The organism is Streptomyces sp. YJ-C3, from assembly GCF_053891275.1.
On the sequence record NZ_CM132685.1, the window covers coordinates 7197841 to 7249800 of the forward strand.

The following is a 51960-nucleotide window of genomic DNA, read 5'->3' on the forward strand; positions in this document are numbered from 1 at the left end:
TTGTCATCCGGTGACAAGAGCCGGGTTCTCTCCTGTCGGAAGATGAGTGAAAACACTGAGTCCTGGGAGTTGCCCCGTAGTTCGTGGCGGGGCCGCACCTCACCGGGGGTGCGGTGAAAGATGGGGCCCCGCCACGGAGATGCCGGTCAGGAAGGAGGGTTCCGGCCGGTATCTCTTGCACCTCCTGGCCAACGGGGGGCGCCGACCAGGAGAGGAGGAACTTTTCCCGACGTTACGGCCGAGTAACCTCGGCTAGCAATAGCGGTTCGGCAATTTTGCGCTACACAGTCAAGGCCGTCCGGTTTTTTATCACCGGGCTATAAGGCGGTCAGGCGGGTGGGGTGATTACCTGCTTCGGGCTGAGGGTGTAGGTGGACTTGACCGTCAGCGCATCGCCGGGCTTGACGAGCCCTAGGCATGAGGCACTGGCGCCGGCCACGACTTGGCCGGCGGGCACTCCGTTGAGTCCGGTTGTCAGCTTGCCGGTGGCGTTGTCGTACTGCCCGTAAAGGGTTCCGGTCCACTTCACGGCACAGCCGGTCGCGGACCAGTTGAGCGTGATCCCGCTGATGGACACGTCGATTGCGCAGCGCGGCGACGAGCGCGAACCCAGCCGTCACCGCCCTGCGCAGCAGCGGCCGCATCACTTGACCGCCGAGTGCCAGTACTGGGAGAAGGTCTTGCCCTGGTTCGGGGCGGTGGCGCCCGGGTCGTTCAGGGTGCCCAGGTAGGTCGAGGTGTTGTTGAGCTTGACGCTGTTGACGCCCGAGGCGGCCGGGAGGCCGGACTTGAGGTTGACGGCCCAGTTGAAGGCGCCGAGCCCGAGGGGGCCGCAGCCGCTGGCGCCGGGGGCCGCGAAGGTGAGGTCCTGCTGGGTCGAGCCGGTCAGCGCGAGCCGGCCGAACGGTCCCTCCGGATTGGGCGTGCCGTTGGACGTGGCGTTGTCCGCGGCGATGCTCGGCGCCGCCGCGTTCCCCGGGCGCAGGACGACCGGCGCGGACTTGGTGCCGATGTAGCAGTTGCCGCCGATGAGCGGGTTGCTGAGGTGGATGCGGACCGGGATCGAGATGATCGGCACGCCCTCGGAGACACCCGCGAGCAGCTGGAAGTCGGAGGGGGTGCCCACGGACTCGACCGTCGCGACGACCCGGTTGAGCGTGCTGTTGGTGATCTGTCCGCAGACGGCGCTGACGACGGGTACGGAGCTGGGGCACATCAGTCCGAGCAGGCCGCCGGGCAGGTCGGCGGGGTCGGCGATGAGCGCGCCGTCCGACGGCGCGACCACCGAGTTGGTGCCGTCGGAGTGGGTGACGATGCCCACCTGGAGGTCGGTCTTGCCGGTCGGGACGACCGAGCTGCCGATCTTGATGACGCCGCTGGCCGAGCTGGAGGAGACGCAGGTCGCCTGGTTGTCGATGCCGTCGGCGCCCAGCATGGCGGCGTTGTCGACCGGGCAGCGGTTGAACGGCGCCCAGTTGCCGTTCAGCTGGCCGGCGGCCGAGGCCGGGGCCACCGCCGCCAGGGTCGCGATCGTGGTGGCGGCGGCCACCGCGGCCACGCGTGCGGTGCGGGCGGCGGACACACGTCTGACTACGGACATGAGGTGTTTCCCTTCGGAGGCGAGGGGTGCCGGCGGGGCGAAAGGCCGCGAGCAGAGAGAGGCCGGAACCGGGACGTTACTCACGAGGAAACCAAGACGGCAATGGACTTGCTGACAGATTTTTTACTACCGGCGCGTTTATCGCGGAGTGAGTAAATCGCGCACAGTGGTGCGCACTTACTGAGCATTTCGCGGCCCCGCCGGAAAAGTACTCACCCACCGACAAACCTCCGAAGCTCAACTGAGCGCCCCCGGACAAGAAACGGACGTGAATAAATCTGTCGGAGGGAATCCGGGCATTCCCCATTGCGGGGCGAGGTTACTTGCTCGTAACGTCCATCGGCAGGCGACGGACAAGCCATCCCCGCAATCTTGGCCAGGACGTCCGCGTGGAGTGTGCACCGCAGTTCTCCCCCGACCGGTGGACCGCCGGACGGGATTCCGTACCGCTCGCACTCAACCCTCTGGAAGGATCCACCGTGCGCAGATTCACCAGAAACACCGCGATCGCCGCAGCGTCCCTCGGCGCGGCTCTCGGGCTCTCCGTCTCCTCGGCCTCGGCCACCGCGCTGGCCACGTTCACCGTGACCGGCGGCGGCGCCTACACGGCCACGGCCACCAACCCGACCCTGTCCGTGCCCTCCGCCCTGCTCCAGTGCGCGTCGTCGACGGCCACGGGCAGCGTCCCGAACGGCACGGGCCTCTCCGGCACCCCCATCGGCACCATCGGCACCATCGGCTTCTCCAGCTGCACCGTGGCGGGCATCCCCTTCACCGTGACGGCCAGTGCGCTGCCGTGGAACATCAACGTGTCCAGCATGACCGGGACCGACCAGGCCAACGGCACCATCACCGGCATCAGCGCCACCATCACCGGTGTCGGCTGTAACGCGAAGTTCGCGGGCAGCGTCAACGGCTACTACAAGAACAGCACGCACACCCTGTACGTCACGGGTGGCGGTACGCTCGCCGCCCAGACCGGTGCCAGCTGCCTCGGTCTGATCAAGGCCGGCGACAAGGCGAACTTCCTCGGCAACTACGTCCTGAACACCTCCCCGGTCATCAAGTCCCCGTGATGCTCTGACCCCTTCTTGATCCAGCCCGCCGCCGGTCGCGCACCGGCGGCGGGCCGACCGCGTCCGGGGCACGGCGCGGCCGTTCGCAGCAGTGCCCGTACCGATCGAGCAGTGCCCGTACCCACGGAGGTCAGCGGATGACAGCGGCAAGATGGCGGAGCGGACGGTCGGGCGGCACACGGACGGTGCGCATGGCGCGCGTGGTGCCGATCGCCTCGGTCGCGCTCGCCGCCGGCCTGCTGTCGGGTCCCGGCTCGCACGCGGACGAGGGACAGGGCTCGGTGGAGATCGCATACGACTGCGCGGTACCGCCTCCGGCGGCGGACCAGCAGACGGACGGAGCGACGGACAAGCAAGGGGATGCCGACACGTCGGCCACCCCGAGCACACCCGGCTCGCCCACCACCGTGCGCGCGTCGGTACGGATCTCCAGCGGGCTCCCGCGATCCGCCGCGCCCGGCACCCCGATCGACCCCGGCACCGTGGCCGTGGAAGCCGCCCTGCCGTACGCCCAGCTCGCCCCCCTGCTGCCGGACGACGTCAGCGGCGTCACCAGTGACGCGACGCTCGGCGTCCAGGTGCAGCAGGGCAAGTCGTCGGCGGACGCCTCCTGGTCATCGCTGACGGCAAGCGCCTCGACCCCGCCGTCCGACGGCACGCTGCGCCTGGGCCACAGAGGCGGCGCTCCCACGATCACGGTGAGCGAACCGGGGGACGTCGATCTCTACGCGGGTGAACTCGGCCTGAAAATAAGCCCGTTACCCACTGACGCGGACAAGGGGATCGCCGCCGCCCCCTTCACCCTCACCTGCACCCCCGCGAGCACGGATTCGGCCGGACGACGGCTCGCCCACATCGGCGTGCCGGACGGCGAGGAACCGGGAGCGTCCTCACCGGACGCCTCCGACGGTCCGTCGGACTCCGCTCGGGACGGGATAGCCGTCGAGCCGAAGGACGGTGCCGACGGCCCGGTCGGCGCATCCACCTGCGCGGCGGAAATGCCGTCGGGGGACATGGACCTCAGTCAGATACCGGACCCCCTGCCCGGGACAACCCTGACACCGATATTCCCTCTCGACGGAATCCGGGCATGCGCCTACGCGGTCGGCATGACCACCATACGGAAGCCGAACGGCACCGTGATCATCAATGACCCGGCCAAGGGACCGGGCCTGATGAACATCCGGGCCAACGCGCAGACCCAGTACGCATCGCCTCCCGTACCCTTCTACTTCCGCTCCGACTCCCTGGGCGAACTCACCCTGCCGGACGCCGACTCGACGATCCTCAACTTCGGCTTCGTCCCCGTCACCGCCAAGGTCTCGTTCGACAACGGCCCGATCACCATCTCCACCGGTTCCAGGGGCATACTCCCCGACCTCGAGAACTTCGCCGTCGCGACGTTCTTCCAGTCACTGCGCGTCCACGACGTGAAGGTCAACGGCACGCCCATGGACGTCGGCTCCTCCTGCCGCACGTCGAAGAAGTACCGGGTCACGCTGCGCGGTGACTTCACCTCGCCCACCGACGCCTACACCAACGTCCTGACCGGCGGCATCCTCAAGGGCAAGGTGGACATTCCGTCGTTCTCCGGCTGCGGAGCGAAGGGCGAGGATCTCGACCCCCTGCTCACGGCCTCACTCAGCGGCCCCGGCAACAGCATCATCATGAACCAGGCCCCGACCTGCCTTCCCGACCTGCCGGAGCCCAACCAGTGCCCCCCGGTGATCCCCCCGCTGCCCGGAGCGAAGACTCCGTGACCACCTCACCGACTCATCACTTCTCAGCCACATCCCCCACACCACGATCAATCTCTGCGCAACAGATGTACAACACACAGTAGTTGTTCTAATTTTCATTGACCCAGTTGGTACGCACCTGGCGGGTGGGACAGCTGCGCACCCGTGCGTCATCCCGCCCGGCCCCCCACCCGGCGCTCGGACAAGCGAGGAAAGTGGCCATGCCCCTGCCCGCGCACACGAAGGATGTCGACGACCCCCTGGGGCCCCTGCCCCGGGAGTTCGCGCGCATCATGCGGCCCGAACTCCCGGGTCTCATCAAGGAGATCGGGGTCGAGGTGACGCGCGCGTTCCCCGAGTACGCGGCGCTGCTGAGCGGGCCGAGCGGCGCGGCGATCCGGCAGGGTGTCGAGCAGAGCCTCATGGCCTTCGTGGACCGGGTCGCCGATCCGAACGCCTCCACGGCGACCCGCGACGAACTGCTCCGCAAGTTCGGCCGGGTCGAGGCGTACGAGGGCCGGGACCTGGCCACCCTCCAGGGCGCCTACCGGCTCGGCGCGCGGGTCGCCCTGCGCCGCGCCAAGGACCTGGGTCGCCGCTTCGACCTCTCCCCCACCCTCCTGCTCACCTTCGCGGAGGCCGTCTTCGCCTACATCGGCGAACTCGAAGCGCTCTCCCACGAGGGGTACATGGAGGTGCAGTCGAGAGCGGGCGCGGCCGACGAGATCGTGCGAAGACGGTTACTGCATCTGCTGCTCGCCGGAACACCGTTGGGGCACACCACCATCCACAACCTGTGCGAGCAGACCGGGTGGCAGCTCCCCGCCGAAGTGACCATGATCGCGATGCGGACGCCGGCCGAACACATCCAGCCAGGTCTGGCCGTCGACATCCTCGCCGATCTCGGCGCCCCGCAGCCGCACTTGCTGATCCCCGGCCCGCTTACGCGAGAGCGCCGCGCGATGCTGGAGGCGGCCGCCCCCGGAAGCTCGTACACGATCGGGCTGACCCTGCCGACCGAGCAGGCCGCCGACTCGCTGCGCTGGGCGCGGCAGGTGCTTCAGCTCGTCGATGATGACATCGTTGCCGATGAGCAAGTCATCGACTGCGCCGACCACTTGGTGACACTGTGGCTGCTGGCCGACCCGGCGCTGGTCACGGAGATCGCCACCCGCGAACTGGCCCCGCTCGACAACTCCTCCGGTACCCGCCGCGCCCGTCTCGTGGAGACCCTGCACGCCTGGCTGACCACGCGGGGCACCGCCGAGCAGGTCGGCGACGCGCTCGGCGTCCACGCCCAGACCGTCCGCTACCGGCTCCGCAAGCTCGACGCCCACTTCGGCGACCGCCTCGAAGCCCCGACGCACCGCTTCGCCCTGGAGGCCGCGCTGCGCGCCCTGCACCTGCGGGACAAGAACGCCTACGACGCGGAGTAGCCCGCCACGAACGCGCCGAACGCCTCCGGCGAGAACGTGACGTGCGGGCCCGCCGGGTCCTTCGAGTCGCGGACGGCGACGGCGGCGCAGGGGGTGCCAGCGACCTCGACGCACTCGCCGCCCTGATCACTGCTGTACGAGGACTTGGCCCAGGCGAGGGCTCCGAGCGGCGCGCACTCGACGCACGATCCGCCCTGGTCGCCGCTATAGCTCGACTTACGCCACTGGATGCTCGCCATAGTCTTCCTCCATCACGCGCCGGATCAGCTGAGCCGAGTCCGCGATGGACAGGGCGGCCGCCTGCAAGTGATCGTAACGGAGCGAACAGTCCTTGACGGTGGTCGGGTTGGCGGTCGGATGTCCTTGCCCATAGCCCTCGGTGTAGACGATGGCCGGGTCGCTCGGGAAGCGGAAGAGATCGTACGGACCCTGTAGCCCGGCGTGCGCCCCGACGCCAAAAGGCAGAACCTGAATGTTCACCGTCGGCTCGTCCTCGTAAGCCAACAAGTGCGCGAGTTGGCCACGCATGACATCCCGCCCACCGATCTCCTGACGTAGCGCCGCCTCACCGAGGATGAACCACGTCTGCGGGGGCTCCTCCTTCTCCAGGATCCTCTGGCGGGCCAGCCTGACCTCGGTGCGGTCGTCCAGCTTCGTGCGGTCCAGCGTGCCGAGCACTGCCCGTGCGTACGCCCTGGACTGCAACAGGCCGTGAACCATGCCGGGGTGGAACGAACAGATCTCCTCGGCCCGCGCCTCCAACTCCGCAACCTGCTGGAACCACAAGGGCAGTTGGGAACGCAGCACAAGCCCCACCAGCCGCGACAACAACCCGTCGGTCCCCAGCGCGGCATCGCACCGCTCGCTGAACTCGGGCGTCGGCAGCTTCCGGGCGGTCTCGATCTGTCCCACCAGGGAGCCGGTGTAATTGACGATCTGCCCGAGCTGCTTCTGGGTCAGCCCCGCGGCCTCCCGGTGACGGCGCAGCTCGAAGCCGTAGTAGTCGAGCGGCGAGGCGCCCGGGTCGAGGACGTTGATATGGACCATGCACAGCCCCCTCAACTCGGCCCACACTCGGGCCTGTTGCATCCAGTCGATTGCTCAGCGTAGTCACGCTTCGCCACGCTCGTACCGTGAACAAGCAAACCGAGCAGCCGCACGTCTACACACTGCGGCTCACCGTCGGCACCCACTCGGCCCGCCATGTGCGCCGCATCGTCCACCGCCTGTGCGCCGACTGGTCGACGCCGCCGGAGGTGGCCGACGACCTGGCCCTGGGCGTCACGGAACTGCTGTCCAACGTCGTACGGCACGTGCCCGGCGCCCGCGCCGAGGTGCGGCTGCTGCACGACGTGGAGGCCGGTCACGTCCGCGCGGAGGTGACCGACGACGGGCCGCAACTTCCGCAAACGGCGCCCGAGTTGCGTGACCCGTTCGCCGAACACGGCCGGGGAATCGCCATCGTCGCGGCGGTGGCGGCGAAGTGGGGAGTCGAACCCCTGACGCCGCCACACGGCAAGACAGTGTGGTTCGAGTGCGCGCTCACCAGTTCCCCGCGCCCTTGAAGCGACGGTGGTGCGCACGCACGACCGGCGGAACCGGGCGAGCCCGAGTCCCCCTCAGCCTGACCCCGCGCCCCGCTGTGCAACAGCCCCGCCGGCCACCTCGGCGGGGACGTCGCCCTTGGCCGCCTCGCCGGTCACGGTCCGCGCCCGTGGCCCCTGAAGCGCGTACGTCAGGAAGAACCCGAGGCCGACCACCGTCGCCCCGCCCACCGCGTCGAGGATCCAGTGGTTGCCGGTCGCGACGATCGCGGAGACCGTGCACAGCGGGTGGACGAGACCGAACGCCTTCATCCACCAGCGGCGGGACAGGACCACGATCACGACGCCGCACCACAGCGACCAGCCGAAGTGCAGCGACGGCATCGCCGCGTACTGGTTGGTGAGCTGGGTCAGCGTGCCGTAGTTCGGCTTCGAGAAGTCCTGGGCGCCGTGGACGGTGTCGATGAAGCCGAGGCCCGGCATCAGGCGCGGCGGCGCGAGCGGGTACGCCCAGAAGCCGATGAGGGCGAGCAAGGTGGCGAAGCCGAGGGCCGAGCGGGCCCAGCGGTAGTCGGCGGGGCGGCGCACGTAGAGGACGGCGAGAACGCTCAGCGGGACCACGAAGTGGAACGACGTGTAGTAGAAGTTGAAGAAGTCCTTGAGCCAGGTGGCGTGCTGGACGACGGCGTGGTTGACCCAGTGCTCGACGTCGATGTGCAGGAACTGCTCGATCGAGTGGATCTGCCGGCCGTGGGCCTCCGCCGTGGCCCGGCCGCCGGAGATGGTGCCGCCCGTCGCGGCGAGGCGGACCTGCTGGTAGGCGGAGTAGCCGACGCGGATGAGGAGCAGTTCCAGGACCAGGTTGGGCCGGGTGAGGACCCGGCGCCAGACCGGGACGAGCGGCACCCACGACCAGCGGGCGGGCACCGGCGTCGCGTGGTCCGTCGGGAGCGGATTGCGGTACAGCGGCGAGGTGCGGGAGAGGAAGGGGACGGCGCACGCGGCGGCGAGCGCGGCGATCAGCACGACGTTGTCCCTGATCGGCTCCAGGAACGTCATGTTCGGCAGCATCATCTTCGACGGCAGCGTCAGCGCGAGGACGACGAGCACCGGCCACATGTAACGGTCCGAGGCCCGCTTGCCGACCTGCCCGACGACCGCGAGCAGCACCCACAGCAGCTGGTGCTGCCAGGTCGTCGGGGAGACGGCGACCGCCACGCAGCCGGTGATCGCGACGGCGAGCAGAAGCTGTCCGTCGCGGGCGTACCGGACCGCACGGCGCAGACCGAGCGCCGCGACGGCGACGGACAGCAGCACGAACAGGGAGATCTCCAGCGGCCCTTCGAGACCGAAGCGGAGCAGCATGCCGTGCAGCGACTGGTTGGCGTTGGCCGCCGGGTCGGTGCTCAGCCCCGCGCCCGCCAGGTGGTGCACCCAGTACGTCCACGAGTCGTGCGGCATCGCGGCCCAGGCGAGGCCGGTCGCGGCGGCGAAGGTGACGCCGCAGGAGAGGGCCGCGCGTCTGCGGCCGGTGAACCACAGCAGCGGCGCGAACAGCAGCACGGTCGGCTGGAGGGCGGCGCCGACACCGATGAGCACGCCGGACGCCTTCTCCCCGCGTACGGCGAAGCAGCCGAGCAGGACGAGGAGGACCGGGAGGATGCTGGTCTGGCCGAGCGTGAACGCATTGCGCACGGGCAGCGACAGCATGAGCAGACTGATCGCGACCGGCGCCGCGAACAGCGAGGTGCGGCGGGAGACGGGCCGGGGCAGGGCGCGCGCGGCGACCAGTCCGAGCACCACGACGAGGGCGAGCGAGCCGAACGTCCAGCCCCAGCCGAGGGCCTGCTCGGCGGCGCGGGAGAACGGTTTGAGGACGAGTCCGGAGAAGGGGGTGCCGGTGAACCGGTCGGGTGCGTCGTACAGGGAGCCCTTCACATGGAGCACGCCCTCCGGGCCGATCCAGGTCTCCAGGTCGGTGAGGCGCTCACCGCGCGGGGTGCTCAGCACGGCGACGAGCTGACGCACCGCGAGCACCGCGGCGATGAGCCAGAGGCCCACGCGCACGGCGCTCATCCGCCCGGTCACCGAACCCGCCGCCGCTCCCGTCACCGGTCCTCCGTGCTCAGCATTCGCCACGCGCTGTCCGTCCTCCCGCCCTGTCGGCTCCCACGGGGATGCCCCCGTACCGCCCCGGCCCGCACCCCGAGATTCGCACCGCCCCCGGGTGTGAGACGCAGGCAACCCCGTCTTTACCTGCCTGTCCACCCGGATTTGTCCGGAAGACGGTGCCGCGGGGCCACTTCGTTGCGCACTGCACGGACCCGGTTCCGCGACAAAGATCACAGAACGACCCATGTACGGCCCGCGTGAGACCTGGCGTTTTACCAGGCCGGAGGCGGTTTCCGAGCGGAGCGCAGTGGGACGAACACTACCCGTAACGATCGCAGACGCACCTATGGTCCCTTTAAGGCCGTCCCGCGTGGACGGCCTTTGCCCTTGTCCCCCACGAAAGGCAGGCGAGCGGACCCTTGGCCAGTGCCACGTCCATCGCAGTCAGTCCCGGCAAGGTCTCCGCCCCCGTGCGGGACCTCACCACCTCCGACGTCACCGTCACGAACCCATCGCTGGTCAAGCGAGCGGTCAAGGCGGCGGCACTCGGCAACGCGATGGAGTGGTTCGACTTCGGCGTCTACGGCTACCTGACCGCGACGCTCGGCCACGTCTTCTTCCCGACGGCGTCCAGCACGGCGCAGGTCCTGTCCACGCTCGGCACGTTCGCCGCCGCCTTCCTCGTGCGCCCCATCGGCGGCGCCTTCTTCGGCCCGCTCGGCGACCGCATCGGCCGTCAGCGCGTCCTCGCCATCACCATGATCATGATGGCGGCGGGCACGTTCGCGATCGGCCTGATCCCGTCCTACAACGCCATCGGCGTGTGGGCGCCGGTCCTGCTGATCGTGGCCCGCATGCTGCAGGGCTTCTCGACCGGTGGTGAGTACGGCGGCGCGTGCACGTTCATCGCCGAGTACGCCCCGGACAAGAAGCGCGGCTTCTTCGGCTCGTTCCTGGAGTTCGGCACGCTCATCGGCTACGTGGCGGGCGCGGGCCTGGCCACGGCGCTGACCACGATGCTCTCCTCCGGCGACCTGTACGGCTGGGGCTGGCGCGTCCCGTTCCTGATCGCCGGTCCGATCGGCCTGGTCGGCATGTACGTGCGGATGAAGCTGGAGGAGACCCCGGCGTTCCAGAAGCTGACGGAGGAGGCCGAGAGCAAGCAGAAGGCGCGGCCCAAGCCGAAGCTGCGGGACATGTTCGTCGGCAACGGCAACGCGATGGCCATCTGCATCGCCCTCGTCCTCGTCTTCAACGTCACCGACTACATGCTCCTCTCCTACATGCCCACCTTCCTGAGCGAGGAGCTCGGCTACGACGCCACGCACGGCACGCTGATCCTCATCGGCGTGATGGTGCTGATGATGTGCGTGCAGATCCCGATGGGCCGGGCCAACGACCGCTACGGCCACCGCGCCGTGATCGGCGCGGCCTGCGCCGGCTTCGTCGTCCTGTCCGTCCCGGCGGTGCTGCTGATCCGCGCGGGCTCGACCTGGGCGATCGCGCTGGGCCTCGCCGCCCTCGGCCTGCTCCTGGTCGGCTTCACGTCGTCGATGCCGTCGACGCTGCCGGCCCTGTTCCCGACGAAGGTCCGCTACGGCTCGCTGTCGGTCGGCTTCAACCTCTCGGTGTCCCTGTTCGGCGGCACCACCCCGCTCGTCGCGGCGGCCCTCATCGCCGCCACGGGCAACCTGATGATCCCGGCGTACTACATGATGGCGGCGGCCGTGATCGGCGGCGTCGCGGCCTGGCGCATGCGCGAGTCGGCGGGCCGCCCGCTCCCGGGTTCGCCGCCGGCCGTCTAGTACGCGGGGAACCGCGCGACAGGTCACGCGAAAGCCGCGGTCGCGTCCGCTCACGCACTGAGCGGACGCGACCGCGGCTTTCGCGTGGCCCGGCGGCGTCCCCGCGGACCGCAACAGCCCGGTAACGCCGGGAACCGGCCCCGCGTCCGCCCCCGTCGCTACGCGCATGACCACAGCAGCGAGATCGTCCGCGGGCGGGCCGGCGGCATCCCTCACCACCCGGGCCAGGGTCCTTCTGATCGTCCTGGCCCTGCTCGCGGTCCAGGCCGCCTGGATCGCCGCCCCCGCCTACGCGTGCGGCTGCGGCGCGATGGTTCCGCACCAGGGGCAGCAGGTCGTGGTCGACGACGAGACGTCGGCGGTGCGCTGGGACGGCCGTACCGAGCAGATCGTGATGCGGCTGTCGGTGAGCGGCGACGGGCGCGACGTCGCCTGGGTGATGCCGGTCCCGCACCGCGCCGGGGTACGGCTCGGCGATCCGGAGCTGTTCACCGAGCTGGACCGGGCGACCGGGCCCGAGTGGCGCACCCGGCACTACTTCTGGCCGCGCGACGGCGACTGGCCGTTCGACGGCGGCGACAGCGCGGACGGCGCACGGGCGCCGAGCGCGGGCGCACCCGGCGGTGTGGACGTCGTGGGCCGCGAGCACCTCGGCCCCTTCGACGTGGCCCGCCTCACCGCCACCGACCCCGACGCCCTGGCCGACTGGCTGAAGGAGCACGGCTTCCGGCTGCCCGACCGCCTCGATGCGGCCCTGCGCCCGTACGTCGACCAGGGCTGGGAGTACGTCGCGGTCCGTCTCGCCCCCGAGGACCGCGACTCCCGGTCCGTCCTGCGCGGACGGCTCGACCCGCTGCACCTCACCTTCGCCAGCGACCGCCTCGTCTACCCGATGCGGCTGTCCCGGCTGGCCCGCACCGCCCAGCACGTGAACCTGTACGTGCTCGCCGCGCACCGCATGGAGACCCGCTCGGCCATCGGCGGGGAGCGGCCGAAGGTGACGTACGCGGGCGAGGTCACCACCAGCGCTCCCGGCCCGCTCGCCCAACTGGCCGATGGCGCACCGTACTTGACGGCGCTGGAGCAGGACTTCCCGGCACCGTCCCGGATCGACGGCGACCACGAACTGCGGCGCGCGCCGAGCGACACCCCGTACCGCACGGTGCGTTACACCGATGAGCTGGCCACGGTGGGGCCGGGCATTCCGGTCTGGGTCGTGACGCTGCTCGGGGCCGCGGCCGTCGCGGTGGCCGCGGCGCTCCTGATCGTGCGTACGCAGCGGCGCCGTCCGGTGCTTCCGCCTCCGCCCGTGCAGGTACCGCCGCGCCTAGGCTGACGGCCATGACCTCTCATCCCGAGTCCCAGCAGCCCGGCCTCGCGGCCGCCGTCGACGTGTATCTCAGCGGTCTGCTCGCTCCTGCCGACGAGGCGCTGGCCGCGGCCCTCACGGACAGCGAGGCGGCGGGCCTGCCCAGCATCAGCGTCTCCGCCACGAACGGGAAACTGCTGCACCTGATCGCCCGGATCCAGGGCGCCCGCCGCATCCTGGAGATCGGCACCCTCGGCGGCTACAGCACGATCTGGCTGGCCCGCGCGCTGCCCGCCGACGGGACGCTGGTCACCCTGGAGTACAGCCCGCGGCACGCCGAGGTCGCCCGCGCCAACATCGCGCGGGCGGGCCTGGACAAGGTGGTCGAGGTGCGGGTGGGCGCCGCGCTCGACTCGCTGCCGCAACTGGCCGAAGAGGGCGGGGAGGGCGGGCAGTTCGACCTCGTCTTCATCGACGCGGACAAGGTGAACAACCCGAACTACCTCGACTGGGCGGTGCGGTTGACCCGGCCGGGCAGTGTGATCGTCGTCGACAACGTGGTGCGCCAGGGCCGCGTCGCCGACCCCGGCGCCACCGAGCCGGACGTCACGGGCACCCGCGACGCGCTCCAGTTCCTCGCCGACCACCCGAAGTTGGAGGCGACGGCGATCCAGACGGTGGGCGCCAAGGGGTACGACGGCTTCGCCCTGGCCTACGTACGGGCCTGAACCGGACGGCCGCGGCCCCGGCGCTCAACCCTCCTGGTAGAAGCCGACGTTGACGCTGCGCGGCCCGCCCCGGTCGAGGACGACGACCTCGCCGGAGCCGCCGCGCGGCAGCCGCAGCGTCCCGCCGTACGCGAGCGGTTGGCCGGGGCCCTGCCCGGTCCCGATCCGCACCCGCACCTCGGAGGCCGGATCGTCCTGCGAGCCCCGCAGCCAGAAGACGTTCCACTCCCCTTCGGGCCCGCACCGGAACTCCAGATGCACCCGCGACACGAACAGCCAGTCCTCCGGCGTCACGAGCCGGCACACGGTGCCGTCGCGTCCCACCCGCAGCACGGCCCCCGGTTCACTGGCCGCCTCGGCCATCACCATCCCGGCCGTGGCCCCCGCGTCGCCGCCGGCCACCGTGGCCATGGTCAGTTCGAGCACCGCATTCCCCCCAGCGTTCGGTTCCGTAGCGGCCGCATCCTAGAGCCTGTCCGCACCTTCACGGCGGCCTGCGCGACAATGTCCCCATGACCGAACGCAAACCACCCGGCGTCAGCTTCGAGTCATTCGTCGACAAGCAGATCCGCGAGGCCGAGCGCCGCGGCGACTTCGCCTCCCTGCCCGGCGCCGGCAAGCCCCTGGATCCCACGAGCGACTCCACGTACGACGAGAACTGGTGGATCAAACGGAAGATGGCCCGCGAGGGCTTCTCCGTGCTGCCGCCCACCCTGGCCCTGCGCAAGGAGGCCGAGGACGCCCTGGAGGCGGCCTCGAAGGCCCCTTCCGAAGCGGCGGTGCGCCGGATCGTCACCGACATCAACGCCAAGATCAGCGACATGATGTTCAAGCCGCCACCGGGCCCGCCCCTCGGCCTGAAACCGTACGACGTCGAGGAGATCGTCCGCCGCTGGCGGGACGCCCGGACGGCGCCGGACGACCGTGCGGCAGGATGACCTCATGAGCATCGTCAAGATCAATGTCCTGACCGTCCCGGCCGAGCAGCGCGAGGTCCTGGAGAAGCGCTTCGCGTCCCGCGCCGGCGCCGTGGAGAACTCCGACGGCTTCGAGTGGTTCGAGCTGCTCCGTCCCGTCGAGGGCACCGACGACTACCTGGTGTACACGCGCTGGCGGGACGAGGAGTCCTTCCAGGCGTGGATGGAGGGCCCGATGAAGTCGGCCCACCAGGGCGGCGGCGACCGCCCGAAGCCCGCCGCGAGCGGGTCGTCGGTGTGGTCGTTCGAGGTCGTGCAGCAGGCGTCGCCCAAAGGCGCCTGAACCGGTCGGGAAGAACCGGCCGGGAACAACCGGTCAGGAATGAAGAAGCGTCGGCGGCCGGGGCGTACCTAGCGTGGTCGGCATGACCTCCATCGACTCCGTCACCCTCGAGGTGGCCGACCCCACGGCCGCCGACCGCTTCTACACCGACGCCTTCGGGCTGGGCTCCCGGGTGCGCCTGCGGGCCTGTGAGGAGGCGACGACCGGCTTCCGCGGGTTCACGCTGTCGCTCACGGTCTCCCAGCCGGCCACCGTCGACAGCCTCGTCGGCTCCGCGCTCGCCGCCGGCGCCACCGCGCTGAAGCCCGCCGCGAAATCGCTGTGGGGCTACGGCGGCGTCGTCCAGGCCCCGGACGGCACGATCTGGAAGGTCGCGACCTCCGCACGCCGCAACAGCGGCCCGGCCACCCGCGACATCGACGAGATGGTGCTCCTGCTCGGCGTCGAGGACGTGAAGGCGAGCAAGCAGTTCTACGTCGAGCGGGGCCTGACCGTGGCGAAGAGCTTCGGCGGCAAGTACGTGGAGTTCGCCGGCGGGGCGGGCCCCGTCAAGCTGGCGCTCTACAAGCGCCAGGCCCTCGCCAAGGACGCCGGGGTGCCCGCCGACGGCACCGGATCGCACCGGATCGTGCTCGGCAGCGGCGCCGGGCCGTTCACCGACCCCGACGGGTTCGCCTGGGAGGCCGCGTCGCTGACCGCCAGTTCCTGACAGCGGCCGGTTCTTGACCGCCGGTTCCCGACAGCGAGACGGCCCCGCTCCGTTCGGAGCGGGGCCGTCGGGGACGGGGGTGCGGCCGGGGTCACAGCTTCAGCAGCCGCTCCGCCGTCTCCCGGTAGTCGCGCAGGGCGAGACGGAGGTGCTCGGTGTCCTCCTTGGAGTCCTGCCAGGACGTGCGCAGGGTGCTGCGGCGCCCCGCGAGGGCCTCGGTGAGGCGGGTCGTCAGCTCCTCCAGGACGTGATCGGCCTCCTCCACGGCGGCCCGGGGCTCGTCCACGAAGCCGTGCACCGCGTGCTTGAGGCGTCCCTCCAGGTCGTCGCGGGCGGCCGTGGGGACGAGTTCGGCGGAGGTGCCGGCCGGGTCGGATGTGCCGGCCGTGCCGGTCCTGGCGGCCTTGGCGGCATGCGGCTCGGCCGGGGCCGCGGGCGCGGCCGCCGGGGCCTTGGGTGCGCCGAGGGCCGGGTCCGTCCTGCCGGGACGGGCCTCCTCGGCATCACGCCCGGTACCGCGCTCGGCACCGAGGGCACCCGGGCCCGGGCCCCGCTCCCCGGAGTCGCCCAGCGGCGTGCGGGTGCGCTCGTCGTTCCCCGGGTTCCCCGGCTCACGTACGCGGTCGTCGTTCACCGGCTCGCGTACGCGGTCCTCGTTGTCCGGCGTGCGTCGTGCGCGGTCCTCGTTCTCAGGTGTGCGTGCTCGGTCGATACCGGCCATGGTTAATCAACTCCCCTTCACCAGACGCGCCTTGGGTGCATGTGAACGTTTGTCGGCCGACCGCGAGCTGTCCGGACCGATCAGGTCGTCGAAGAGGGCCCGCGCCTCGACCATCGCCGTCCGCAGCTCTTCCGTGCCGCTCCGGCTCTCCTCGGCGTCGCCGGGGCGGGCGTGCGCCGCTCCGTGGACGCGTCGCAGGCCGTGCACCCGGGAGCCGTGGTGGACGGAGATCGCGGCGAGCTGCTCCTCGTGGTCGCCGCCGTCCGGGAAGCCGCGGTCGTGCGCGAGTTCGGCCAGCACCCGGTCGGCCTCGGTGACCGCCTCCGCGGGCGACTCCACGAACCGCTCCTGGGCCTCGGCCCAGCGCGTCAGGTACCGCGCACGGGCGGCGGGGTCGAGCGGGCGGAGCTCCAGCGAACCGTGCCGCCGCACCCGCTCGGCCAGCTCCTGCTCGGCGGCCTTGGTGTCGCCGTCGTGACGCGCCACGGCCCGGTCGTACTCGGGACCGAAGCGGCGCCGGAGACCGCGTCCGCCGCGGGGCGCGGTGCGTGCGGCGAAGAACCCGGCCGCGACGACGACCACGATCCCCACCACGATCAGAGCGATGATCACGCCTGTGGACATGGGTGCTCAGGACCTTCCCGGTAGCCGTGCAGTGACGTTGTGCACCATCGAGTAGCCGCTGAACTCCGGAGCAAACAGTCCGAGTTGAGCCACCTGGCGAAATCGGTTTGCGCGGCCGCCGCACACTGCCCCCACAATGCGCCATGCGCCCCTCCTGGACCGTCTCCCCCGAGCCGTACGACTCCCCGGTCGCCGCCGCCCTGTGGCGGGCGTACTACACGGAGGTCAGCGACCGCTGGTATCTGCTGCACGAGGGGCGCGCCACGGACCCGGCGGAGCTGGAGCGCGGGATCGCCGCGGGGGCGGGCGAGCGGCTGGCGCCGCCGGACGGGCTGCTGCTGGTCGGCCGGTACGACGCGGAGCCGGCCGGGACCGCCGGGGTGCGGCTGGTCGACCCGGGCACGGCCGAGCTGACCCGCGTCTTCGTGCGCGAGGAACTGCGCGGCAAGGGCGGGGCGCCGCTGCTGGTGGCGGCGGCCGAGGACACGGCCCGGGAGCTGGGCGCCGGGCTGATCCGCCTCGATACCCGCGCCGACCTGGTCGAGGCCCGCGCCCTGTACGCGCGACTCGGCTACGAGGAGACCGGTCCGCACAACGACGACATCTACGCCGAGCACTGGTTCAGCAAGCGGCTCGGGCGCCCGTAGGTCCGGTCGAGCCGGTCCGGCCCTGTTCGGTCCGGTCCGGTCGGGCGGTCAGGCCGCGAGGCCCGGCCGCCCGGTGCCGTCGTGCGGCCGCTCCGCGTCCGATCCGCACATCTCCGCGTTCAGCTCGGACACCAGCTGGAAGAGGTCCGTGGGGCGGTCGGGGCCCCACCAGTCGCCGAGCAGTTCCGCGAGCGAGTCCTCCCGGGCCTTGGCGAGGCGGGCCGCGACCGCCCGGCCCTCGTCGGTGAGGACGAGGTCGAGCCCCTCGCGGACGGCGAGATGCCGCTCCTCGACCTGCCGGGCCGCCTCGATGATGACCGGCAGCGGCACGGCGCTGCGCTCGGCGAGGACGGCGGGTTCGGCCCACCCGTACCGCTTGATGCGCAGGACGAGCCAGCTGGCCGCCGGGAGCAGGTCGTAGCCCGCCCGCGCGGTGATCTTCTCGTAGATCTCGCGCCGCCCCTCGCGCGTCCCGAGCGTCGACAGGGCCCGCGCCACCTCGTCGTACGAGGAGCGCTCCACGGGGTTGGAGGCGAGCGTCTGGGTCGGGTCGGGCGCGGTGACGGAGCCGCGCAGCTTGTCCTCGCGCAGGAACCAGGACAGGACGAAGGCGATCAGGGCGACCGGGACCGCGTAGAGGAACACGTCCGTGATGGAGGTGGCGTACGCGTGCAGCACCGGCTCGCGCAGCGCGGGCGGGAGGTCGCCGATGCCGCGCGGGTCGGCCTTGAGCGAGTCCGGGCCGACGCCGGGCGGCACCTGCTGTCCGGCCAGCGCCGAACTCAGCTTCGTGGACAGCCGGTTGGCGAAGATCGTGCCGAAGATCGCGACGCCGAAGGAGGCGCCGATGGAGCGGAAGAAGGTGGCACCCGAGGTGGCGACGCCCAGGTCCTCGTACGGCACGGCGTTCTGCACGATGAGCACGAGCACCTGCATGACGAGGCCGAGTCCGAGGCCGAAGACGAAGAAGTAGGCGCTCATCTCGCCGGTGGAGCTGTTCTCGTCGAGGTTGTGCAGCAGGAGCAGGCCGAGCGTGGTGACGGCGGTGCCCGCGACGGGGAAGACCTTCCAGCGGCCGGTGCGGCTGACGATCTGCCCGGAGACGGTGGACGAGAGCAGCAGGCCGATCACCATCGGCAGCATGTGCACGCCGGACATGGTCGGCGACACTCCCTGCACGACCTGCAGGAACGTCGGCAGGTAGGTCATCGCGCCGAACATCGCGAAGCCGACGACGAAGCTGATCACGGCGGAGAGGGTGAAGGTCCGCACCCGGAACAGTTTCATCGGCAGCACCGGCTCGGCCGCCCGGAACTCCACGAACACGAACACCACGGCGAGCGCCACGCCCAGCACGGCGAGCCCGATGATCTGCGGCGAGCCCCAGCCCCAGGTCGTGCCGCCGAGCGAGGCGACGAGGACGAGGCAGGTGGCGACGGACGCGATGAGGAAGGTGCCGAGGTAGTCGATGCGGTGCTTCTTCGCGCGGACCGGGATGTGCAGCGCGGCGGCGATGACGAGGAGCGCGACGACACCGATCGGCAGGTTGATGTAGAAGACCCAGCGCCAGCTCAGGTGCTCGGTGAACAGCCCGCCGAGCAGCGGCCCGAGCACGCTCGTCGCGCCGAAGACGGCGCCGAACAGCCCCTGGTACTTGCCGCGTTCGCGCGGCGAGACGATGTCGCCGACGATCGCCATGGACAGCACCATCAGCCCGCCGCCGCCGAGTCCCTGCAGGGCGCGGAAGCCGATGAGCTGCGGCATGTTCTGCGCGAGTCCGCACAGCGCCGAGCCGACCAGGAAGATCGCGATCGCGAGCTGGAAGAGCTTCTTGCGCCCGTACTGGTCGCCGAGCTTGCCCCACAGCGGGGTCGCGGCCGTCGCGGCGAGCATGTACGCGGTGACGACCCAGGACAGGTGCTCCAGGCCGCCCAGGTCGCTGACGATGGTCGGGAGCGCCGTGGACACGATGGTCTGGTCGAGCGCGGCGAGCAGCATGCCGAGCAGCAGCGCTCCGATGGAGACGAGGACGCCGCCGCTCTTGGCCGCGTCGTCGGGCAGGGCCCGGTGCGCACGACCGCCGCCACCGGCTCCTGTCGTGCCGATGTCCTGGCTGCTCATGGCCACCTCCAGAGGCACCCCGGGCCGGTGCGGCGGGGGCTTGGTACCTCCCATCCTGGTAGGTGTGACCGGGTTTGGCCTGTTGAGTCCTGCCGGAGCGGCTCTTTTGCCCGGGACCGGCGCTGCGGAGGGGCCCCTGGGGTCTGCATAATGCGCTGCAGTTCTCGGGGAGGGGGACCAGAAGTGAGCGATGCGCTGCGTACGTGTCCGGAGTGCGGGGCCGAGAAGGGGGCGGACGGGGCCCTGTCGTGCTCCTGCGAGGCGGAGGGCTTCAGTCCGCTCCGTGTCCGTCCCTATGTGACGCTCCCGGAACCGTCCCACCCGGCGCCGCCGCGCGCGCCCGACCCGTACGCGCATCCCCCGCTGCCGCCCGAGCAGCCGGCGGCCGGGGACGACGACCACGGGCACGGCGAGCCCGTCGACGAGCCGCGCCGCGCCCCGCTGCTGCTCATGGCCGCGGTCGCGGGCGTCCTGAGCGTGGCCGCGCTGGTGACGGTGCTGATCTCGTCGGGCGACGGCGACACGGGTGCCTCCGCACAGGAGGGGCGTGGACCGGTGGCGGTCGCCTCGTCGAGCCGCCCGGATCCGATCCCGACGCCGAGCGCGTCCGCCTCCACGCACCGTGCGACACCGAGCACCTCGGCGCCCGCGGCTCCCTCGGTATCCGCGCCGGCCTCCCCCACGCCGACCCCGAGCCGCACGCCGAGCGCGACGCCCTCGACGCGGCCCCCGAGCCCGTCCTCGACGCCGTCGAGCAAGCCGCCCGCCCCGGCCGTCGGATCGGTGCTGCGCCGCGGCGACCGCGGCCCGGAAGTGACCGAACTCCAGTCACGTCTCGCGCAGTTGCACCTCTACACCAGGGAGCCGAGCGGCCGCTTCGACGAGCGGACCGAGTACGGCCTCGCCACCTACCAGTACGCACGCGGCATCCAGGGCGACACCCCGGGCACGTACGGCCCGGCGACCCGCCGCGCCCTGGAGGCGGAGACCCACTAGGTCGTGTCCGCAAAGTCGTTGGCTCGTTGGTCTGTTCATGGTGCGTCGTCATGAACTGACCGATGAATCCTGGGCGGTGATCGAGCCGTTACTGGCTCCGCCCCGGATGGGCCGTCCGGTGCGGGACCGACGTCAGGTCGTCAACGGAATCCTGTGGAAGCTGTCGACCGGGGCGGCCTGGCGGGACCTGCCGGAACGCTATGGCCCGTGGAAGACGGTCTACGAACGCTTCCGCCGCTGGTCGGCCGATGGAACCTGGGACCGCCTGCTGGCCCACGTCCAGCAGCATTCCGACGCCGTGGGCGCTGTCGACTGGTCGATCGTGTGTGTCGACTCCACGACGGTGCGAGCCCATCAGCATGCGGCCGGGGCACGAAAAGGGGGCTCTGGCCGGGCGAGGCGATCGGCCGCTCCCGCGGCGGACTGACCACGAAGATCCACCTTGCCTGCGACGGACTCGGCCGGCCCCTGGCCTTCACCCTGACCGCTGGGAACGTCAACGACTGCACCCAGTTCGAGGCGGTGATGGCCCGCATCCGGGTCGCCCGATGCGGTCCGGGCCGCCCACGCACCAGACCGGAGCGGGTGGCCGCAGACAAGGGTTACTCGTCCGTCAAGATCCGCGCCTACCTGCGCGGACGCGGCATCAAAGCAGCGATCCCGGAACGAATCGACCAGATCAACGGCCGCATCCGCAGAGGCCAGAGCCGATGCAGACTCAACCGGGCCGCCTACCGGCGCCGCAACCTCGTCGAACGCTGCTTCAACAAGCTCAAGCACCACAAGGCCCTGGCCACCCGCTACGACAAACGAGCCCGCCACTACCAAGCCATGGTCACCCTCGCCTGCCTACAACTCTGGCTCCCATGACTTTGCGGACACGACCTAGGTGTATTGACTCGCAGCGTTGTTGACGCGGCTGATGGGTGGGTGGCCGCCGAGTGCGGTGTGGCAGCGGTGGTGGTTGTAGGTGTGCAGGAAGTCTGCCAGGGCTGCTGTTCGTTCGTCGTTTGAGGTGTAGGGCCGCAGATAGGCCCATTCGTCGAGCAGGGTCCGGTTGAAGCGTTCGACCTTGCCGTTGGTCTGCGGCCGGTAGGCGCGGGTGAGTTTGCCGGCCGCCCCCAGGTCGGCCAGAGCCTCGCGCCAGGCGAAGCTTTTGCGGTAGGGCCAGGCGTTGTCGGTCAGGACCCGTTCGACGTGGTCGATGCCGTGTGCGGTGAAGAAGGCTGCCGCCCGCCGGAGGAAGGCTGCGCAGGTGGCGGCTTTCTCGTCGGGGTGGATCTCGCTGTAGGCGAGGCGGGTGTGGTCGTCGACGGCGGAGTGGATGTAGTCGAAGCCCATGTTGTTGCGGGTGACGCGGCCGGCCTGACGGCCCAGGACCTTGTGGCCGCCGCCGTCGGGGATCCGGCCGAGCTTCTTGACATCGACGTGGATCAGTTCGCCGGGCCGGTCTCGTTCGTAGCGGCGGATGACCTGCCCGGTGGGCCGGTCCAGGAAGGCCAGGCGGTTCAGCCCGTGGCGGGCCAGAATCCGGTGTGTGGTCGAGGCGGGCAGGCCCAGGATCGGGCCGATGCGGGCGGGTCCGAGCTTGCGGTCCTGGCGCAGCCGACACACCAGTTCCTCGGTCGTCGCCGCAGTGCGGTGCGGTGTGGTGAGGGGACGGCTGGAACGGTCATGCAGTCCTTGCTCGCCCTCGGTCCGCCAGCGGCGAACCCACTTGTGGGCCGTGACGCGCGAGATGCCCATCTCGGCCGCGACGTGCGCGACCGGACGGCCTGCGCGGACACGCTCGATGAGAAGCCGCCTGCCGAGAACGGTCAGCCGGGCATTACGGTGGGACACGAAGACCTCCGTGCGGTGCAGTCCTAGACAGCTCCACCACACCGGAGGTCTTCGCCATGATCAAGCCCAGTCGGTGTTAACAACGCTCGTGATCAATACACCTAGGGCCTGTCCGGCGGGTGAGGTCGCGTCCGGGTGGCCCGGGTCAGCCGATGTGCAGCAGGATCTCTCCGCCGGGCGCGGCCTCGACCCGTACGGCCGTCAGATCCGGCACGTGGACGGTGGGCCCGTGCTCGCCCGCGCGCGGCCCGACCCCGACCACCCGCATCCCGGCGGAGCGCCCGGCCGCGATCCCGGCCCCGGAGTCCTCGAACACGACGCAGTCGGCCGGGTCGATGCCCAGCTCGGCGGCGCCCTTCAGGAATCCCTCGGGGTCCGGCTTGCTGGCCCCCACGTTCTCGGCCGTCACCCGGACCGCCGGGTAGGGCAGGCCGGCCGCGGCCATCCGCCCGGTGGACAGCGCCACGTCGGCCGACGTGACCAGGGCGTGCGGCAGCCCCGCGGAGAGCAGGGCGTCCAGGAAGTCCGCCGCACCGGGCACGGGCACGACCCCGTCCATGTCGGCGGTCTCCGCGGCGAGCATGCGGGCGTTGTCCGCGTAGTTCTCCTCCATGGAGCGCCCGGGCAGCAGCTCGGCCATCGTGGCGTGCCCCTGCCGCCCGTGCGCCACGTGCATGACCTGGTCGCCGTCGAGCCCCTGCGCGGCGGCCCAGCGCCGCCAGATCCGCTCGACGACGGCGTCGGAGTTGACGAGCGTGCCGTCCATGTCGAGCAGGAGGGCGCGCGCGGAGAGGACGGTGGGCGTGGCCGGCATCGGCGGGCTCCAGACACGGAGACGAGAAAAGACGAGAACAGACGAGAAAAGGGACAAGGCGGCCCCGCCCGCCGGTCAGGGTACGCGGACGGGAACCACTTTGTTCCCCCACGATACAAAACGAGCACCACTGATCGCCAGCCGACCCCGTTCAAGCCCCTCCGGCGATTGAGGAGCGGGGTCGGGGGCGGAGCCTCGAATTCAAGCCCCTCCGGCGATTGAGGAGCGGGGCCCGGGGCGGAGCCCCGAGACCAGGCACCCAGCCCCCTGACCAGCCACGCCCCAGTCCACCACCCTCCCCCGGAACGCACCACCCGCCCCACCCAATCCCCCGCACAACCAACGGAGTTACCCGCACGACTCTTGCCCCGCGCACTAACTTGACGCGACCCTGTCACCCAACGCACACCTGCCCGAAACCCCCCACCCCCACCATGACCGGACGGCACCCCACCGTCCAACATCCCCCCACATCAAGGGAGTTCACATGCCCCGCACCCCTGGCACAGCCCCTCGCACGCCCCGTTTCTACGCGCGTCGACCCCTCACCGTCACGGCCGCCGCCGCAACGGCAACCCTCACCGCCGCCCTCACCCTCCTCACCGGCCCGACGGCGAGCGCCGCCCCGCCCACCCCGGTCACCGCCGCCACCGCCCGCACCTACCTCTCCGAACTGACCGTCAAGACCGAGGGCTCCTCCGACGGTTACAGCCGCGACAAGTTCCCGCACTGGATCACCCAGTCCGGCTCCTGCGACACCCGCGAGACCGTCCTCAAGCGTGACGGCACGAACGTGCAGACCGGCTCCGACTGCTCCGCCTCGTCCGGCAGTTGGTACTCCGCGTACGACGGCGCCACCTGGACCGCCTCCGGCGACGTCGACATCGACCACGTCGTCCCGCTCTCCGAGGCGTGGAAGTCGGGCGCCAGTTCCTGGACGACGGCCCAGCGCCAGGCCCTCGCCAACGACCTCACCCGGCCTCAGCTGATCGCGGTCACCGACAACGTCAACCAGTCCAAGGGCGACAAGGACCCGGCCGAGTGGATGCCGCCGCGCACCGCGTACGCCTGCACCTACCTGCGGATGTACGTCCAGGTGAAGCACTACTACGACCTCAGCGTCGACTCGGCGGAGAAGTCGGCGATCCAGTCGAAGCTCAGCGGCTGCTGAGCAAGGGCCGACCTACCCGGACAAACCGTGCGGCGGGCGAAATCCGGCCCGCAGGAACCACCCCACCCTCCTCCGGCGTTCCGTACCGTACGGACCGACTGCGGACCGACGGTCCGGAGCGCCGGAGAGCGGAGGAGATCACGTGGCGAGGCTGCGCCTGGGACCACTGCTGAGGTATGTGGACGAGGAGGCGGCGACGGTCTGGGTCGAGGCGAGCCGGCCCTGCGTCGCCGAAGTGCGCTGCGCGGACGGCGCGTCCGGCAGCGCGCACACCTTCCAGATCGACGGCCACCACTACGCGCTGGTCCCGGTCACCGGCCTCACCCCGGGCACCGAGACGGCGTACGAGGTCACCCTGGACGGCGGCACGGTCTGGCCCGAGCCGGACTCCCGCTTCCCGGACAGCACCATCCGTACCCCGGCGTACACGGAGACCGCGCCCGTCCGCGTCACCTTCGGCTCCTGCCGCTGGGCCGCCCCGCCCGCCGACGAGCACGACCCGGTGGGCCCGGACGCCCTCGACACGCTCGCCGCCCGGCTCGCCGCCGACCCGGCGGCCGAGCGGCCCGACGTCCTCGTCCTGCTGGGCGACCAGGTGTACGCGGACGAGACGTCACCGGCGACGCAAGCGTGGCTGGCCCGCCGCCGCGACCTGACGGACGACCCCGGCACCCAGGTCGCGGACTATCAGGAGTACACGCACCTCTACTACGAGTCCTGGCTCGACCCGGAGATCCGCTGGCTGCTCTCCACGGTCCCCAGCTGCATGATCTTCGACGACCACGACGTCATAGACGACTGGAACACGAGTGCCGCCTGGCTCCGCGACATGCGCGCGGTCCCCTGGTGGCGCGAGCGCATCCTGAGCGGCCTCATGTCGTACTGGGTGCACCAGCACATAGGGAACCTGACGCCGGCCGAGCTCGACGCCGATCCCGTGTACGCGGCGGTGCGCGCGACCCCCGACGGCACCGACGCCCTGCGCGAGTTCGCCGCCCGGGCCGACGCCGACCCGGGCGTCGTGCGCTGGAGCTACCGCCGGGACTTCGGCCGCGTACGCCTGCTGATGGTCGACACCCGCGCCGCCCGCGTCCTCGACGAGCAGAACAGGGCGATGCTCGACCCGGAGGAGGAGCGGTGGGTCCGGGCCCAGGCCCTCGACGGGCAGGACACCGCCCCCGGCGCCTACGACCACCTCGTCATCGGTTCGTCGCTGCCGTGGCTGCTCCCCCACCTCATCCACGAGCTGGAGGGGTGGAACGCGGCACTGTGCCGGGGCGAGCGCGGGGCCCGCTGGGCACGGTTCGGCGAGAAGCTGCGCAGACGGGCCGACCTGGAGCACTGGGCGGCGTTCCCGGCGTCGTTCGACGCGCTCACGGACCTGGTCGCCGAGGCCGGGGCGGGACCCGCGGCGCCCGCGACGGTCTCGGTCCTCGGCGGCGACGTGCACCACGCCTACGTCGCCGAACCGTCCTGGCCGGCGGGCACCCCTGCGCCCACCGCCCGTGTCCTGCAACTGACCTGCTCCCCCGTGCACAACTCCATCCCGGCGTCGATGCGCGTCGGCTTCCGCTTCGGCTGGAGCCGCACCGGGCGGGCCATCGGGCGCGGCTTCGCCCGGCACGCCCGCGCCGCGGCACCCCGTATCAACTGGCGCAAATCGGGCGGTCCCTGGTTCGGGAACCATCTGATGACGCTGACGCTGCGCGGGCGTTCGGCGGACCTCGCCCTCGACCAGGCGGACGCGGAGCGCGGCCTGGTCCGGGCGGACCACCGCACCATCACCTGACCCGTCACCCGACCCACGAACACCAGGGGTGATCCATTTCACACCTGGACTCCCGCTCTCCACTCCTGAGGGCCAACCGGCATGATGAGGCGGACCATCCGCTTCCAGCAGCCCCACATGCCCCGGGAGTCCCGTTTTGCCCGCCCCTCACTCCGAGTTCAGCCTGGCGATCATCGGCGCGGGCCCGCGCGGCACGAGCGTTCTGGAGCGGCTGACCGCCTCGGCGGACGACCTGCTCCCGGCGGGCGCCCGCCTCACCGTCCACGTCATCGACCCGTACCCGCCGGGCGCGGGCGCCGTCTGGCGCACGGACCAGGCACCCGAGCTCCTGATGAACACGGTCGCCTCGCAAGTGACCCTCTACACGGACGAGTCGGTGGACTGCTCGGGCCCGATCCGGCCGGGCCCGAGCCTGTACGAGTGGGCCGCGCGGCACGACACCGCCCTCGGCCCCGACGACTATCCGAGCCGCGCCCAGTACGGCCGCTATCTGCGCCGGGTCTTCTCCGCGGCCGTCGCCGCGGCCCCGCCCCGCGTCGAGGTCGTCACGCACGCCACCCGCGCCGTCCGGCTCGACGACGGCCCCGACGGCCGCCAGACCCTCGCCCTCGCCGACGGCCGCACACTCGCCGGGCTGCACGCGGTCGTCCTCACCCAGGGCCATCTGCCGTCCGCGGGCACCCCGGCCGAGCGCCACGTCACCGAGGAGGCACGACGGCACGGCCTGCGCCACGTCCCGCCGGCGAACCCGGCGGACCTCGACCTGAGTTCCGTACAACCAGGCGAATCGGTCCTGCTGCGCGGCCTCGGCCTCAACTTCTTCGACCACATGGCCCTGCTGACCGAGGGCCGCGGCGGACGGTACGCGGCCGCTCCCGGTGGCGGCCTGCGCTATCTCCCCTCGGGCGACGAGCCGCGCCTGTACGCCGGTTCGCGCCGCGGCATCCCGTACCAGGCGCGCGGCGACAACGCCAAGGGCCCCTACGGACGCCACCGGCCGGCCGTCCTCACCCCCGAGTCGATAGCCCGCTTCCGCAAAAGAGCCGACTCGGGCGACGCCCCCGACTTCCTCGCCGAGATATGGCCCCTGGTCGCGAAGGAGGTGGAGACGGTCTACTACGAGACCCTGCTGCGGCCCGCCGGCTACGCCTGCGCCTTCCGCGACCGCTTCCTCGCCGCCGCGCACCGCTCCCCCCAAGAGGCCGACGTCCTGGAGGAGTTCGGGATCCGCGGCGAGCTGCTCTGGTCCTGGGACCGGGTCGCACGGCCCCATTCCGGCCACCGCTATACCAATCCCGCCGCATGGCACGCCTGGCTCCTCGCCCATCTGCGCGAGGACGCGGACCACGCCGCGCTCGGCAATGTCGACGGACCCGTGAAGGCCGCCCTCGACGTGCTGCGCGACCTGCGCAACGAACTGCGCCTGATCGTCGACCACGGCGGCCTGTCCGGCGCCTCGCGCCGCGACCACCTCGACCGCTGGTACACACCACTGAACGCGTTCCTCTCCATCGGCCCGCCCCGGCGCCGCATCGAGGAGATGGCCGCGCTCGTCGAGGCCGGCGTGCTGACCGTCGTCGGCCCGCGCCTCGAAGTCGCCGTCGAGGACGGCCGGTTCGTCGCGCACTCGCCCGATGTGCCGGGCTCGACCGTGACGGCCACCACACTCGTCGAGGCCCGGCTGCCCGAACCGGACGTGCGCAGGACCGCCGACGAGCTGCTCGCCCGGCTCCTGAAGACCGGCCAGGCCAGGCCGCACGCGATCGACGGATACGAAACCGGAGGCCTGGACGTAACACCGCGCCCCTACCGTCTGATTACGCGTCAAGGACGCGCGCACGCACGCCGGTTCGCGTTCGGAGTACCCACCGAGGGGGTGCACTGGGTGACCGCCGCCGGGGCCCGCCCGGGGGTCGACTCGGTGACCCTCTCGGACGCGGACGCGGTGGCGCGCGCCGCCCTGCGCACCGCCGCGGGACCGGATGCGGAAGCCGAAACGGAAGCCGACCATGGCCGGATGTTGAACTTGCAAGCATTGGTTAGGTTCTCCTAACCTGTGGATCTCCCAAGCCGGTGGCAACGGCGGCAGCGTCGGCGCCGACTCCATCGGTGAACTCGGTTACGTCCCCCACCGACCGAAGGAGTCCCCACCATGACTGGACGTCTCAACAGCGCCCAGCCGTACGCTCTCGGCCTGTTTCGCATAGTCGTCGGCCTGCTCTTCGCCTGCCACGGCGCCGCCTCGCTCTTCGGCGTCCTCGGCGGCATGGGCGGCGGCACCGTCGAGGCCGGCACCTGGCCCGGCTGGTACGCGGCCGTCATCCAGCTCGTCGGCGGCGGCCTGGTCCTGCTCGGCCTCGGCACCCGCGTCGCCGCCCTGGTCTCGTCCGGGTCGATGGCCTACGCGTACTTCAAGGTCCACCAGCCCGAGACCCTGTGGCCGATCCAGAACGGCGGCGAGCCCTCCGCGATGTTCTGCTGGGCCATGCTGCTGCTCGTCTTCACCGGCTCCGGCGCGTTCGGCCTGGACCGGCTGTTCGCCGGGCGCGGCGAGCGGGCCGACGCGACGGAGCGCGAGCGCGCGACCGTCGCGGCCTGATCCCCGTACGCGCATGAAGGCGCCCGCCCCCTCGCAGGGGGCGGGCGCCTTCGCGTACCGGGGTCCTACTTGCCGTGGTGCGACGAGGACGCGAACGGCACCGTGAAGCACGCCACCCGCCTCCCCGCCCCACCGGGCACGTCATGGATGACGACCGAGTTCGCCTCGCCGGGGCGCAGCCCCCACTTCTTGCGGACCTCCGCCGCCCCCTTGCCCTTCGCGTCGGTGGTGAAGTCGAGCCAGACCTCGTTGTCCGCATTCATCTGATCCGGATCCACGACGTGCTGGTAGTGCCCGCCCGCGGCGGCCGGGTCGGCGCCGCAGGGCTTCTGGTGCACGTGCGCGCCAAAGGCGTGCTTCGGGGCCAGGCCGTCGACGTCCAGGCTCACGGTCATGCCCGCCCCGTGGCCGTGCTGCTCGACCCTGACCCACGACGCCGCGGGCACCAGCTTCATGTCGTACGTGAGCGCGTGCGAGGGCACGTGTGCCGAGGGCGGGGCGAACTGCGCCTCGGCCCGTACCCAGTAGCAGTCCGTGCCGCCACCGGCCCCACCACCGCCCGCCGCGAGCACGGCCGCCGCGAGCACGCCGGTCACCATTCCTGCCACCATCGCCGTTCCTCTCGTCGGAACACGTAGGTACACGTACCTACACGCTCGCCGGAATCGAGGGCGCCGCGCCGCGCAGAACGCGCCACGCGGGTGAACGTGAGATGGGGAACATGTGTACCCGTTGCGTCACTCCAGCAACGCACAAGGCGTACGCTGTACAGCTGTCATGAAACCGCTCCTGCCTGGATGGAACGGTCGGGGGAACGTCCGTACGAGAGTGGGCTGACGGTGCTGGAGAGCGTGGGGTCACTGACCGGGAGCCCGTGGATCTACGCGATCGTGGCGCTCTCCGTGCTCTTCGACGTCTTCGTGCCGGTGCTGCCCAGCGGCGTCCTCGTGATCACCGCCGCCACCGCCGCCGCGGCCGGCTCCGGCGCCGCCACGGGCCAGGTCCCGCACGGCGTACCGGACCTGCTCGCCCTCACGCTCAGCGCCGCGACGGCCTCGGTCCTCGGCGACCTGGTCGCGTACCGCCTCGCCTGGCGGGGCGGCGCGCGCCTGGACCGGGCCATCGCCCGTTCGCGCCGGCTGACCACGGCACAGGAGCGCCTCGGCGGGGCGCTCGCCCGGTCCAGCGGCGGACTGCTCGTGATCATCGCCCGGTTCGCGCCCGCGGGCCGCTCGGTCGTCTCCTTCGCGGCCGGCTCGGCGCACCGCCGGGTCCGCGAGTTCCTGCCCTGGTCGGCGCTGGCGGGCGTGGCCTGGGCCGCGTACAGCGTGGCGCTCGGCTATTTCGGCGCGCAGTGGCTCGGCGCGAGCTGGCTGTCCACCGTGGTCTCGCTGCTGGCGCTGGTCGGCGCGGGCGTGGTGGCGGCGTACGTGATGCGCCGACCGGCCCCCGAGGCCCAGGAGGCCTGAGCCTCAGGACGCCCTGGGGCGGGCGGCCCCACGCACCTCGAGTCCGTCGAGCAGCGCGGCGGTGGCCCGGGCGATCTCGTCGACAGCCCGGTCGAACACCTCCTGGTTGTGCGCGGCCGGCGCCCGGAACCCGGACACCTTCCGTACGTACTGCAGGGCCGCGGCCCTGATCTCCTCCTCGGTGGCCTCTTCCGGGAGGACGGGCGGGCGAAGGGTCTTGATGCTTCTGCACATGCCTCCAGTCTGCCGCCGCACCCCCGTCCTTCGACCACACGTTCGCGTGAACTCCCCCAAGTCGCTCGCACCGTGAATTCGAACAGACGTACCATTGCCGGGTGGCAGCGACCGATGATTCCGACTTCGATTTCCCGAGCGACCTCCGCGCAGGTCAGGAGGAGCTGCACCAGATCCGGGCCGAGCTCCTGGACCTTCTCAAGCGGCTCCCCTGGTCGGTGGCGCCCCTCGACGCGATCAGCGACACCCAGGGCTGGCGCAAGCTGGAGCGCCCGGCCTCCCCGGGCTGGACCGACGACGAGCAGGCCGAGGTCGAGAAGCTCCGCCGGCGCGAGCTGGAGCTGGCCGTGTTCGTGACGTGCCATCGCTACTGGTCCGAGCTCTCGGGCCCCGACTCCGTGCGGGCCCGGGCCCGCCTCCAGCACGTCCACGACGCCGATCCCGCGGAGCCGGGGGACGACGAAGACCCCCAGGCATGATCGTCATCAGCACGATCGCCTGAGGGCCTCGGTTCACATCGGTGGGCGCGGACGGTTTCGAACCGCCGACATCCTGCTTGTAAGGCAGGTCTTCCATCTGGCCAGGGTTTTCGAGATCCTCCGAGACTCTCCGAGCGGATCCTACGGCCCCTAAGACTGGTCGAGTTGAGATCTTCCGAGAGTCTCCGAGGAACCCCGAGGGGGTCTTGTGGACTCTTCGTGGATTCCGGCCCCGATTCGTCACTCAACGGCCCGGAGTCCACGTTCCTCGCCTCCCTCCCCGGTCAGCGCCTTACGGACCCGCTCCTGCGCACCCTCGCCCTCATGGGTGTAGATCCATGTAACTTTCCCGCCGCGCTTCTGGCCGAGGAAGGCTTGGGTGTCGACTTCCTTGACGCCCGCATGGTGCAGCCTGCTCGCCACATCGTGCCGGTACTCGTACAGGCGCGGCCACCACTCCGTGCGGCCTGTCTCCGGGTCCTTGACCTTCCGGGCCACGCCAGCCTGATCGATGGCCTTCTTCCAGGGGCGTTGCAGGTTGTTCATGTTCAGCGCCGCCCCCTTCGGGCCGCGGAACACCAGCTCGTCGGCGCACAGGTCGTAGCCGTCACCGATCGCTGAACGGGTGCGCTTCGGCTGCCACTTGGCGACCATCCATCGGACAGCCTCCATCGCCGTGGGCGTCAGCGGCACCGTCCGGAACCCGGCCTCGGTCTTGGGCGCCTCCTGCCTGCACAGGCGCCCGCGGTCGAGCACGAGGATCTCCCGCACTTGGACCGTCATCGCCTCTTCGTCCACGCAGTGCAGCCGCAGGCCCGCGTACTCCCCGGGCCGCATGCCCGTCTCGTACGCGAAGTCCCTGAGGATCCGTTGGTAGTACTCGGGCAGTGCCGCGTGGATGAGTGCGTACTGCTCGGCCGTGGGCGGTTTCAGGTCGTCAGGGTGCTTGGCCGGTTTCGGCGCGGTGACTTCCAGGTGCGCCGCAGGGTTGTCCTTGATCCGCTCGCCGTCCTTGATGGCGGCATCGAGGAGCGAGATCAGCAGCCGGCGCACCTGGCACTGCGTCCGGTACCCCTTCACCTCGCGGGTGAGCCACGCCTGGAGAGTCATGTAGTCCAAGTCGATCAGCTTGTACTTGGCCCACTTCGGCGCGAGGTGCGCGGTCCAGATGCTCTCTTTCCGGTTCCGCGTCTTGACCTTGCCCTTCTTGCTCTGGACTTCCCAGTACTGCTCCCACCAGGCGCCGACGAGGATCTTGCCGCGCTCCGGGTCCCGGTAGGCACGTTGCCGGACGGCAGTGCGCGTCTCGTCGAGGAACGCCTCAGCGGCTTTCTTGCCGCCGTCCGGGATCGTGAAGTTGCGCGCCTTCTGCTTGCCGGTGGGGTCGCGGTACCGGGCCTGCCACGAGCCGACGCAGTCACGGCGTGGGCGGCGCTCGCCGTGCTCGGCCGGCGGGTACGCCTCCAGGCACAGGGGGCACCCGCATGCCTTCGAGCGGATCTGTCGTGGGTTGTTCGCTGGCCTACGCGGCATGCCGTCCCTCCTGTCCGCAGCGGCCTCGCCCTGCGCCGTAGCTCCGCATTTGAAGATCGGCAGGGAATGCCGCACTTTCTGGATGGCCCAACGCGGCAATGGGCCTAGCCATGCTTGATCACCTTTTCGCTCCCTCGCTGCTTCGGGATGTACGAGAGGAGCCGGATCGGCTCCCCGCACCAGCAGCGTGCACCGAACTCTCCTTGCGGGATGGCAAGTTCAGCGAGGACGGCACGAACGGCACGAACAGCGAACGCAGATGCGGCCAGCTCGGCCGGGATTGAGATCAGTTGGCGCTCGGCGTCCCACGGGTCGAGTGAGGCGAGCGGCACGTACTGAGCCCGAATGCACATGATGATCCCCCTGAGGCGCAGGCTGTCCATTGGTAGCCGTGGGGGAGGTCATCGGCCGTGCGTCCGAAACTACATCCCTATGGAGCAATATGCGACCACTCTGCGCCATTCTTGTGGGTGCGCCCTCACGCTGAGTGAAGGGATCCGTTTAGCGGAGACTTGCGCGGCCACGAAAGGGTTGTACGGAAGATCTTGACGCCCCGTCAGGAGCGGCTACAGGTTGCTGTCCCGCAGCGCCTTCGCCTGGATCTCCATCATCGCCTGCTGCTCTTCGGTGAGACCCTCGAAGAGTTTGAGGAGGCGCTCGGCGCGCTCGGGCGAGACGGGGCCGGGTGCCTTGCGGCCGGCCGCGTCGGTGAGCCTCTTCACCGAGTAGCTCGGGAACTCTGTCGACAGCTTCTGGATCGCGTCGTTGCGCGGCACGCGGGTGCGGTGCAACCAGGTGGCGACCGTGGAATGGTGCACGCCGATGCGTCGCGCGAGCTCGCTCCCGTTGACGTTGTAGTCGTCCATCAGGTCGGCGAGTACCTGCGCGAAGTCGGGGCCGGGTGTCTCCTCGTTCGTCACGCGCCAAGATTGCCCCGTGGCTTCTACTTTTCGCAACCGAAAGTAGAAGCGTGGCGCGTTACTGACCGGCGCTTGACCTCCCCGTCGCACGCCGTAGATACGTGAGTATGCCACCAGAATAGAACACCCGTTCGCTCGACGCGCAGACCCCGGGGTTTCTCGGCGAATCTCGGAGGATCCCGTTGACAGTGCTTCGACTTCGACTGTAGAAATGTCGCATCACGCCGACACCGGAGTGAGCAACACCACCACCAGGCACGAGGTCCACATGCCAAAACTCAGCCGCAAGAGCGAAGGCAAGCCACTCCGTGACGCCATGAAGCGAGCAGGGCTCTCCGGCCCCGAACTCGCCGAGGCGACGAAGGGGGTGGACCCGACCGGCAAGGGCATCAGCCCGGCCACCGTCGGACGCCTGACCTCACGCGGCAAGACCGCTCGCGACAACTGCGAGTTGTCGACGGCCTGGCTCGTCGCCGAAGCGCTACATCGGAGGACGAGCGCCCCCCTCCAGGACCTCTTCAGCATGCCCACACATTCGACTTCGACAGTAGAAAGGTCAAGGTCTGATGCCGAAGAAGAGTGAACGCCTCGCCGCACTCCCGGCCGGACTCGTCCCCCTGCTGAGCCAGCCGCAGCTGGAGACGTACTACGGCGTCTCTGACTGGCAGGTCCTCCAGTGGGTCAAGCAGGGAATGCCGGTCGTCGCCTACGCCGGCCGCCAGCGCCGCTTCAACCTCGCGGACTGCGAGGAGTGGCACGAGGCGAACGCGGCCTCGGACCCCGAGCTCGCCGCCACCGGCTGACGCCGACTCCCCCACAGAAACGCCGAAGGGTCGCCCGACTTCCCGGCCGGCGACCCCACGACTCGGCAACCCCAGACACAGAAACGAGGTCACCGATGACCACATCTTTGCAGACCGAATACGTCGACCGCGACGGCGACGTCTGGCTCCCCGACGGTGAGACCGAGGGCGGTGAGCCGCGCCTGAAGTGCCCGGCTCCGCAGGCCCCGGAGGACGCCGGCACCGGCCCGTCCTTCGAGTGGACGCGGGCGCTGGTCGAGTCGCTGTTCGGTCCCCTGACGGCGCAGACGGCGGTGTCGGCGTGAAGGCGGCGCGTGTGAACTCGGCGGCTGGGGTGATCTGCGCCGCGTTGGAGCAGTCGCGGGTGCCTGCGGGGATTGCGCTGGCGCTGGAGTCTGCGGGGCTACTCATGTCTCCGGAGACGGCGCGGGAGTTGGAGGCGCTGCGTGCTCGGGTCGCCGAGTTGGAGGCGCTGCTCACTGCGTGCCGCGCGGTGCACGTGAAGCACTCGGACTCCGAGCACTGCGAGCACGACGGCGAGCCGTGGCCGTGCCCGACGCTCGCCGCGCTGTCGGCTCCGGCCGAGGTGTCGGCGGACAGGTTGACGGCGCTGCTCGCCCCGACGCAGGCCCTCGCTCGTGGCGAGGAGGTCCCGCGTCGTGTGCGTGAGATGCGGGCGCTTGTGGACCGGCAGCGCGACCAGGCGGGCGATGCCTCGTGCTGAACACCCCGCCCCTGTTCTGGCCCCTGTTCCTCGCTGCGCTCTCCGCGTTCGGTATCGGCGCCCTGCTCGTCATGTCGCGCTGCGAGCGCGCGTTCCCCATCCCTGCACAGCCGAAGGGCGGTCACCGATGAACCGCGTCCGCATGATCCTCCACCGCATCTTCCGCCGCCCCACCGTGACCGGCCCGCTGCCGATCTACGTGCGACGTATCCCGACCGGTGTCCTCCTTGACCTGGAGGCGTACTTCGAGCACGTCGTTACGACGATCGCTGACGACCCGGACCTCCTCGACCTGTTCATGGAGATCGCCGAGGACCGTGGCGCGTCCGGTGAGCACGACGGGCACGCCCCGGAGAAGCTCCTCGTCGAGCAGCTCGGCGAGCGGGTCGGGTTCACGGTCCCGGTGTACGGGGGCAAGGTCGAGGCGCTGGCCGAGCGGCTGCGGGCGCTGGCCCCGGCGCAGGCGGTCGTGATCCCGGCGCAGCGTGAGGGCGGTGCTGCCGCGTGAACGCCGAACTCAGCAGCCACGACGCCGAGATGCTCAGGAAGCTCGGCCCGGACTGGCAGGCCGGACGGCACGAGCCGCGCGACCCCGAGGCCGAGATCATCACCCCGTCGCTCGACGAGATGGCCGCCGCCCCGGGCGCGACGCAGACCAAGTACCGCGTCACGTTCGCCCGCGTCGGCCGCCACGGCGGACGCAACGGCAGCAGGCCGCCCGCCCCGCTCACGCTGTGGGCGGTCACCGCCGAGGGCCTCGCCGAGCACATCGCGCACTACATCGAGCCGTACATCCTGTCCAGCGGTGCCGAGGTCGTCGTCGACCTGGACGCCATGACCGGGTCGGTCCTTGCCGGGTTCCGCAACGCGGGCACCTTCACGATCGAGGCCTTGCTGGTCCAGGAGGACGGTGCGGCATGAGGACGCGCGCCGAGCTGGAGGCCGCGCTGTACGACAGCCTCGTCTCCTTCAACGACACCGCGTGCTGGGGCATCCTCCGCTTCGCCCAGCACCGCCATTACCTCGCCGAGCACCTCGCCGCCGCGCTCGACACCGAGGAGAAGGCCACCGCTCCGGCGGCGACGGCCACTCCCGCCGAGCCCACCGGCCGTCTCGCCGCGCTCCTCGCTGCGATCCACCTCCTCGGCGGGCGCTGGACCGCGAACACCGCGGCCCGCCACTACCGCAACCAGCTGCGCCACACCGTCTACGGCGTACCCGACCACCGGATCAAGGCCCTCGCGCGCGCCGACCTCGCCGCGCTCGCCACCGCCGGATGGCTCGACCAGCACACCGAGCCGGGCCGCCAGTACTACGAGCTCAAGAAGGGCGGACGCCCGTGACCACCACCACTACCTCCCCGGCCGCCGACTCCGTGTGGGTCGCCCCGCCGGCCGCCCGCCGCGACTACCTCCTCGCCGCCATAAGGGCACACGGCCGCCCCGTCACCGCCGCGCTCGCGGCCGGTCTGATGGACGGCTCCCCGTGGCCCACCACCGGCCGGAACACCGCGCGGAAGGACCTCCGGGCGCTCGCCGCGCGCGGCCTCCTCGCCCCCGCGGACATCGACGGCCGCCGCATCTACCACCCCACCACCGGAGAGGACGGCCGCGCATGAACGGGCCCGAGCACTACCGCGAGGCCGAGCGCCTCGCCGACCGCGCACACCACTACACCTACGGCGACGGCGCCGACCCGACGACCGGCGCCGCACTCGCGGCCGAGGCGCAGGTCCACGCGACGCTCGCCGCTGCGGCCGCGAGCGTCGAGCAGGCCGCCGTGACCGCGCTGGCCCACGACATCAACAGCCGCGCCATCGACGACTGGTCGACCGTCCTCGGCGACGCCGTCGCCGGACCGCCCGCGCAGCCGGAGACCGAGACCGCCACGACCTACGCCTTCCGCGCGGAGCACCCGGACTCCGGGATCACGCTCGGCCACTACGCCACCGCGGCGGCCGCCCGTGCGCACTGCGAGGACATGGAACGCCGCTCGTGGCCGACCGGCACCACCCTCGCCTTCGACTGGATCGAGGACGACGGGGACCGCGTCGCCGAGCTGGTGGTCACCGCCGGTCAGAACGAGGAGTCCACCACCGGCTACACCGTCACCGCCCTGGAGCTGGCCTCCGCGTACGACGAGGAGGCCGACGTCTGATGACGACGACCGTGCAGGCCGGGGCCAACGCCCCGGCCGCCGGCCGACGCCGCAAGGCATCGGCCGCCGCTCCCACCGGCGCCGACCGGATCCCGAAGCCCTCCCAGGGCTGGTACCGCGTCCCCGGCACCGACACCAAACTCCGCCGCGTCACCACCATCCTCAGCCAGGGATTCCCCAAGCCGCAGCTCGTGTTCTGGGCCGCGAACCTCACCGCGCAGGACGCGTTCGCCACCCTGCCCTCCCTCGTCTCCGCCTCGCTGAGGCCGGCCGAGAAGGAAGCCGCATACGACTGGCTGCGCAAGGGCCACATCCGGAAGAAGGACGAGCGGGCCGCGATCGGCGGCGCCGTCCACGACGTGATCGAGGCCCACGTCCTCGGCCAGCCGATCCCGGAGTCGTTCCTCACCGACGACGAGATCGCCCCGTTCGTCGACAACTTCCTCCGCTTCGTCGCCGAGTGGGAGATCGAGTTCGAGGCGTCCGAGATGACCGTCGGGAACTTCACCGACGGCTGGGCCGGAACCCTTGACTACCTGTTCCGCTCGCCCCGCATCGCCGCGGCGCTCGCCGTGCCCGCCACGACGTTGTTCGTCGGCGACACCAAGACCGGCGGCGAGCTGGACGAGAAGGGCGTTTACCCGGAGGCCGGCGCGCAGATGTCCGCGTACCGGCGGGCCGAGGTCGCGTGGCTCCGCGACGGCACGCAGGTGCCGATGCCTCGCGTGCACGACGTCGGGATCGTCCTGCACCTGCGGCCGGAGGGGTACCGGCCGATGCCGCTGAAGTGCGGCGACGACGTGTACGAGGCGTTCCGCCACGTGCAGGCCCTCGCCGAGTTCCAGCGGGTGCTCGCCAAGTCCGTTGTGGGTGAGGCCCTCACCCTCCCGACCCTGGAAGAGAGGGCCGCCTGATGCCCATCCTTGATCTGCAAATGCGGATGCGTCAGCTCGGCGAGATCCGTATCGGGCACGTCGTCTCCGGCGTCTCGGCCAAGGGCAACGCGTACACCCGCCCGGCCAAGCTCGACAAGTTCCGCTTCACCTCCCCGTCCCGCGAGATCCTCGCCAGCGTCGCCGAGTTGTACGGCGGTGAGGTGAAGCCGTGGACTCCGGCAAACGGCGGCCCGTCCGAGTTCGAGGTGTACTCGGCCGTCAACCGGCTCCCGGTGCTGATTCCGCCGCGCGATGCCGTGTCGCAGTGGTACGAGCTGTACGCCGGATCGCAGTGCAAGCGTCGCTGCGACGGCGTCACCGAGCAGAAGTCCGACCGGCCCTGCATGTGCAACCCGGACGACCGGGAGTGCGCCATCACGACCCGCGTCAACGTCATGCTCCGCGACGTGCCCGCGCTCGGCCAGTGGCTCCTTGTCTCCAAGGGCTATCACGCTGCCGTCACCCTGCCGCCTGCCGCTGAACTCCTGTCGCAGGCAGGCGGATACGTCGCCGGGTGGCTCGGCATGGAAGAGAAGACCGCGATCGTGAAGGACAAGCCGGCGCGGTTCAAGGTGCCCACCCTCGACGTCGAGATCACCCCGGCCGCGTTGATGGCCGGTGACCTTGGCAGCGGGAAGCCTGCGGTCGCGAAGGGCCCGGAGCGGGCGGCGATCGCGGCGGCCCCGGCCGCACCGTCGGGCCCGTCGAAGGACTTCCTCGCCGAGGCGGAGAAGGCGACGACGCAGGAGGAAGCGCTCGGCCTGTTCCGTGAAGCGAAGAACGAGGGCGCGCCGACGGACTACCTGGAGAAGCTGAAGGCGATCGGCCTTGCCAAGCCCTCCGCGTCCGAGCAGCAGCCGACCGGCACTACGTCCGCGTCGCCGGCACCGGCACCGGCCGCCGAGTCGGCCACGGGCGACGACGAGGTGCACGACGCCGAGTTCGTCGAGGACGACGACATCGAAGGCATCTGGTTCCAGATCATCGCCGCCGCCGGACAGCAGCAACTCACCACCGAGCAAGTCGAGGAGCGGTTCGCCGCGGCCAACGGCGGACTCCACCCCTCGACCGCCCGCGCCGACCTCCTCCGCCAGTTCCTCGCCGACCTGAAGGCAGGCCGCGCATGAGCTGGCACACCGGCCGCCTGTGCGGCTTCGACCTGGAAACCACCGGCATCGACGTCGAGACCGACCGCATCGTCACCGCCTGCGTCGTCCAGTGCGGCGGCGGCCACGACACCGCCTCCGGCACGTGGCTCGCCGACCCCGGCATCGAGATCCCCGAGGACGCGGCGAAGGTTCACGGCATCACCACCGAGCAGGCGCGCGCCGAGGGGAGGCCAGCGGCCGAGGTCGTCGAGCAGGTCATCGCCGCGCTCGCCGAGGTCGTCCTCGCCGGGACCCCGGTGGTCGCGATGAACGCGGCGTTCGACTTCACGCTCCTCGACCGCGAGGCCCGCCGCCACGGCGTGCAGCCCCTCGTGGACATCGTGGGCGACGACCTCCGCGTCATCGACCCGCGCGTCCTGGACAAAGCCGTCGACAAGTTCCGCCGCGGCGGCCGCAAGTTGGAAGACCTGTGCCGCACGTACGGGGTGCGCCTCGACGGCGCGCACTCGGCGGACGCCGACGCGATCGCCGCGTGCCGAGTGGCGTGGCGTATCGCGACGACGAAGCCGAAGATCGGCGACAGCTCGCTCGCCGTGCTGCACGCCTCGCAAGTCGAGTGGGCACGCGAGCAGGCCGAGTCGCTCGCGGACTACTTCCGGCGCACGCCAGGCAAGGAGCACCAGGCCGACGGCGTCCGCACCGACTGGCCGCTCATCCCGCATCAGCGCACCGGCGGTGCGTCGTGAAGCTCACCACCCGCAACCTGTTCCGAGGCACCGGCCAGCACCGCGCCGCCCCCGAGCCGACGGCACCCGTCCCGCTGCTCCGCCCCATCGAGGCCGTCGCGAACGAACTCGCGCCGTGCCCCGCCGAGGGCCGCACCACCCTGCACGCCCTGAACCGAGACGGGTCCCGCACGTGCTGGACCTGCCGCACCATCTCACCCGGGGAGTCCCAGTGAGCGCACCCACCTTGTTCGACACCGAGGTACCGGCCGCCACCACGGCGGCCGGGCCCCGGCCCCGCCTCTACCGCGTCGCCGGACTCGACATCAGCCTGACCGGCACCGGCATCGCCACCCTCGGCGGCACAACTCGAGTCCCCACCAAGGGCCACCGCGCGGACAGCCTGCTCGAGCGCAACGCTCGCCTGAAGCACATCACCACCCGAGTCCTCGAGGAAGTCGGCAACGTCCAACTCGCCTGCGTCGAAGGGCCCGTCAGCTACACCACCCCCGGCGGATCCACCTGGGACCGCGGCGGACTGTGGTGGCGAATCGTCGCCGCGCTACTCGAGCGGGACATCGCCGTCGCCGTCATCGCCCCCACTGCTCGAGCGAAGTACGCCACCGGCAACGGCGCCTCGAGGAAGACCGCCGTACTCGAGGCCGCGCAGCGCAGATACGGGGCTGTGCTCGAGACCGACGACGAGGCCGACGCGCTGATCCTCCGCGCGATGGGCCTGGACTGGCTCGAGCAGCCGCTCGCCGAGGTCCCCGACGGACACCGTGCCGCGCTCGCCGGAGTGCAGTGGCCGGAGCGCGAGGCGGTGACCGCCCGATGAAGATCCGCGCAGACGTCGCCGAACTCCTCCGCGCAGGACTGTCGGACCGGGCCATCGCCCGCGAACTCGGCGTCGACGCCCGCCTCACGGTCGCGCCCGCACGCACAGCCCTCGGCATCCCCAAGGCCCGCCCCGGGAAGCCACCGGCAGCCAGCGCCGAAGACCTCTTCTGGCGCCGCACCCAACCTGTGGACGACGGCCACATCCTGTGGACAGGCTCCCGCGACTACACGGGCACGCCGAGCCTGCGCCACGGCGGCAGGAACCTCTCCGCGCTACGCATCGCGTTCCGCCTGAAGCACGCCCGTGAACCCGAGGGGCACGTCACCCCCACCTGCGACCGCGACGGGTGCGTGGCGCCTGCCCACACGGAGGACCGGCGCATCCGGGAGCGGACCAACACCACCTTCGCCGCGATCTTCGGAGAGGTCTCCGCATGATCCTGCCGCACACCCCGTACACCATCCCCGCGCCCGACACCCTCGCCCCCGCCGAGAGCTGGCAGGACCACGCCGCATGCCGGCGCCCCGAGCACCTCGACGACCGCGACCTCTTCTTCAACACCGGCCACGCCGACGCCGCGTACGTACGCCGCATCTGCGACGGCTGCCCTGTCCGGGTCGAGTGCCTGGAGTACGCCCTCAACCGCGACGAGCAGTGGGGCACATGGGGCGGCCTCAGCACCCGGCAGCGCAAAAGCCTCCTTCGCCAGCGCCGCCGCGACGCCCCACCCGAGAGCACGGCGGCATGAACGGGCTCGGGCCGACGATCGGCAGCCCCCGCCCGGGCTACGGGATCCGGGTCCGCCTCGACAACGCGAGGGCCAAGTCCCTTGCGGCCGCCGACTTCACCTGCCCGTGCGGCCACGCAGAGGACGCCGTCGGCTACGCGGAGACCGAGCACCTCATCATCCGCGCCCAACGCCACCGCCGAGACGACTGCCCGATCCCCGAAGTCCGCGAGCACGCCCGACGCCAGTACGCCGCACTCCAGCACTCACTGACCAAGCCCCGCCGCAAGTAGCACCACCTGAAAGGAACAGCACATGCCCAAGCTCAGCCCCGCCGACGTCCCCGAGGTCAAGCTCGACTCCGCCGCGGCGGCCGTCGAAGCGACCATGACCCGCGAGCAGCGCCGCGGCCTGTTCGAGAAGCCCGGCACCGTCGTCTACGCCATCGTCGAACTCACCTCGAAGTCCTACACCGGGCACGCCGAGGGCGAGGACAAGGACCCGCAGGTCAAGGTCCGCGTCACCGGCTGCGAGGTCGCCCGCAGCGACGAGGACGCCAAGTCCCTCATCGCGGCGCGCCGCGCGATGTACCGCGGCCGGCAGATCGACGGCACGTTCGACGAGGTCGGCAAGGGCCCCATCCACCCGGACACCGAGCTCGGTCTCCTCACCGCGACGAAGCCCACCGAGGCCGAGCTGAAGGAGCACAAGCGGCAGGCCGAAGACCGCCGCCGCTCCGAGTACGTCCGCTAGCGGCACCCCGCCCCGGGGCCGCCCTCGCGCGGCCCCGGCCGACCCCGACCAGTACGACCGAAAGAAGCGACGCAGATGCCTTGGGCACGATTCGACGACCGGTTCCCCTCGAACAGGAAGGTCCGCCTTCTGACCGACGGAGCGTTCCGTTTGTACGTCTCCGCGATCTGCTGGTCGGCCGAGAATCTCACCGACGGCGTCGTCAAGACGCACGAACTGCGACTCGTAAGCGACGTGAAGTCGTCACGAACGCGAGCGAAACAGCTCGTAGAAGCGGGCCTCTTTGAAGTCATCGAAGGTGTCGGCTGGAAGATCCACGACTACCACGAGTACAACCCCACCGCCGAACAGGCGAAGGCCGACCGCGCGGCGAAGACTGCACGTCAGAAGCGGTGGCGGGAGAAGCGGAACCAACAGCAGCCCGACCCCACTCCGCCCGACAACGGCTCCGATGTAGACGCGTCTACAGACGCGTCACAAGACGCGTCGCGCGACGGTACTAGAGACGCTGCCCCGACCCGACCCGACCCGACCCGTCCTTATAACGGGGTTGATCCGGGGGGGTCTTCTACAGGTAGTAGGGCGGCCGGCGCCGATTCCGCGCCCATCGACGACGCCCAGTTCGCCGTCACCGACGCCATGCGCCGATGGGCCCACGCCACCTACCCCGGCACCGACGTCGACCACAGCACCGCGCAGTTCGTCAGCCACTACCGAGCCACCGGCGCCACCCGCAAGAGCTGGCCCGACGCCTGGCAGAAGTGGATCCGCGACGACGCCAAGAAGGCCGCCGAGCGCAACAGCCGCCCGCAGCAGGGCGCATTCCTCGTCCCCCTCGACGGCGGCGGCCAGACCCCGCCCGCACCCCGCCGCAACACCACCGACGACCGCGTCGCCGGATGGCTCGCCCTCGCATCAGGAGACGACCAGTGACACCAGACGAAGCCGCCCGCCTCCTCGCCGCCTGCTCCGCCTTCGACAACAGGCAGCCCTCCGAAATGGGCAAGCAGGCATGGGCCGCAGCCCTCCGCGACCTCCCCGCCGACGACGACACCTTCGAAGCCGTCGCCCGCTACTACAGCGCGCCCGCCCAGCAGGGCGAGACCGGACGCCGGTGGATCGAACCCCACCACGTCCGCAGCTGGCGCACGAGGATCCGCGAGGAACGCCTCGGCACCACCATCCCGGCCTACACCCCGCCCGCCGAACCCGAGACCGGCAGCGAGTTCACCCGACGACGGCGCGCACAACTCACCGCGATCGCCGACGGCCGCGAACAGCCCGTCCCCGTCACCGCGCTCACCGGCGGACCGCACCCGCGCGTCGCCGCGGCCCTCGATGGAGTCGGCCACATGCCGGCCGACGAAGAGCCGTACATGCCCGACGGATTCCGCGAAGCCGTCGGCATGGCCGCCACCCCGCCCGAACTCCGCGTGCCCTGCCCCAAAGACGGCTGCAAAGCGCCCGCCCGCCAGCCCTGCAAAACCCCCCGCGGTCACCGACGCGCCACACCGCACCAGGCCCGCACCGACGCCGCCGCAGCAGCCCGAGGAGCCGCATGATCCGCGTCGACCTCCCCGACATCCCCACCACCGACCGCCTCATCGAAGCCCTCCACGTCGCCGCAGGAACCCGACCCGGCAGCCAACAAGCCACCGAATGGCGACAGATGGCACACGACCTGGAGCAAGCACTCGACCAACTCGGACCGGCACCGCTGCGACAGGTCCACCAGAACGCTGCCTGACCCGCGCACATCCGGTTAAGCCCGACCCGCGCGCACAACCCAACGCCGACCCAACGCCCGACCACCGAAGGAGCACCATGACCACCCGCCAGTTCACCCGCGAGCAGCTCGCCACCCTTGGCGTCCCGCCCGACAGCCCCGAGGACGTCGAGTACAGCGACACCCTCCTCGCCGACGAGCCCGTCACCGTCCTGAAGTACTCGCAGCAACGGCGCGCGATCTTCCGCGCCGAGGACGACGGAAAGGCGTACGCCGTCACCTACGAGGCCCCGATCGACTCCGGCAACTACGAGGTCGGCGGCGGCCCGGACAACCACGGCTGGTGGGGCGACACCGTCGAGGCCGTCGAGGTCGAGCAGCGGCCGAAGGTCATCACCACGTGGGAGCCCGTCGGCGAGCAGCCGTCCGGACTCGTCGGGCCGTACCAGTACACCGATGCCGAGGGCGACTTGCTGCACATCAGCGTCCCGGGCGATCCCGCGAGCGGCGGCCCGTCGATCAGCTTCTACACCGGGGATGAGCCCGTCCACGTGCCCGTCGAAGAGATCGAGGGCCTGATCGCCGCGGTGCGCCGCCTGGCCTCCCGGCCGTGAGCAGCAGGACGGCCGGCCCTGCTCTTATCAGGGCCGGCCGCTCCCCGAAGTCCATCACACGACACCCCGGAGCCACCATGACCAGCCGTCAGATCGCCCTCGACACCACACCCCGCCGCATCCACCGCCGCCGCACCAAGGGATGGCGCGCCCCCGACGGCGCCGTCTACGTCGGCCGCGGCAGCAAGTGGGGCAACCCCTGCACACAGGTCCGCATGCCCGCCCTCGACGGCTCCGAGTGGGAGCGGGAGGGCCGCCTCGGCAAGACCTCCGGACAGCACCACGGGTTCGTCCACCCCGACAAGACGATCACCTCGCACCTGGTGCTCGACGCGACGCGGGAGCAGGCCGTCGAGATGTACCGGCAGTGGGTCGCCGACCGGCCGTCGCTCGCCGCCGCGGCGCGCACCGAGCTGGCCGGCCGCGACCTCATGTGCTGGTGCCCGCCCGGCGAGCCGTGCCACGCCGACGTGCTCCTCGCCATCGCCAACCCCCAGCAGACGGAGGCCGACCGTGGCTGACACCCGCACCGACACCGAACTCCTCGCCGAACTCGGCCCGCTCGCCGCGGTCATCGCCGACAAGATCCGCACCGTGCCCGTCCGCATCGGGCCCGGCGGCGCCGACGACCTGATCAGTGAACTCACCATCGCGGTCGCCGTGTACTGCGGGAAGCACGTCCTCCCTGCCGACGCGCTCGCGCTCGCCAACCCGCCGCTCCCACCCACCACCGAGTGGATCGTCGAGATCCAGTGGCACGACGGCGGGTGGCAGCACTTCGCCCGGCTGACCGACGGGCGGGAACAAGTGCAGGAAGCCTTTGCCGAGTTGGCCGCCCGCGATCCGCACGCCTTCCGCCTCATCCGCGCCACCACGACCTACGCCGTCGAGGCCGAGCACACCCCGGAGCAGCAGCCGTGATCGTTCACGACCTCGCCACCCTCGGCCCCGACCTCATCCGCAACGCCATCATCAGCGCCGCCGCGATCACCGGACTCGGCGCCGCACTCCTCGTCCTCGGCATCGCACTCATCACCGCCGCCGTCACCGGGAACGTCCCCGTGCCCCGCAGGCGCAGCAAGCAGGACGCAGCCGAGTACGGGCCGGCCGCCTGATGTCCCGCCTCGGCGTCGCGCTGCTCGTCTGGCCGTTCGCCTCCGCGCTCCTGCTCACCATCCGGTGGGCAGGGCGCACCCTCTACCGCTGGACCCGGGCCCGCTTCCGCATCCACAGCCCGAACACCACACCGCACACCAGCCCCCACCCGAGCCCCGACCACAGCGCAACAGCCCACGGCCAACCCACCGCAAGGTGCATCGCCGTTCCCCACAGCAGCCCCGCCACCAACCAGACCGAGATCACGCGCGCCCACATCATGCCGTCCAACTACCCCCGAACGGAGCCCCGATGACACCCGCACTCCGCACCGCCCGCACCTGCACCGCCGCCACCGCCGCACTCGGCCTCTGCGCCCTCCAGACCGGCGCCGAAGGCCAGTGGATCGCCCTCAGCCTCAGCCTCTACGGCGCCGCCTTCTTCGCCTGGTGCGCGCGCCGCTCCTACGACGACCACAACCGGACCCTCACTGAGCACGCCAACGCCCGCCGTACCGCCGCCGAACTGGCCGCCGCCGGCCGGTGCTGCCGACTCGCCGACCACTCCGGCGGCCGCGCCCACGGCACCGACTGCGCCCGGCCACCCACCGGCCTCGCCGACCTCGACGAGGCGACGTGCTGCCTGGAGGCGTTCATGTTCCGCGGCAGAGAGCACGCCCGTACCTGCCCGACCCGCACGACGAGGAGCAGCGCCGCATGACCGACCGCATCCCGCTGGACGACCTGACCAGCGACCAGCTCGACGCCCTGTACCAGCGGGCCGAGCAGGCCGAGGCTGTCATCGAACGCGCCCACTACGCGCGCCGCCGCATCAACTCCGCGCTCATCGCCGTCAAGCCGCTGCTCACCACGCCCTACGCCGACGATCCACGCTGGACACCATGGACGCGCTTCGTGGAGCCCGCCCTACGCGGACTCGCGGGCGCCCTGGACGTGCCCAGCCCGACGCCCGTGCCGGACCCTTTCGCCGCCGAGTTCGCGGCCACCGGACGAGCTCTCGCCCGAGCAGGTCAACACCTGAGCACCATCGCCGGTGACGCGATCCGCCGCAGCCTCGCCGCCGGGGCCGCGCGCTGTGACGAAGCCGTCGACATGATGCGCCACACCGGGCACCTCAACGACCAGCTCCGCGCCGTCATCGAGCCCATCCTCTACGAGTACCCGAAGCACAAGCACGCCAGCGAACACGAGGCAGTGCTCGCCGAGATCGTCACGGCTGTCCTCGGCGTCGTCCTCCCCGGAGCGCGCGCCACGGCCACTCTCGGCCGGATGTCCGAGGCCGACGTGCAGCGGGTCATCGACGTCATCGAGCAGGGCCCGCCGGACGAGCCCCTCGACACGCAGTGGGAACGCGGCTGGGACGCTGCCATGGACGCAATCCGCGCCGCCCTGACCCCCGTCCCGGCAGCGACCGAAGCGACCAACACGGTGCAGTACTGGACCGACCAAGCCGCCGCCTACGCGAAGGACCGCGACGGCGCGTACCGCGAACGCGCGCACCTTGTTGCCCTCCTCGCCGCCATGACCTCCGACGCCGTTATCGCACCCGCCCCGGACGTCGACGAGCCGGGATGGCAGATCGCGTACCTCACCATCGGGGACCGTCAGGCCAGTTGGCACATCAGCCCGCGCGACGCCGAACTGTTCGCGGCCGTCGAGCACGTCGAGGCAGACGACCCGCGCGCGCAGTGGGACGGCCACACCACCGACGAGAAGTACGAGCACATCGCCGCGACCACGGCCGAGTTGATGCAGCGCTGCGGCCCGGAGTGCTCCGAGGGACACACCGAGACCGGACGCTGCGAGATCGCGAGGAACCGATGACCGAGCCCTGCCCGTTCTGCGAGATCAACATCGGGCACATCCCCGCCACGTTCGTTGACGAGTGGTGCGACACCTTCGCAATCGTGCCGCTCAACCCCGTCGTCGACGGCCACGTCCTTGTGATCCCGAAGACGCACACCCCCGACTTCGGTCACGACCCGGACGTGACCGCGCGCACGATGCGGCGCGCCGCGCAGTTGGCACAGAAGTCGGACCGGCCGATGAACCTGATCACCAGCCGAGGCCGAGAGGCCACGCAGTCCGTGTTCCATCTGCACCTGCACCTCGTGCCCCGCACCGAGGGCGACCGGCTCGCACTGCCCTGGCACAGCGGCCGTCACTGAACAGCACGAAGGGGCGCGCCACTTCCGACCTCCCCAGGCCAGGCACGCCCCATCCGGTGGGACCAACGTACCGCCCCACGCACCACAGGAGCACCCGATGAACCCCACCGCCACACACCTCCGCACCATCGCCCTCCACTGGACCGACCTGCGCGAAGCCGCGGGCCAGCCTGCCCAGTTGGGCGCGTTCGGCCTCGGCCTCCGCGGCTACCTCGCCCGCCTCGACGACGCCGAGCAGCTGGAGTACGAACGCCACCAGGCCGCACACCTCCGCGCCCAGGAACGCGACCCGATGCAGCTCGGCGACCGGCCCGTCCCCGTCCGTCTGCACATCCTCGACACGATGCGCGCCGTCGAGGCCGCACTCACCGCGTGCGCCGACGACATCGCCCGCCAAGTCCAGCGCGCACCCATGTCGATGCCGACGGCACGCCTGGCCACGTACAGCAGCCAGCGCGCAGCCGACATCGCCCACCAGGACCGGCAGCGACAGGCCGCCCTCGCGCAGGCCGACTTGGCGGACCCGAAGCGGTGGCGGCACACCGGCCGCCGCGACGCCGTCCGCGCCGCCCTGTGGCTCCTCGCCCGCGTCGAGTACCGGCCTGGGCCGTGCCGTGCGATCGACGCCGCACAGGCCCGCCGAATCGGGAAGGTCGCGGCCGGCGCTGCCGAGCGCGTCGAGCGGGCCCTCGACATCGCCGCGCAGACACGCACCCTCGCCCAACGCTGCCCGTGTGGCGGGGAGATCGAGATGCACGGTGGCGAGGGCCGCGCGCCGCTCGCGCACTGCGGAGGCTGCGGACGCATCTGGACGGAGAGCGGGATGGTGGCGGCATGAGGGCCGGGGCGGCTGTCAGTGGTATGCCGTACGGTTTGAGTAGGCGCGGGGCCTGTCCAAAATTCGAGTAGAAACGGATACCCCGCAGTGGAAACAGTTCAGGTTGACTTCCGCGGTGGCCCATGTGACGGGCACGTCGAGGCTTGGCCCATCACGCGGCAACTTGTGGTGGAGTGCCGTCTCACGCTCGACTACGACCCGGGGACGATAGCGATCTACGTACTCGGCGAAGAGACGCCGGAGCCGCCACGTCGCGCCACTTACCTTTACTTGACCACCGTGGCCACCCCCGCGCCGTAACTCGCAGCCCATCTACAGCAGCGGCCGGGCCCCGTTGCGCGCTGCGAAGGGTGCGGGCGGATCTGGACCGAGGGTGGGATGGTGGCGGCATGAGCGAACGCCGGTACGTTGCGCGCTACATGCGGCTCCAGAAGCAGGGCGCCATGGAGTGCGAGAGCCTCGATCGGGCCGTGGCGTTCCTGAGCGAGGGCGCCGACAGCGGCCAGTGCTCCCCGGTCGGCGTCCTCGGCCCGGACGGGGCGGTCGTGCTGAGCGGGGACGACCTGCGCGACCGCATGGACGAGTACCGGGGGCTCTCGTGAGCGCCGCAGATCGGACTCTGCTGGCAACCGGCTATGCGGTCTCCGCGCTCGGCATCGTCACCGCGGTGTGCGGCATCGCGATGTTCTGGGGCCCACTGCGGCAGGTGCTCGGAGCCCCGGCCATCATCGCGATCGGGATCGGCACGTACGTCCTCGGCCGCTGGTACGTCTACGAGGTGCGCAGAGGCAGGCATTGAGGAAGCCCGCCGACCAGTACCCCTACGGTCGGCGGGCTCCTGTACCCCCAAGGGGCCATCAACGCTACGCCCCACACCAGTGCCCCGAAAGACCTCGTGCGGGGCGCTACCCCCTCCTGCCGGTGGAGTCACACGTCGTCGTCGGACCACTCCATACCTGTAGCAAGGTCGAGGTGCCGCAGCTGCGGACCATGCGGCGCCCGGCCACACACCACGTCGAGGTGCTCCGCCTCCGGCCAGAACGTGGCCGTGGAACCGCACAGCGCGTCGGCCGGCTCAGCATCCGGAGGGCCCACCTCACGAGCCAGCCGCGGATCCCACGACCGGACCGCGGCAACGTCCGCCTCGACACCCCACCGGGCCGGATCGGCATCCCCCGCGTCAGCGTGAGCGCGAGCCTCAGCGGCAGCACGGCGAGCACGGCCAGCACGCTCTCGCGCCGCCGCCACGTCGTCCGGCTCGGCCGGACCGCGCCGCCTAAAGTCGCTCACATGATCGAGTCTAGATCCGGAGGCGAGCAGCCCCCAGGCCGCTACCACCTCACCCTCACCATCGACGGCAAGCGCATCGCAGACGGCTGGTGGGACGACCCCGACATCGCTGACGGGAAGTTCACCAGCTTCCGCCGCGAGCACGTCGACAACGCCGGCGCCCACGTCCTCCTCACCGAGTGGGACGACGGGAAGGAGTGGACTCTCCGCGAGTGGCCTACTCCTCAGGCTTCGGAGGGTGCCTGACCGTCTGCCGGAGTTCCTTCTCGACGGCGTACCGGTTGAGCTCGTTCTCCCGCGCGTACTCGGTGACCGCGGCGTCCACCTTGGCCGCGGCCTCGAACCACACCTCGCGCTGCTTGCTCCGCTGCTCGTCGTCGAGGTGCTCGATCTTGCGGCCCTCGTCGTCGGCCGCGCGCTGCAATTCGATCAATCTGTCAGGTAGGTCCACGGGCGGATCTTAAGCGGGCCCTCGACGAACGGCGCGCGGGCACGACGAAGCCCCCGCCCTGATGGGTCGGGGGCTCGTTCGTGTGCGGCTACAGGTCGCGCCAGTCCTCCGGATAGTGGGGCCGCTCCTCGCGGATCTGCCGCCAGCTCTCGGCCATCTCAGCCTGTCGCGCCTTCTCTCGCTCGGCGGCGTCTCGGCGGTCTCGCTCCAGCCGGGGCCGTTCCTCTGGCGTCACGGGTGGCACGCGATGCCGATAGAGGAAGGCGCCATCGTCTGCCCGTCGCGGCCAGCCAGCGTCACGCAGGGGCTCGTACTCGGCTGCGTTCGTGGGCGTCGGCTCTAGGTGTGCAGTGAGCGGCTCCGAGGCAGACGGCACGATTGGGATCAGGTAGAGCGGCGGCGGAGCCTCGTCGGGAATCTCGTAGGTACGGCCGTCAGCGGGGCCGCCGATGAACCTGAGCTGGATAGTCACGGCCGCCACTCCTCGCGGTAGCCGGGCCGGTCCGCGTACGGCAGGGCGAGCAGACGCAGCACGCTGTGCCCGTGCTTCGTGCGATAGCCGCACCCGGGCCCGGAGTCGCACAGGTACAGGTCCGCCTGTCGGATGATCTCCCGCTTGGCTTCGATCTCGCGCAGCACCCGCGCCGGATCGTGGGCGACGATGTGGTGGACGAATTCCTCGTTCAGTCCCGACGCGATCACCGCGTTCCGCGAGCGGACCTCCCATTCGTACTCGTCGGTTCGGGCCGCGTCCCAGCCGTTGAAGGTCCGTGTGCCAGCGCACCACTCCGTCGCCCGCGCGATCCGCTCATCCTCGTCGAGCTGATCGCCGAGCCACTGCGCGAGATCATCCACCGCTACGCCTCCGCGTCACTCTTCTTCGGCCGCGTAGTCCCCGACCCCTTGTAGCCGCGGAACACCGCCTGCACCGTACTGAGCTTCACGCCGAGCCGCGCCGCGATCTGCCGATACGAGAGATCCTCTTCCACGTTCAGTCGACGGATCACCTCATCCCGCTCACGGGACCACTCCTTGTTGCGCTCGGCCTGAGCGGCCATGACCTGACTCTTCGCGCGAACCCGCTGCTCCAAGTCGGCGATCTGCTCGACCGCATCAAGGGCGTCCGACACGCGGCGCACCTCCTCGTCGCTCATCCCGGCCCTTTCTTTCGGTGGGCCGCTTGCGCTGAACTGTAGGGGACCCCTACAGTCCTCAGCAAGCAGCCGAACGCTGCTGATGCACAAAGCCCCCGGCCCGGCGCTGGAACGCCATATGGGCCGGGGGCGGACCCACCCACAACGCGAGAAGGAGCAGGTCCGCTATGGAGCGTACCGATCAGACCTCGGCCGATGAAGCCGCCCGCGTCGCCGAACTCCAGCGCAAGGCCGCCGAGGACTACGCGAAGGCCCAGGCCGCCGCGCAACAGGCCGCCGCCCGCAACCAGCTCGCCGAGGCCCGTGCTCACGGCAACGAGCAGGCAGGCAATCGATGAGCCTCCTTGGCCGACTCCTCGGCACCGACAAGCGGCGCGGCGTCGACCGGTACCGCCCCGACACCAGCAGCGCCGACGCCTCCGCGCGACGCCGTGCCGGCCACCGCGCCCGCGTCTTCCGCGACGGCGACGCGGCCGGGGAGCGCTTCCGCGGCCGCCGCAACTGGACCTGATCGCCACTGACCGGCCGGGTCCCGCCACATCCCCCGGGGCGG

Annotated in this window: 73 protein-coding genes and 1 pseudogene; 54 read left to right on the plus strand and 20 right to left on the minus strand. The window is 71.0% G+C overall.

Translation table 11 applies throughout. The features are described from left to right. Positions 1-328 precede the first annotated feature (328 nt). Both ACVHNB_RS32430 and ACVHNB_RS32435 read right to left on the minus strand, forming a co-directional pair. Positions 329-577, minus strand: a complete 249-nt coding sequence (locus ACVHNB_RS32430) for a hypothetical protein (RefSeq protein ID WP_428954960.1) — start codon at positions 575-577, stop codon at positions 329-331. Between the two features lie 66 nt (positions 578-643). Further along, positions 644-1600 (minus strand): hypothetical protein, encoded by a 957-nt coding sequence (locus ACVHNB_RS32435; protein ID WP_428954959.1) that lies wholly within the window; start codon positions 1598-1600, stop codon positions 644-646. Between the two features lie 479 nt (positions 1601-2079). Between ACVHNB_RS32435 and ACVHNB_RS32440 the strand changes: the two genes are divergently transcribed. The 3 genes from ACVHNB_RS32440 (at position 2080) to ACVHNB_RS32450 (ending at position 5851) form a co-directional block, all read left to right on the plus strand. Further along, positions 2080-2676 (plus strand): hypothetical protein, encoded by a 597-nt coding sequence (locus tag ACVHNB_RS32440; RefSeq protein WP_428954958.1) that lies wholly within the window; start codon positions 2080-2082, stop codon positions 2674-2676. A 137-nt stretch (positions 2677-2813) separates the two neighbouring features. After that, on the plus strand, positions 2814-4436 hold the full coding sequence (locus ACVHNB_RS32445) for a DUF6801 domain-containing protein (RefSeq protein ID WP_456226479.1): 1623 nt from the start codon (positions 2814-2816) through the stop codon (positions 4434-4436). Positions 4437-4636: 200 nt separating this feature from the next. Further along, a complete protein-coding gene (locus tag ACVHNB_RS32450) occupies positions 4637-5851 on the plus strand; it encodes a helix-turn-helix domain-containing protein (protein ID WP_428954956.1) in 1215 nt (404 codons plus the stop codon). Here ACVHNB_RS32450 and ACVHNB_RS32455 read toward each other — a convergent pair. Together ACVHNB_RS32455 and ACVHNB_RS32460 are read right to left on the minus strand one after the other, a co-directional pair. Further along, positions 5836-6090: a DUF397 domain-containing protein gene (locus ACVHNB_RS32455; protein ID WP_456226480.1), complete on the minus strand. Its 255-nt coding sequence runs from the start codon at positions 6088-6090 to the stop codon at positions 5836-5838. The two genes, ACVHNB_RS32450 and ACVHNB_RS32455, sit on opposite strands and share 16 nt — an antisense overlap. After that, the gene (locus ACVHNB_RS32460) at positions 6068-6898 is read right to left on the minus strand and encodes a helix-turn-helix domain-containing protein (protein ID WP_428954954.1); all 831 of its coding nucleotides are present in this window, start codon (positions 6896-6898) and stop codon (positions 6068-6070) included. Before ACVHNB_RS32460 ends, ACVHNB_RS32455 begins: the two co-directional genes overlap by 23 nt. Positions 6899-6984: 86 nt before the next feature. On the opposite strand from ACVHNB_RS32460, the gene ACVHNB_RS32465 reads away from it, so the two are divergent. Then, entirely contained in the window at positions 6985-7416 is a 432-nt protein-coding gene (locus tag ACVHNB_RS32465) for an ATP-binding protein (protein ID WP_456226481.1), read from the plus strand. Between the two features lie 54 nt (positions 7417-7470). Here the strand turns inward: ACVHNB_RS32465 and ACVHNB_RS32470 are convergent, their stop codons facing one another. Continuing rightward, positions 7471-9534, minus strand: a complete 2064-nt coding sequence (locus tag ACVHNB_RS32470) for a bifunctional glycosyltransferase 87/phosphatase PAP2 family protein (RefSeq protein WP_456226482.1) — start codon at positions 9532-9534, stop codon at positions 7471-7473. 392 nt (positions 9535-9926) lie between these two features. Between ACVHNB_RS32470 and ACVHNB_RS32475 the strand changes: the two genes are divergently transcribed. The 3 genes from ACVHNB_RS32475 to ACVHNB_RS32485 all read left to right on the plus strand — a co-directional run bounded on the left by ACVHNB_RS32475 (position 9927) and on the right by ACVHNB_RS32485 (position 13349). Further along, positions 9927-11312: an MFS transporter gene (locus tag ACVHNB_RS32475; protein WP_456226483.1), complete on the plus strand. Its 1386-nt coding sequence runs from the start codon at positions 9927-9929 to the stop codon at positions 11310-11312. A gap of 166 nt (positions 11313-11478) precedes the next feature. Beyond that, the gene (locus ACVHNB_RS32480; protein WP_428954950.1) at positions 11479-12648 is read left to right on the plus strand and encodes a DUF2330 domain-containing protein; all 1170 of its coding nucleotides are present in this window, start codon (positions 11479-11481) and stop codon (positions 12646-12648) included. 5 nt (positions 12649-12653) lie between these two features. Next, entirely contained in the window at positions 12654-13349 is a 696-nt protein-coding gene (locus ACVHNB_RS32485; RefSeq protein WP_428954949.1) for an O-methyltransferase, read from the plus strand. A 24-nt stretch (positions 13350-13373) separates the two neighbouring features. Here ACVHNB_RS32485 and ACVHNB_RS32490 read toward each other — a convergent pair whose 3' ends face one another. Continuing rightward, positions 13374-13775 (minus strand): hypothetical protein, encoded by a 402-nt coding sequence (locus tag ACVHNB_RS32490; RefSeq protein WP_428954948.1) that lies wholly within the window; start codon positions 13773-13775, stop codon positions 13374-13376. An 86-nt stretch (positions 13776-13861) separates the two neighbouring features. On the opposite strand from ACVHNB_RS32490, the gene ACVHNB_RS32495 reads away from it, so the two are divergent. The 3 genes from ACVHNB_RS32495 (at position 13862) to ACVHNB_RS32505 (ending at position 15318) form a co-directional block, all read left to right on the plus strand. Continuing rightward, positions 13862-14287, plus strand: coding sequence for a DnaJ family domain-containing protein (locus tag ACVHNB_RS32495; RefSeq protein WP_428954947.1), 426 nt, complete (start codon positions 13862-13864; stop codon positions 14285-14287). 4 nt (positions 14288-14291) lie between these two features. Next, on the plus strand, positions 14292-14609 hold the full coding sequence (locus ACVHNB_RS32500) for an antibiotic biosynthesis monooxygenase family protein (RefSeq protein WP_428954945.1): 318 nt from the start codon (positions 14292-14294) through the stop codon (positions 14607-14609). Between the two features lie 82 nt (positions 14610-14691). Next, complete coding sequence (locus ACVHNB_RS32505) at positions 14692-15318, plus strand: glyoxalase (protein ID WP_428954944.1); 627 nt, start codon at positions 14692-14694, stop codon at positions 15316-15318. 91 nt (positions 15319-15409) lie between these two features. On the opposite strand, the gene ACVHNB_RS32510 is transcribed toward ACVHNB_RS32505, so the two are convergent. Both ACVHNB_RS32510 and ACVHNB_RS32515 read right to left on the minus strand, forming a co-directional pair. Then, on the minus strand, positions 15410-16039 hold the full coding sequence (locus ACVHNB_RS32510; RefSeq protein WP_428954943.1) for a hypothetical protein: 630 nt from the start codon (positions 16037-16039) through the stop codon (positions 15410-15412). A gap of 6 nt (positions 16040-16045) precedes the next feature. Beyond that, entirely contained in the window at positions 16046-16663 is a 618-nt protein-coding gene (locus ACVHNB_RS32515) for a hypothetical protein (RefSeq protein ID WP_428954942.1), read from the minus strand. 143 nt (positions 16664-16806) lie between these two features. Here ACVHNB_RS32515 and ACVHNB_RS32520 point away from each other — a divergent pair, with 143 nt between their 5' ends. Continuing rightward, positions 16807-17310, plus strand: coding sequence for a GNAT family N-acetyltransferase (locus ACVHNB_RS32520; protein WP_428954941.1), 504 nt, complete (start codon positions 16807-16809; stop codon positions 17308-17310). A gap of 48 nt (positions 17311-17358) precedes the next feature. Here ACVHNB_RS32520 and ACVHNB_RS32525 read toward each other — a convergent pair whose 3' ends face one another. Then, on the minus strand, positions 17359-19431 hold the full coding sequence (locus ACVHNB_RS32525; RefSeq protein WP_456226484.1) for a DHA2 family efflux MFS transporter permease subunit: 2073 nt from the start codon (positions 19429-19431) through the stop codon (positions 17359-17361). Positions 19432-19614: 183 nt separating this feature from the next. Here ACVHNB_RS32525 and ACVHNB_RS32530 point away from each other — a divergent pair, with 183 nt between their 5' ends. Continuing rightward, on the plus strand, positions 19615-20427 hold the full coding sequence (locus tag ACVHNB_RS32530; protein ID WP_456226485.1) for a peptidoglycan-binding protein: 813 nt from the start codon (positions 19615-19617) through the stop codon (positions 20425-20427). Positions 20428-20533: 106 nt separating this feature from the next. Next, positions 20534-21297: pseudogene (locus ACVHNB_RS32535) on the plus strand (IS5 family transposase). 15 nt (positions 21298-21312) lie between these two features. Here the strand turns inward: ACVHNB_RS32535 and ACVHNB_RS32540 are convergent. Then, on the minus strand, positions 21313-22269 hold the full coding sequence (locus tag ACVHNB_RS32540) for an IS481 family transposase (RefSeq protein WP_456226486.1): 957 nt from the start codon (positions 22267-22269) through the stop codon (positions 21313-21315). 145 nt (positions 22270-22414) lie between these two features. Beyond that, positions 22415-23083: an HAD family hydrolase gene (locus tag ACVHNB_RS32545; RefSeq protein ID WP_428954938.1), complete on the minus strand. Its 669-nt coding sequence runs from the start codon at positions 23081-23083 to the stop codon at positions 22415-22417. Positions 23084-23570: 487 nt separating this feature from the next. On the opposite strand from ACVHNB_RS32545, the gene ACVHNB_RS32550 reads away from it, so the two are divergent. The 4 genes from ACVHNB_RS32550 (at position 23571) to ACVHNB_RS32565 (ending at position 28642) form a co-directional block, all read left to right on the plus strand. Beyond that, positions 23571-24254, plus strand: coding sequence for an HNH endonuclease family protein (locus tag ACVHNB_RS32550; protein WP_428954937.1), 684 nt, complete (start codon positions 23571-23573; stop codon positions 24252-24254). 142 nt (positions 24255-24396) lie between these two features. Beyond that, positions 24397-26043, plus strand: coding sequence for an alkaline phosphatase D family protein (locus tag ACVHNB_RS32555; RefSeq protein WP_428954936.1), 1647 nt, complete (start codon positions 24397-24399; stop codon positions 26041-26043). A 136-nt stretch (positions 26044-26179) separates the two neighbouring features. Next, the gene (locus ACVHNB_RS32560) at positions 26180-28096 is read left to right on the plus strand and encodes an FAD/NAD(P)-binding protein (RefSeq protein ID WP_456226487.1); all 1917 of its coding nucleotides are present in this window, start codon (positions 26180-26182) and stop codon (positions 28094-28096) included. Between the two features lie 99 nt (positions 28097-28195). Further along, positions 28196-28642, plus strand: a complete 447-nt coding sequence (locus tag ACVHNB_RS32565; RefSeq protein WP_428954934.1) for a DoxX family protein — start codon at positions 28196-28198, stop codon at positions 28640-28642. Between the two features lie 65 nt (positions 28643-28707). Here ACVHNB_RS32565 and ACVHNB_RS32570 read toward each other — a convergent pair whose 3' ends face one another. Next, positions 28708-29253, minus strand: coding sequence for a superoxide dismutase family protein (locus tag ACVHNB_RS32570; protein WP_428954933.1), 546 nt, complete (start codon positions 29251-29253; stop codon positions 28708-28710). 228 nt (positions 29254-29481) lie between these two features. Between ACVHNB_RS32570 and ACVHNB_RS32575 the strand changes: the two genes are divergently transcribed. Further along, a complete protein-coding gene (locus ACVHNB_RS32575; RefSeq protein WP_428954932.1) occupies positions 29482-30111 on the plus strand; it encodes a DedA family protein in 630 nt (209 codons plus the stop codon). Between the two features lie 3 nt (positions 30112-30114). On the opposite strand, the gene ACVHNB_RS32580 is transcribed toward ACVHNB_RS32575, so the two are convergent. Beyond that, positions 30115-30345, minus strand: coding sequence for a DUF2277 domain-containing protein (locus tag ACVHNB_RS32580; protein WP_456226488.1), 231 nt, complete (start codon positions 30343-30345; stop codon positions 30115-30117). A 101-nt stretch (positions 30346-30446) separates the two neighbouring features. On the opposite strand from ACVHNB_RS32580, the gene ACVHNB_RS32585 reads away from it, so the two are divergent. Next, complete coding sequence (locus ACVHNB_RS32585) at positions 30447-30824, plus strand: hypothetical protein (RefSeq protein WP_428954930.1); 378 nt, start codon at positions 30447-30449, stop codon at positions 30822-30824. Positions 30825-31064: 240 nt separating this feature from the next. On the opposite strand, the gene ACVHNB_RS32590 is transcribed toward ACVHNB_RS32585, so the two are convergent. The 3 genes from ACVHNB_RS32590 to ACVHNB_RS32600 all read right to left on the minus strand — a co-directional run bounded on the left by ACVHNB_RS32590 (position 31065) and on the right by ACVHNB_RS32600 (position 33277). Next, positions 31065-32357, minus strand: coding sequence for a site-specific integrase (locus ACVHNB_RS32590; RefSeq protein WP_456226489.1), 1293 nt, complete (start codon positions 32355-32357; stop codon positions 31065-31067). A 104-nt stretch (positions 32358-32461) separates the two neighbouring features. Beyond that, positions 32462-32740 (minus strand): hypothetical protein, encoded by a 279-nt coding sequence (locus ACVHNB_RS32595; RefSeq protein ID WP_456226490.1) that lies wholly within the window; start codon positions 32738-32740, stop codon positions 32462-32464. A gap of 183 nt (positions 32741-32923) precedes the next feature. Then, positions 32924-33277 (minus strand): helix-turn-helix domain-containing protein, encoded by a 354-nt coding sequence (locus ACVHNB_RS32600; protein WP_456226491.1) that lies wholly within the window; start codon positions 33275-33277, stop codon positions 32924-32926. Between the two features lie 211 nt (positions 33278-33488). Between ACVHNB_RS32600 and ACVHNB_RS32605 the strand changes: the two genes are divergently transcribed. From ACVHNB_RS32605 to ACVHNB_RS32765, 33 genes are all read left to right on the plus strand, one after another. Continuing rightward, the gene (locus ACVHNB_RS32605; RefSeq protein WP_456226492.1) at positions 33489-33860 is read left to right on the plus strand and encodes an XRE family transcriptional regulator; all 372 of its coding nucleotides are present in this window, start codon (positions 33489-33491) and stop codon (positions 33858-33860) included. Beyond that, positions 33844-34080 carry a hypothetical protein gene (locus ACVHNB_RS32610; RefSeq protein ID WP_456226493.1) on the plus strand — a complete coding sequence of 79 codons (237 nt, stop codon included), beginning with the start codon at positions 33844-33846 and terminating at the stop codon, positions 34078-34080. Before ACVHNB_RS32605 ends, ACVHNB_RS32610 begins: the two co-directional genes overlap by 17 nt. A 95-nt stretch (positions 34081-34175) precedes the next feature. Further along, positions 34176-34385 (plus strand): hypothetical protein, encoded by a 210-nt coding sequence (locus ACVHNB_RS32615; protein WP_456226494.1) that lies wholly within the window; start codon positions 34176-34178, stop codon positions 34383-34385. Positions 34386-34489: 104 nt separating this feature from the next. After that, on the plus strand, positions 34490-34804 hold the full coding sequence (locus ACVHNB_RS32620; protein WP_456226495.1) for a hypothetical protein: 315 nt from the start codon (positions 34490-34492) through the stop codon (positions 34802-34804). 127 nt (positions 34805-34931) lie between these two features. Next, entirely contained in the window at positions 34932-35312 is a 381-nt protein-coding gene (locus tag ACVHNB_RS32625; RefSeq protein ID WP_456226496.1) for a hypothetical protein, read from the plus strand. Further along, positions 35309-35725, plus strand: a complete 417-nt coding sequence (locus ACVHNB_RS32630; RefSeq protein ID WP_456226497.1) for a hypothetical protein — start codon at positions 35309-35311, stop codon at positions 35723-35725. The genes ACVHNB_RS32625 and ACVHNB_RS32630 overlap by 4 nt, the downstream gene beginning before the upstream one ends. Beyond that, entirely contained in the window at positions 35722-36147 is a 426-nt protein-coding gene (locus ACVHNB_RS32635; protein ID WP_456226498.1) for a hypothetical protein, read from the plus strand. The genes ACVHNB_RS32630 and ACVHNB_RS32635 overlap by 4 nt, the downstream gene beginning before the upstream one ends. Then, positions 36144-36422, plus strand: a complete 279-nt coding sequence (locus ACVHNB_RS32640; RefSeq protein ID WP_456226499.1) for a hypothetical protein — start codon at positions 36144-36146, stop codon at positions 36420-36422. The genes ACVHNB_RS32635 and ACVHNB_RS32640 overlap by 4 nt, the downstream gene beginning before the upstream one ends. Further along, entirely contained in the window at positions 36419-36961 is a 543-nt protein-coding gene (locus ACVHNB_RS32645; protein ID WP_456226500.1) for a hypothetical protein, read from the plus strand. Before ACVHNB_RS32640 ends, ACVHNB_RS32645 begins: the two co-directional genes overlap by 4 nt. Then, positions 36961-37875 carry a hypothetical protein gene (locus tag ACVHNB_RS32650; protein ID WP_456226501.1) on the plus strand — a complete coding sequence of 305 codons (915 nt, stop codon included), beginning with the start codon at positions 36961-36963 and terminating at the stop codon, positions 37873-37875. The genes ACVHNB_RS32645 and ACVHNB_RS32650 overlap by 1 nt, the downstream gene beginning before the upstream one ends. Beyond that, positions 37875-39023: a recombination directionality factor gene (locus ACVHNB_RS32655; protein WP_456226502.1), complete on the plus strand. Its 1149-nt coding sequence runs from the start codon at positions 37875-37877 to the stop codon at positions 39021-39023. The genes ACVHNB_RS32650 and ACVHNB_RS32655 overlap by 1 nt, the downstream gene beginning before the upstream one ends. Beyond that, on the plus strand, positions 39020-39751 hold the full coding sequence (locus ACVHNB_RS32660; RefSeq protein ID WP_456226503.1) for an exonuclease domain-containing protein: 732 nt from the start codon (positions 39020-39022) through the stop codon (positions 39749-39751). The genes ACVHNB_RS32655 and ACVHNB_RS32660 overlap by 4 nt, the downstream gene beginning before the upstream one ends. Next, on the plus strand, positions 39748-39966 hold the full coding sequence (locus ACVHNB_RS32665; RefSeq protein ID WP_456226504.1) for a hypothetical protein: 219 nt from the start codon (positions 39748-39750) through the stop codon (positions 39964-39966). The genes ACVHNB_RS32660 and ACVHNB_RS32665 overlap by 4 nt, the downstream gene beginning before the upstream one ends. Beyond that, the gene (locus tag ACVHNB_RS32670; protein ID WP_456226505.1) at positions 39963-40568 is read left to right on the plus strand and encodes a hypothetical protein; all 606 of its coding nucleotides are present in this window, start codon (positions 39963-39965) and stop codon (positions 40566-40568) included. Before ACVHNB_RS32665 ends, ACVHNB_RS32670 begins: the two co-directional genes overlap by 4 nt. Next, positions 40565-41008: a hypothetical protein gene (locus ACVHNB_RS32675; protein WP_456226506.1), complete on the plus strand. Its 444-nt coding sequence runs from the start codon at positions 40565-40567 to the stop codon at positions 41006-41008. Before ACVHNB_RS32670 ends, ACVHNB_RS32675 begins: the two co-directional genes overlap by 4 nt. Further along, positions 41005-41319 (plus strand): WhiB family transcriptional regulator, encoded by a 315-nt coding sequence (locus ACVHNB_RS32680; protein WP_456226507.1) that lies wholly within the window; start codon positions 41005-41007, stop codon positions 41317-41319. Before ACVHNB_RS32675 ends, ACVHNB_RS32680 begins: the two co-directional genes overlap by 4 nt. Next, on the plus strand, positions 41316-41591 hold the full coding sequence (locus ACVHNB_RS32685; RefSeq protein ID WP_456226508.1) for a hypothetical protein: 276 nt from the start codon (positions 41316-41318) through the stop codon (positions 41589-41591). The genes ACVHNB_RS32680 and ACVHNB_RS32685 overlap by 4 nt, the downstream gene beginning before the upstream one ends. A 22-nt stretch (positions 41592-41613) precedes the next feature. Continuing rightward, positions 41614-42051, plus strand: a complete 438-nt coding sequence (locus ACVHNB_RS32690) for a hypothetical protein (protein ID WP_456226509.1) — start codon at positions 41614-41616, stop codon at positions 42049-42051. Positions 42052-42126: 75 nt separating this feature from the next. Continuing rightward, complete coding sequence (locus tag ACVHNB_RS32695; RefSeq protein WP_456226510.1) at positions 42127-42984, plus strand: hypothetical protein; 858 nt, start codon at positions 42127-42129, stop codon at positions 42982-42984. Then, positions 42981-43613: a zinc finger domain-containing protein gene (locus tag ACVHNB_RS32700; RefSeq protein WP_456226511.1), complete on the plus strand. Its 633-nt coding sequence runs from the start codon at positions 42981-42983 to the stop codon at positions 43611-43613. The genes ACVHNB_RS32695 and ACVHNB_RS32700 overlap by 4 nt, the downstream gene beginning before the upstream one ends. Further along, a complete protein-coding gene (locus ACVHNB_RS32705; protein WP_456226512.1) occupies positions 43610-43798 on the plus strand; it encodes a hypothetical protein in 189 nt (62 codons plus the stop codon). Before ACVHNB_RS32700 ends, ACVHNB_RS32705 begins: the two co-directional genes overlap by 4 nt. Positions 43799-43875: 77 nt before the next feature. Continuing rightward, positions 43876-44391, plus strand: coding sequence for a hypothetical protein (locus ACVHNB_RS32710; protein ID WP_456226513.1), 516 nt, complete (start codon positions 43876-43878; stop codon positions 44389-44391). Positions 44392-44468: 77 nt separating this feature from the next. Continuing rightward, positions 44469-44912, plus strand: coding sequence for a DUF4326 domain-containing protein (locus tag ACVHNB_RS32715; protein ID WP_456226514.1), 444 nt, complete (start codon positions 44469-44471; stop codon positions 44910-44912). After that, positions 44905-45312: a hypothetical protein gene (locus ACVHNB_RS32720; protein ID WP_456226515.1), complete on the plus strand. Its 408-nt coding sequence runs from the start codon at positions 44905-44907 to the stop codon at positions 45310-45312. The genes ACVHNB_RS32715 and ACVHNB_RS32720 overlap by 8 nt, the downstream gene beginning before the upstream one ends. Next, positions 45309-45506 carry a hypothetical protein gene (locus ACVHNB_RS32725; RefSeq protein ID WP_456226516.1) on the plus strand — a complete coding sequence of 66 codons (198 nt, stop codon included), beginning with the start codon at positions 45309-45311 and terminating at the stop codon, positions 45504-45506. The genes ACVHNB_RS32720 and ACVHNB_RS32725 overlap by 4 nt, the downstream gene beginning before the upstream one ends. Further along, positions 45506-45802, plus strand: a complete 297-nt coding sequence (locus ACVHNB_RS32730; protein WP_456226517.1) for a hypothetical protein — start codon at positions 45506-45508, stop codon at positions 45800-45802. The genes ACVHNB_RS32725 and ACVHNB_RS32730 overlap by 1 nt, the downstream gene beginning before the upstream one ends. After that, positions 45799-46206: a hypothetical protein gene (locus ACVHNB_RS32735; protein WP_456226518.1), complete on the plus strand. Its 408-nt coding sequence runs from the start codon at positions 45799-45801 to the stop codon at positions 46204-46206. The genes ACVHNB_RS32730 and ACVHNB_RS32735 overlap by 4 nt, the downstream gene beginning before the upstream one ends. After that, complete coding sequence (locus tag ACVHNB_RS32740; protein ID WP_456226519.1) at positions 46203-47330, plus strand: hypothetical protein; 1128 nt, start codon at positions 46203-46205, stop codon at positions 47328-47330. The genes ACVHNB_RS32735 and ACVHNB_RS32740 overlap by 4 nt, the downstream gene beginning before the upstream one ends. Then, positions 47327-47674, plus strand: coding sequence for an HIT family protein (locus ACVHNB_RS32745; RefSeq protein WP_456226520.1), 348 nt, complete (start codon positions 47327-47329; stop codon positions 47672-47674). The genes ACVHNB_RS32740 and ACVHNB_RS32745 overlap by 4 nt, the downstream gene beginning before the upstream one ends. Positions 47675-47771: 97 nt before the next feature. Further along, positions 47772-48512, plus strand: a complete 741-nt coding sequence (locus ACVHNB_RS32750) for a hypothetical protein (RefSeq protein WP_456226521.1) — start codon at positions 47772-47774, stop codon at positions 48510-48512. Between the two features lie 389 nt (positions 48513-48901). Then, a complete protein-coding gene (locus ACVHNB_RS32755; protein ID WP_456226522.1) occupies positions 48902-49114 on the plus strand; it encodes a hypothetical protein in 213 nt (70 codons plus the stop codon). Next, positions 49111-49311: a hypothetical protein gene (locus ACVHNB_RS32760; RefSeq protein WP_456226523.1), complete on the plus strand. Its 201-nt coding sequence runs from the start codon at positions 49111-49113 to the stop codon at positions 49309-49311. The genes ACVHNB_RS32755 and ACVHNB_RS32760 overlap by 4 nt, the downstream gene beginning before the upstream one ends. 491 nt (positions 49312-49802) lie before the next feature. Then, complete coding sequence (locus ACVHNB_RS32765) at positions 49803-50048, plus strand: hypothetical protein (RefSeq protein ID WP_456226524.1); 246 nt, start codon at positions 49803-49805, stop codon at positions 50046-50048. Here ACVHNB_RS32765 and ACVHNB_RS32770 read toward each other — a convergent pair. The 4 genes from ACVHNB_RS32770 to ACVHNB_RS32785 all read right to left on the minus strand — a co-directional run bounded on the left by ACVHNB_RS32770 (position 50020) and on the right by ACVHNB_RS32785 (position 51407). After that, positions 50020-50253 carry a hypothetical protein gene (locus tag ACVHNB_RS32770; protein ID WP_456226525.1) on the minus strand — a complete coding sequence of 78 codons (234 nt, stop codon included), beginning with the start codon at positions 50251-50253 and terminating at the stop codon, positions 50020-50022. The two genes, ACVHNB_RS32765 and ACVHNB_RS32770, sit on opposite strands and share 29 nt — an antisense overlap. Positions 50254-50341: 88 nt before the next feature. Beyond that, on the minus strand, positions 50342-50725 hold the full coding sequence (locus tag ACVHNB_RS32775; RefSeq protein WP_456226526.1) for a hypothetical protein: 384 nt from the start codon (positions 50723-50725) through the stop codon (positions 50342-50344). Beyond that, entirely contained in the window at positions 50722-51108 is a 387-nt protein-coding gene (locus ACVHNB_RS32780) for a DUF6221 family protein (RefSeq protein WP_456226527.1), read from the minus strand. Before ACVHNB_RS32780 ends, ACVHNB_RS32775 begins: the two co-directional genes overlap by 4 nt. A 2-nt stretch (positions 51109-51110) precedes the next feature. Continuing rightward, positions 51111-51407: a helix-turn-helix domain-containing protein gene (locus tag ACVHNB_RS32785; protein ID WP_456226528.1), complete on the minus strand. Its 297-nt coding sequence runs from the start codon at positions 51405-51407 to the stop codon at positions 51111-51113. Positions 51408-51574: 167 nt separating this feature from the next. Here ACVHNB_RS32785 and ACVHNB_RS32790 point away from each other — a divergent pair, with 167 nt between their 5' ends. After that, the gene (locus tag ACVHNB_RS32790) at positions 51575-51745 is read left to right on the plus strand and encodes a hypothetical protein (RefSeq protein ID WP_456226529.1); all 171 of its coding nucleotides are present in this window, start codon (positions 51575-51577) and stop codon (positions 51743-51745) included. Then, complete coding sequence (locus tag ACVHNB_RS32795; protein ID WP_456226530.1) at positions 51742-51918, plus strand: hypothetical protein; 177 nt, start codon at positions 51742-51744, stop codon at positions 51916-51918. Before ACVHNB_RS32790 ends, ACVHNB_RS32795 begins: the two co-directional genes overlap by 4 nt. The last annotated feature ends 42 nt before the right edge of the window (positions 51919-51960 follow it).

Bases quoted from the DNA above. Each gene is read 5' to 3' on its own strand.
- ACVHNB_RS32435 (WP_428954959.1), bottom strand. From the start codon at position 1,600: ATGTCCGTAGTCAGACGTGTGTCCGCCGCCCGCACCGCACGCGTGGCC.
- ACVHNB_RS32445 (WP_456226479.1), top strand. From the start codon at position 2,814: ATGACAGCGGCAAGATGGCGGAGCGGACGGTCGGGCGGCACACGGACG.
- ACVHNB_RS32450 (WP_428954956.1), top strand. From the start codon at position 4,637: ATGCCCCTGCCCGCGCACACGAAGGATGTCGACGACCCCCTGGGGCCC.
- ACVHNB_RS32455 (WP_456226480.1), bottom strand. From the start codon at position 6,090: ATGGCGAGCATCCAGTGGCGTAAGTCGAGCTATAGCGGCGACCAGGGC.
- ACVHNB_RS32460 (WP_428954954.1), bottom strand. From the start codon at position 6,898: ATGGTCCATATCAACGTCCTCGACCCGGGCGCCTCGCCGCTCGACTAC.
- ACVHNB_RS32480 (WP_428954950.1), top strand. From the start codon at position 11,479: ATGACCACAGCAGCGAGATCGTCCGCGGGCGGGCCGGCGGCATCCCTC.
- ACVHNB_RS32485 (WP_428954949.1), top strand. From the start codon at position 12,654: ATGACCTCTCATCCCGAGTCCCAGCAGCCCGGCCTCGCGGCCGCCGTC.
- ACVHNB_RS32495 (WP_428954947.1), top strand. From the start codon at position 13,862: ATGACCGAACGCAAACCACCCGGCGTCAGCTTCGAGTCATTCGTCGAC.
- ACVHNB_RS32500 (WP_428954945.1), top strand. From the start codon at position 14,292: ATGAGCATCGTCAAGATCAATGTCCTGACCGTCCCGGCCGAGCAGCGC.
- ACVHNB_RS32505 (WP_428954944.1), top strand. From the start codon at position 14,692: ATGACCTCCATCGACTCCGTCACCCTCGAGGTGGCCGACCCCACGGCC.
- ACVHNB_RS32510 (WP_428954943.1), bottom strand. From the start codon at position 16,039: ATGGCCGGTATCGACCGAGCACGCACACCTGAGAACGAGGACCGCGCA.
- ACVHNB_RS32515 (WP_428954942.1), bottom strand. From the start codon at position 16,663: ATGTCCACAGGCGTGATCATCGCTCTGATCGTGGTGGGGATCGTGGTC.
- ACVHNB_RS32520 (WP_428954941.1), top strand. From the start codon at position 16,807: ATGCGCCCCTCCTGGACCGTCTCCCCCGAGCCGTACGACTCCCCGGTC.
- ACVHNB_RS32525 (WP_456226484.1), bottom strand. From the start codon at position 19,431: ATGAGCAGCCAGGACATCGGCACGACAGGAGCCGGTGGCGGCGGTCGT.
- ACVHNB_RS32545 (WP_428954938.1), bottom strand. From the start codon at position 23,083: ATGCCGGCCACGCCCACCGTCCTCTCCGCGCGCGCCCTCCTGCTCGAC.
- ACVHNB_RS32550 (WP_428954937.1), top strand. From the start codon at position 23,571: ATGCCCCGCACCCCTGGCACAGCCCCTCGCACGCCCCGTTTCTACGCG.
- ACVHNB_RS32565 (WP_428954934.1), top strand. From the start codon at position 28,196: ATGACTGGACGTCTCAACAGCGCCCAGCCGTACGCTCTCGGCCTGTTT.
- ACVHNB_RS32570 (WP_428954933.1), bottom strand. From the start codon at position 29,253: ATGGTGGCAGGAATGGTGACCGGCGTGCTCGCGGCGGCCGTGCTCGCG.
- ACVHNB_RS32580 (WP_456226488.1), bottom strand. From the start codon at position 30,345: ATGTGCAGAAGCATCAAGACCCTTCGCCCGCCCGTCCTCCCGGAAGAG.
- ACVHNB_RS32590 (WP_456226489.1), bottom strand. From the start codon at position 32,357: ATGCCGCGTAGGCCAGCGAACAACCCACGACAGATCCGCTCGAAGGCA.
- ACVHNB_RS32595 (WP_456226490.1), bottom strand. From the start codon at position 32,740: ATGGACAGCCTGCGCCTCAGGGGGATCATCATGTGCATTCGGGCTCAG.
- ACVHNB_RS32605 (WP_456226492.1), top strand. From the start codon at position 33,489: ATGTCGCATCACGCCGACACCGGAGTGAGCAACACCACCACCAGGCAC.
- ACVHNB_RS32610 (WP_456226493.1), top strand. From the start codon at position 33,844: ATGCCGAAGAAGAGTGAACGCCTCGCCGCACTCCCGGCCGGACTCGTC.
- ACVHNB_RS32615 (WP_456226494.1), top strand. From the start codon at position 34,176: ATGACCACATCTTTGCAGACCGAATACGTCGACCGCGACGGCGACGTC.
- ACVHNB_RS32620 (WP_456226495.1), top strand. From the start codon at position 34,490: ATGTCTCCGGAGACGGCGCGGGAGTTGGAGGCGCTGCGTGCTCGGGTC.
- ACVHNB_RS32625 (WP_456226496.1), top strand. From the start codon at position 34,932: ATGAACCGCGTCCGCATGATCCTCCACCGCATCTTCCGCCGCCCCACC.
- ACVHNB_RS32635 (WP_456226498.1), top strand. From the start codon at position 35,722: ATGAGGACGCGCGCCGAGCTGGAGGCCGCGCTGTACGACAGCCTCGTC.
- ACVHNB_RS32645 (WP_456226500.1), top strand. From the start codon at position 36,419: ATGAACGGGCCCGAGCACTACCGCGAGGCCGAGCGCCTCGCCGACCGC.
- ACVHNB_RS32650 (WP_456226501.1), top strand. From the start codon at position 36,961: ATGACGACGACCGTGCAGGCCGGGGCCAACGCCCCGGCCGCCGGCCGA.
- ACVHNB_RS32655 (WP_456226502.1), top strand. From the start codon at position 37,875: ATGCCCATCCTTGATCTGCAAATGCGGATGCGTCAGCTCGGCGAGATC.
- ACVHNB_RS32660 (WP_456226503.1), top strand. From the start codon at position 39,020: ATGAGCTGGCACACCGGCCGCCTGTGCGGCTTCGACCTGGAAACCACC.
- ACVHNB_RS32675 (WP_456226506.1), top strand. From the start codon at position 40,565: ATGAAGATCCGCGCAGACGTCGCCGAACTCCTCCGCGCAGGACTGTCG.
- ACVHNB_RS32680 (WP_456226507.1), top strand. From the start codon at position 41,005: ATGATCCTGCCGCACACCCCGTACACCATCCCCGCGCCCGACACCCTC.
- ACVHNB_RS32685 (WP_456226508.1), top strand. From the start codon at position 41,316: ATGAACGGGCTCGGGCCGACGATCGGCAGCCCCCGCCCGGGCTACGGG.
- ACVHNB_RS32690 (WP_456226509.1), top strand. From the start codon at position 41,614: ATGCCCAAGCTCAGCCCCGCCGACGTCCCCGAGGTCAAGCTCGACTCC.
- ACVHNB_RS32695 (WP_456226510.1), top strand. From the start codon at position 42,127: ATGCCTTGGGCACGATTCGACGACCGGTTCCCCTCGAACAGGAAGGTC.
- ACVHNB_RS32705 (WP_456226512.1), top strand. From the start codon at position 43,610: ATGATCCGCGTCGACCTCCCCGACATCCCCACCACCGACCGCCTCATC.
- ACVHNB_RS32710 (WP_456226513.1), top strand. From the start codon at position 43,876: ATGACCACCCGCCAGTTCACCCGCGAGCAGCTCGCCACCCTTGGCGTC.
- ACVHNB_RS32715 (WP_456226514.1), top strand. From the start codon at position 44,469: ATGACCAGCCGTCAGATCGCCCTCGACACCACACCCCGCCGCATCCAC.
- ACVHNB_RS32730 (WP_456226517.1), top strand. From the start codon at position 45,506: ATGTCCCGCCTCGGCGTCGCGCTGCTCGTCTGGCCGTTCGCCTCCGCG.
- ACVHNB_RS32735 (WP_456226518.1), top strand. From the start codon at position 45,799: ATGACACCCGCACTCCGCACCGCCCGCACCTGCACCGCCGCCACCGCC.
- ACVHNB_RS32740 (WP_456226519.1), top strand. From the start codon at position 46,203: ATGACCGACCGCATCCCGCTGGACGACCTGACCAGCGACCAGCTCGAC.
- ACVHNB_RS32745 (WP_456226520.1), top strand. From the start codon at position 47,327: ATGACCGAGCCCTGCCCGTTCTGCGAGATCAACATCGGGCACATCCCC.
- ACVHNB_RS32750 (WP_456226521.1), top strand. From the start codon at position 47,772: ATGAACCCCACCGCCACACACCTCCGCACCATCGCCCTCCACTGGACC.
- ACVHNB_RS32755 (WP_456226522.1), top strand. From the start codon at position 48,902: ATGAGCGAACGCCGGTACGTTGCGCGCTACATGCGGCTCCAGAAGCAG.
- ACVHNB_RS32765 (WP_456226524.1), top strand. From the start codon at position 49,803: ATGATCGAGTCTAGATCCGGAGGCGAGCAGCCCCCAGGCCGCTACCAC.
- ACVHNB_RS32785 (WP_456226528.1), bottom strand. From the start codon at position 51,407: ATGAGCGACGAGGAGGTGCGCCGCGTGTCGGACGCCCTTGATGCGGTC.
- ACVHNB_RS32790 (WP_456226529.1), top strand. From the start codon at position 51,575: ATGGAGCGTACCGATCAGACCTCGGCCGATGAAGCCGCCCGCGTCGCC.
- ACVHNB_RS32795 (WP_456226530.1), top strand. From the start codon at position 51,742: ATGAGCCTCCTTGGCCGACTCCTCGGCACCGACAAGCGGCGCGGCGTC.